This is a genomic window from Micromonospora sp. NPDC002717 (assembly GCF_040295705.1).
Taxonomy (GTDB): Bacteria; Actinomycetota; Actinomycetes; order Mycobacteriales; family Micromonosporaceae; genus Micromonospora.
In genome coordinates this window covers 168,717-226,387 of the sequence record NZ_JBEOVW010000005.1, presented here as the reverse complement: position 1 = coordinate 226,387, position 57,671 = coordinate 168,717, and the positions used below count along the sequence as shown (strand labels likewise).

Below are 57,671 nucleotides of genomic sequence, written 5' to 3'. Positions count from 1 at the left end.
CCAGACCCACCAGCCGGGCTGGGCGCTGAACCTGCTCGCCGACCCGGTCGCCGAGGTGGACGTGAAGGGCCGCCGGGTCCCGGTGCGCGCCGAGGCCGCCGCGGGCGCCGAACGGGAGCGGTTGTGGCGGCTGCTGGTCGACCAGTGGCCCGCCTACCAGACGTACGTGCGGCGGGCCGGCGGCCGGGAGATCCTCCTCTTCCGGCTGGTCCCCACCGGGCGCGGCGGGCCGGGCGGGTCGGGCGGGCGCGACTAGGCTGGTGCGGTGACCTGCGCCGCCGCGGGCCGGCTCGTGCCGGGCGGCCCGGTCGGCGAGGGCGTGAGGTGGTCGGCGTGGACGTGGACGGCATGGCCTCCGGTGGCGACCCGCACCTGGGCGATCCACGGTGGGCGGTGGCCGAGCGGGTCGCCGACGCCGCCCGCCGGCGCTTCCCGGCCGACGTGCTCGCCGTCGCCGTGCACGGCCCGCTCGCGCACGGCGACGACGACGGCGGCGGGGACGGCGAGGTCGGGCTGCTGGTGGTGACCTACCGGCCCGGCGGCGGCCCGCCCCCGGCGACCCGGCGGGTCGACGGCGTGCTGGTCGACCTGACCGTGGCCGGCGCGGACGACTACCTCCGCCAGGCCCGGCTGATCTCCCCGCTCTGGCCGCTGACCGCCGACCGGTACGTCAGCACCCGGGCGCTGCACGACCCGACCGGCTGGCTGCGCACGCTCCGTGACGAGCACCTGGGCCGGCTGGCCCGCGCCCGGCCGGCCGAGTTCAGCACGGCGGCCCGGCAGGCGTGGTACAGGGGCAGCGCGGCGCACGCCCGGGCGGCCCGGCTGGCCGAGTGGTACGAGACCGACCAGGCCCTGCTGATGCTCGGCGAGGCTCGGCTGGCGGCGGCCACCGTGAACGGCCTGCTCAGCCGCACCTACTTCCGTGACCCGGGGGACGCCGTGCGGCGCACGGGCCTGGCCGGCGCGGACATGACCGAGGTGGGCGCCGTGCTGGCCCGCCAGGCGGCGGAGTTGGCCGCGCGGGGCCGCCCCGTCGACGGCACGGTCGACGACCTCCTCGACGGCTGACCCGCCGCGCGGCGGCGGGACTTGCCGCCCTTGCCGACGAGCCGGAGCGCGGACGACCGGCTCTGCGCCGACCCGGGGGCGCGGCGGCGTCAGCCGAGGGCGCGGCGGGCGTCAGCCGAGGGCGCCCTGGACGCCGATGAGGGCGCCGACGAGATAGGTGGCGCCGGCCGCCGCGGCGCCCAGCAGGAGCTGGCGCAGGCCGCCGGACCACCAGGGCCGGGCGGTGAACCGGGCGACCACCGCCCCGGCCGCGAAGAGCCCGAGCCCGCCGACGGCCAGCGCCAGCCAGAGGCTGGTCGAGCCGAACAGGTAGGTCAGCAGCGGCACCAGGGCCCCGACCGAGAAGAACAGGAACGACGAGATCGCGGCCGCCCACGGGCTGGGCTGGTCGTCGGGGTCGACGCCCAACTCCTCCCGGACGTGCACCCGCAGCGCCTCCTCCGGGTTGCGCCGCACGGCCTCGGCGACCTGCATGGCGAGGTCGTGCGGCAGGCCCCGGGCGACCCACGCCTCGGCCAGCTCGCGCGCCTCCGCCTCGGGGTGCCGCTCCAGCTCGCGGCGTTCCTTGGCCACCTCGGCCGCGACCTGCTCGTTGGCCGAGCGGACGCTCGTGTACTCCCCCAGCCCCATCGAGATGGCGCCGGCCACCAGGCCGGCGGTGCCGGTGAGCACGATGCTGCGGGGCGACACCCCGCCGCCGCCGACGCCCGCGATCAGGGCGATGTTGGTGACGAGGCCGTCCATCGCGCCGAAGACGGCGGGCCGCAGCCAGCCGCCGGACACGTCCGCGTGGTGCGCCTCGCGGAGCGCCGCAGGGGTGTCGGTCACGGCAGTGTGAGGATCTCGTGGCCGTCCTCGGTCACCACGATGGTGTGCTCGAACTGCGCGGTCCACCTGCGGTCCTTGGTGACCACCGTCCAGCCGTCGTCCCACATGTCGTACTGGTGGGTGCCGAGGGTGATCATCGGCTCGATCGTGAACGTCATCCCCGGCTCCATCACGTCGGTCGGGCGGGGGCTGTCGTAGTGCGGCACGTAGAGCCCGCTGTGGAAGGACTCGCCGATGCCGTGGCCGGTGAAGTCGCGGACCACGCCGTAGCCGAAGCGCTTCGCGTACGACTCGATGACCCGGCCGACCACGTTGATCTGGCGGCCCGGGGCGACCGCGCGGATGCCGCGCATCATCGCCTCGTGGGTCCGCTCGACCAGCAGCCGGGCCTCCTCGCTGACCTCGCCGACGCAGAAGGTGGCGTCGGTGTCGCCGTGCACCCCGTTGATGTACGCCGTGACGTCGACGTTGATGATGTCGCCGTCGGCGAGCACGGTGGAGTCGGGGATGCCGTGGCAGATCACCTCGTTGAGGCTGGTGCAGCAGGACTTGGGGAAGCCCTTGTAGCCCAGCGTCGATGGGTAGGCGCCGTGGTCGCAGAGGAACTCGTGCACGACCCGGTCGATCTCGTCGGTGGTCACGCCGGGCTTGCAGTGCTCACCCGCGAGCTGGGTGGCCTGGGCGGCGAGCCGACCCGCGATCCGCATCTTCTCGACGGTCTCCGGGGTCTGCACGTGCGAGCCGCGCCACTCCTGGGGACGCTTCTTGCCCACGTACTCCGGGCGGACGATGTGGGCGGGCACGGGCCGCAACGGGGAGAGCGTGCCTGGGGTCAGCGGCGCACGGACGGTCATGACGCAAGCCTATCGCCGCGGGGCTGGGCGGCCCCCGCCACCGCCCGCCCGGCCCGGTTGTTGCCGCGCCCGGGAGGCTGTGCCATTGTGGCTGCGTGGATCAAGGGGACGGCGCGCCTCCCGTATTCTCCGCCAGCGCGGAGGCCGACGGTGGTCACGTCCGCGTCGTGGTGACCGGCGAGGTCGACATGGCCACCGCCGACACGATGGTCCAGACCGTGCTGCGGGAGCCGGCCGAGCGGGTGACGCTCGACCTGCGGGCGGTCACCTTCTTCGACTCGGCGGCGATCCACGCCGTGGTCCGGCTCGCCCGCCAGTTCCCCGACGCCCTCGCCGTCCTGCCGTCCCGGCAGGTCCGCCGCGTGCTGGACATCGCCGGCCTGGGCGAGCAGACCTGGCTCCGTCCGGCCTGACCTCGGGCCGCGCCGCTCCGGCCGCCGCCGGCGGGTGCTCAGTCCGCCAGCCGCCGGCGCAGCGTCACCTCCGTCCCCTCGGGGGTACGCGTGACCGACAGCTCCCCCAGCGCCTTGATGAGGGACAACCCCCGCCCGCGGAAGCCCGACCCGGTCGACTCCCGCCACCGCCCGCTGTCGCGCACGGTGGCCACCACGGTGCGATCCTCGATGACCACCTCGACGGCGATCGTCGGCTCCGCGGGGTCGACGGGGTGCTCGATGGCGTTGGCGGCCGCCTCGGAGACGGCGACGGTCAGGTCGAACAGGTCCGTCTCGTTGACGGAGTGGGCGACGAGGAAGTCCTCCAGCCGCTTGCGCAGCACGCTGAGCCGGGCGGGGTCGGCCGGCAGCCGCAGCGCGAACCGGTCGAGTTCCGCCGCCTCCAGGGCCAGCACCGCGACGTCGTCGCGCAGGGGCCGCCCGGCGATCCGCCGGACCACGGCGTCGATCACGTCCGTCACGTGCTCGCCGGGCGTCGCCGCGTCCTGCCTGAGCCGGGCCAGCGCGTCGTCGATGTCGAGCTGCCGGTCCTCGATCAGCCCGTCGGTGTAGAGCAGCAGCCGGCTGCCCGGGGTCAGCTCCCCCTCGTGCGTCCGGTAGGACGTGTCCGGGATCGCCCCGACGGGCGGGCCGAGCGCCCGGTCGTGCAGGAACGTCACGTCGTCTCCCCGGATCAGCAGCGGCGAGGGGTGTCCGGCGCTGGCGTACCGCAGCCGGCCGGTGCGCGGGCTGAACCAGAGGCAGACCACGGTGGCGAAGGAACGCCCCTCCGTCGTCCCGACCAGCCGGTTGAGCCGGGTCAGCGACTCCCCCGGGTCGAACCCCTCCAGCACGTACGCCCGCAGCGCGTTGCGGACCTGGCCCATCGCCGCGGCCGCGCGGACGCCCTTGCCCACCACGTCGCCGATGGCCAGCACCAGCTCGTCGTCGCACAGGGCGACGACGTCGTACCAGTCTCCGCCGACCTCCACCTCGGCGCTGCCGGGCAGGTAGCGGCTGGCGACGACGGCGCCCGGCAGCTGCGGCAGCGACCGGGGCAGCAGGCTGTGCTGGAGCGTGGTGGCGATGCGGTGCTCGGCCTCGTAGAGCTGGGCGTTCTCCAGCCGCACGCCGACCAGCCGGGCGAGCTGGGTGAGCGCGGCCTCGTCGGTGCGGGCGCCGTCGCCGTCCGGCCGCCAGACCCGCAGCTCGCCGAGCTGCTCGCCGACGGTGCCGGTCAGCGGCAGCACGAAGGACGGCTCGACGGGGGCCGACCCGCCGCCGTCGGCCTCGAAGCGCATCCCGGTCGCCGAGACCACCACCCGGGCGGCCTCGGCGAGGCTGAGCGCGTGCCGCGCGGCGACCTGGAGCACGTCGGCCGTGGATCGGGCGGTGTTGACCGCCACCGCGGCGTCGGCCAGCGCCCGTAGCCCGCGGATGATCTGGCCGCGGAGCTGGCCCAGCTCGACGTTGGCCCGGACCCGCGCGATCAGCTCCTGGCCGGAGAAGGGCTTGGTGAGGTAGTCGTCGGCGCCGGCCGAGAGCCCGGCGACCGCCTCGGCGGAGCCGGCGCGGGCCGAGAGCAGCACGATCGGCACGTGCCGGGTACGCGCGTCCGCACGCAGCGCGGCGACCAGCCCGAAGCCGTCCAGCCGGGGCATCATCACGTCGGTCAGCACCAGGTCGAACGCGCCGTCGACGGCCAGCCGCAGCGCCTCCACGCCGTCGGTCACCGCGACCACCTCCCACGACGGGGAGAGCAGCCGGGTGACGTGTTCGCGCAGGTCGGCGTTGTCGTCGGCGACCAGGATCCGCCCGGCGGCGCCCGATCCGGCCACCCGGGTCGCCCCGGCTCCCGCGGCGTCGGCCCAGCGGGCGGTCTCCGCCACGTACAGGTCGGCCCGCACCAGCTCGACCGGCGCCGGGGGATCGGCGTCGGCGACCCGTTCGGGCGGCAGGTGCCCGGTGCCGAAGGGGACGGTCACGGTGAACGTGCTGCCCTCGTCGACGCGGCTGCTGACGGCCGCCTCGCCGCCGTGCATCTCGACCAGCTCGCGGACCAGCGCCAGACCGATCCCGGTGCCCTCGTGGGTGCGCGAGCGCGCCCCCGGCACCCGGTGGAAGCGCTCGAAGACCTGCGGAAGTTCCTCGGGGACGATGCCGACGCCGGTGTCGGCGACCTCCAGCCGGGCGGCGCCGTCGACGGCGTGGACCCGCACCCGGATCTCCCCGTCGAAGGTGAACTTCACCGCGTTCGACACCAGGTTGAGGACGATCTTCTCCCACATGTCCCGGTCCACGAAGACCGGTGCCGGCAGCGGCGGGCAGTCCACCACCAGGCGCAGCCCGGCCCGCTCGGTCGCCGAGCGGAACGTGCTGGCCAGCCGGGAGGTGTAGTCCGCCAGGTCGGTCGGCTGGTAGTGGGCGGCCAGCCGACCGGACTCCAGCCGGGAGAAGTCGAGCACCGTGTTGACGAGCTTGAGCAGCCGCAGCGCGTTGCGGTGCATGGTGGTGAGCCGGTCCGTGTACGCCTCGGGCAGCGCCGGGTCGGCGAGCAGGTCCTCCAACGGGCCGAGCACCAGGGTCAACGGGGTGCGGAACTCGTGGCTGATGTTGGCGAAGAAGTTGGTCTTGGCCCGGTCGAGGGCGGCCAGCTCGGCGGCGCGGGCGCGCTGGTGCTCGTACGCCTGCTGCTTGCCGACGGCCCGGGAGACCTGCGCGGCGACCAGGTCGAAGAAGTCGCGGTACTCGTCGGTCAGCGGCAGCCGGCGGGCGAGGCCGACGACCAGCGTCCCGACGGTCTCGCTCGCCGCGGTGACCGGCAGCACCAACGCCCGCTCGGTCGCGTCGGCCGGGACCGGGGCGAGCAGGTCCCTCACGGCGACGGTGGTGGCGGCGCCGCCGGCGGCGACCTCGGCGAGCGACGCCGGGGACGGCGTGGTGACCGCCGCGGCCTCGACGCCGCTGCGCCCCGACAGCGCGAGGCGGCCGGTGTCGTCGGGCAGGTGCACCAGGGCGAACGGCACGTCCGGCCGGTGCCGGTCGAACACCGCGGCGGCGGCCCGGCCCAGCTCCGCCGTGCTGCCCACCTCGGCCAGCTCGCTGCCCAGCTCCGCCAGCAGCCGCAGCCGGCGCTCGCCGAGCACCCGGCCGGTGGTCTCGTTGACGATGCAGAAGATGCCGTCGACGGTGCCGTCGGCGCCCAGGATCGGGTCGTACGAGACGTCGAAGTACGTCTCCTCGAGGAAGCCGTGCCGGTCGAGCGGGAAGGGATGGTCCTCGGCCCGGTACGACCGGCAGCCGCGCCGGACGCCCTCCAGCAGCGGCCCGAGCACGTCCCAGGTCTCCGCCCAGTGCTCGCGGGCCGGCCGGCCCAGCACGTCCGGGTGCTTGCCGCCGATCGTCGGCCGGTAGGCGTCGTTGTAGAAGGCGAGCTGCTCCTCGCCCCAGAACATGACGATCTGGGCGCTGGAGGCGAGCATCATGCCGACCGCCGCGCAGAGCGCCGCCGGCCAGCGGTCCGGGGTGCCCAGCGGGGTGGTGGACCAGTCGAACGCGCGCATCCGCTCGCCCATCTCGCCGCCGGCCGCGAACGCCGCGGCGAGCAGCGGGGGAAACTCCGCTTCCCGGACGCGGTCGGGCGGGCACCCCTCGTCCACGCCCCCCTGGGCCGAGCTCATGCAGCCTCCCGCTCCGGCCTTCCCGCCTCGGCCCGATGATCCATCCGGCCGTGCCCCGCTCAATACCCTGACGGGCCAGCAACGTAACGCATGCCACGCCTTGGTCGCTGGTTACGTCCGCCTCGGCCGGCCGTCAGCGCCTCCCCCGCCATGCGGAGGGCGCGGGCTCACAGCGGGGTGACGTACGCGCCGGTGATGCCGCCGTCGACCACGAACTGCGCGGCGGTCATGAAGGAGGCGTCGTCGCTGGCGAGGAAGGCCACCGCGGCGGCGATCTCCTCCGGCCTGCCGAACCGCCCCATCGGCACGTGCACCAGCCGGCGGGCCGCGCGCTCCGGATCGGCGGCGAAGAGTTCCAGCAGCAGCGGGGTGGCGACCGGGCCGGGGCAGAGCGCGTTGACCCGGATGCCCTCCCGGGCGAACTGCACGCCCAGTTCCCGGGTCATCGCCAGCACCCCGCCCTTGCTCGCCGTGTACGCGATCTGCGAGGTGGCCGCCCCCATCAGCGCCACGAACGAGGCGGTGTTGACGATCGAGCCCTTGCCCTGCCGGCGCATGTGCGGGATGACGTGCTTGCAGCAGAGGTAGACGCTCGTGGTGTTGACCCGCAGCACCCGCTCCCAGGCGTCCAGCCCGGTCTCCAGGATGGAGTCGTCCTCCGGCGGGGAGATGCCGGCGTTGTTGAACGCGATGTCGACCCGCCCGTGCCGCTCGGCCACCCCGTCGAAGAGGTCCCGTACGGCCGCCTCGTCGGCGACGTCCGCCGCGACGAACTCGCCGTCCACGGAGTCGGCGGCCCGCTTGCCGGCCTCCGGGTCGATGTCCACGCAGACCACCCGCGCCCCCTCGGCGGCGAACCGCCGCACGGTGGCCAGCCCGATCCCGCTGCCCGCACCGGTGACCACGGCCACCCGGTCCTGAAGACGACCCTGCACGCGCCTCACTCCTCCGTTGCGATGAACACGTTCTTGACGTCGGTGAAGGCGTGCAGCGCGTCCGGGCCCAGCTCGCGACCCAGCCCGGAGCGCTTCATACCGCCGAAGGGGGTCCAGTACCGCACCGAGGAGTGCGAGTTGACGCTGAGGTTGCCCGCCTCGACCGCCCGCGCCACCCGGACGGCGCGACCCACGTCCCGGGTCCAGACCGAGCCGGACAGGCCGTACTCGGTGTCGTTGGCGAGCCGCACCGCGTCGGCCTCGTCGTCGAACGGGAGCACCGAGACGACCGGGCCGAAAATCTCCTCCCGCCAGTGCCGGTCCGTCGTGGAGTCGGCGAGCAGCACCGTCGGGGCGTACCAGAAGCCGGGCCCGTCGGGGCGGGAGCCGGTGAAGGCGACGGTCGCCCCGTCGACGTACCCCGCGACCCGGTCCCGCTGGCCGGCGGAGATGAGCGGGCCCATCTCGGCGCTCTCCCGGGCCGGATCCTCCACCCGCAACGCCCGCACCGCCGGCTCGAGCAGCTCCAGGAAGCGGTCGTACGCCGGCCGCTGGACCAGGATCCGGGACCGGGCGCAGCAGTCCTGGCCGGCGTTGTCGAAGACGGCGTACGGGGCGGTCGCCGCCGCCTTCTCCAGGTCGGCGTCGGCGAAGACCAGGTTGGCGCTCTTGCCGCCCAGCTCCAGCGTCACCCGCTTCACCTGCGCGGCGCAGCCGGCCATGATCCGGGTGCCGACCTCGGTGGACCCGGTGAAGCAGACCTTGCGGACGGCGGGGTGGGTGACGAAGCGCTCCCCCACCACGGATCCGGCTCCCGGCAGCACCGTGAAGACGTCCTCGGGCAGCCCCGCCTCGCTGGCCAGCTCGGCCAGGCGCAGCGCGGTCAGCGGGGTCAACTCGGCGGGTTTGAGCACCACCGTGTTGCCGGCCGCCAGCGCCGGCGCGAAGCCCCAGGCCGCGATCGGCATCGGGAAGTTCCACGGCACGATCACCCCGACCACGCCGAGCGGTTCGTGGAACGTCACGTCCAGCCCGCCCGGCACCGGGATCTGCCGCCCGGTCAGCCGCTCCGGCGCGCCCGCGTAGTAGTCGAGCACGTCCCGGACGTTGCCCGCCTCCCACCGCGCGTTGCCGACGGTGTGCCCCGAGTTGCGCACCTCCAACTGCGCCAGCTCCTCCAGGTGCGCGTCCACCAGCGCGGCGAACCGGCGCAGCAGGCGCGCCCGGTCCCCCGGCGCCACCGCCCGCCACCGCGGGTACGCCGCGTCCGCCCGCCCGATCGCCGCGTCGACCTCGTCGGCCGACGCCGACGGCACGACCGCGATTACCTCACCCGTCGCCGGGTTCACCACCTCGGTCACGGGCCCCACCCCGTCCCGTCGATCACGCGGTCGAGGTCAGAGGCGTTCGAAGCCACGGAAGAGCTCCCAGTCGGTCACGGCGGCGTCGAAGGCGGCCAGCTCGACCCGCGCCTGGTTGGCGTAGTGCGCCACCACCTCGTCGCCGAACGCCTCCCCCGCCACCGTCGAGGACTCCCACCGGGCGAGGGCGTCGCGCAGCGTGCCGGGGACCCGCTCGGCGGCCGGGTCGTCGTACGCGTTGCCGGTGCACTCCTCGCCCAGCTCCAGCCCGCGCTCGATGCCGTGCACGGCGCCGGCGACCAGCGCGGCGATGGCCAGGTACGGGTTCACGTCCGCCCCCGGGACCCGGTTCTCCACCCGCATGCCCTGCCCGTGCCCGACCAGCCGCAGGGCGCAGGTGCGGTTGTCCGTGCCCCACCGCAGCGCGGTCGGGGCGAACGATCCGGGCTGGTAGCGCTTGTAGGAGTTGACGTTCGGGGCGAACAGGAGGCTGAACTCCTGCATGGTGGCGAGCAGCCCGGCCAGCACCCGCCGCCCGGTCGCCGACAGGTGCGCCGGCCCGTCGCCGAGCAGCGCCGACCGGCCGTCCGCGTCACGCAGCGAGAAGTGGATGTGGCAGGAGCTGCCCTCCCGCTCGTTCGGCTTGGCCATGAAGGTGATCGACATGCCCTCCTGGGCGGCAATCTCCTTCGCCCCGTTCTTGTAGATGACGTGGTGGTCGGCACAGGCCACCGCCTCGTCGTAGCGGAAGGCGATCTCGTGCTGGCCGAGGTTGCACTCCCCTTTCGCGCTCTCGGGGGTCAGCCCCGCCCCTGCCATCTCCCGGCGGATGCGGCGCAGCAGCGGCTCCACCCGGGCGGTGCCGAGCAGGGAGTAGTCCACGTTGTACTGATTGGCGGGGGTCAGCTCCCGGTAGCCGCGCCGCCAGGCGTCCTCGTAGGAGTCGCGGAACAGCACGAACTCCAGCTCCGTGCCGGCGTAGGCGGTCAGCCCGTGACCCGCCATCCGGTCCAGCTGACGGCGCAGGATCTGCCGGGGCGAGGCGGCCACCGGCCCTGACCCGTCCAGCCAGGCCAGGTCCGCCAGGAGCAGCGCGCTGCCCGGCTGCCAGGGCACCCGACGCAGCGTGTCGAAGTCCGGCACCATGGCGAAGTCGCCGTAGCCGCGTTCCCAGCTCGACATCGCGTACCCGTCGACGGTGTTCATGTCGACGTCCACGGCGAGCAGGTAGTTGCAGCCCTCGCTGCCGTGCGCGACGACGTGGTCGAGGAAGTAGGGGGCGTGGAACCGCTTGCCCTGCAACCGGCCCTGCATGTCCACCAGGGCCAGCACCACGGTGTCGATCTCGCCCTCGGCTGTGGCGACCCGCAGCTGTTCCAACGTGAGCGGAGCTTTCCTCATCGGCGGGCCTCCATCACCAAGGTCTACTGGCTAACCTGACCACCGTCAATGCCCAGCCCGCGAGGCGCTCCCGCCGACCGGCCCGGCGAGCGGGCAAATTGCGTTGCCGTCCGGGCGCGTACGCCGCATGCTTGAGCCCGTGACCAGGCCCGATCGCGACGGGCCACCGCCGGGCGCTCGGACCGCCCCGGCACCGCGGCGGCGCGGGGCACGTCACCTCTCTCTCACCCGTGCGGCGCTGCGCCGTACCCGACGCCCGCCCCGCGCCGCCGCCCACCAACACGCCGACGACGGTGAGGGTCGGTGCGGACCCGTCAGGTCAGCAGCAGGCCGGCGACCCAGAGCGCCGCCACGAGCAGGCCGGCGAGGAACTCGACCAGCATGGACAGGCCGGCCGCCGCCACGGCCTGCTTCGTCGCCGGCCAGGCCAGCCGCGAGTCGCCCAGCCGCAGTCGCTCCGCCGCCCACACCCCGCCGACGAAGCCGAGCACCAGCCCGACCACCGGCACGACGAAGAAGCCGACCAGTCCCAGCACGCCGCCGGCGAGCAGCGACGAGGTGGGCACCCCGGTGCGTTTCAGGTTCCGCCCCGGCCAGGCGTACTTCACGACGGTGCCACCGGCGACGACCACCGTGGCGGCGGCGAGCACCGCCCAGCGCCCCGGCCCGGCGCCGCCGAAGAGCGCCCAGACCAGCACCCCGCCCCAGCACAGCGGCAGCGCCGGCAGGCCGGGCACCACCACGCCGGCCAGCCCGGCGAGGATGGCCAGCGCGGCGAGGGCGGCGACGGCCGCCTCGGTGTCGGTGAGGCTCATGCCGCGGCTCCGTGCCCGCCGCCGCGCAGCCGGGCCGTGATCTCCGCCGCCGGCGCCGGCGGGCCGAAGTACCGCCCCTGCCCGGTGTCGCAGCGCAGCGCCCGCAGCCGCTCGGCCTGCACCCCGGTCTCGACCGCCTCCGCGGTGACCCACAGCTCCAACGCGTGCGCCAGCCGCACCAGCGCGTCCACGATCCGCTCGTCCCGGTGGCCGGTGGCCGCCTCCGGGCCGTCGCCCCGGATCCCCTCGACGAACGGGCCGGCCAGCTTGAGGCAGTGGATCGGCAGCCGCCGCAGGTACGCCAGGTTCGAGTAGCCGGTGCCGAAGTCGTCGATCGCCAGCCGTACGCCCAGCGCGGCCAGCCGGTGCAGCGACCGCAGCGGTTCCCCCGCGGTGCCCATCACGGCGCTCTCGGTCAGCTCCAGTTGCAGCAGCCCGGCCGGGAGCCCGGTGGAGGCCAGCGCGTCGGCGACGGTCTCCACGATCCGCGGGTCGTCGGCCTGCCGGGCGGCCAGGTTGACGCTGACCACCAGCCGGGCCGCGGGGAACTCGCGCCGCCACTCCTCCGCGTCCCGGCAGGCCTGCCGCAGCACCCACTCGCCGAGCCGGACGATCAGGCCGGTCTCCTCCGCCAGCCCGATGAACCGGTCCGGCCCGATGAGCCCCAGCTCCGGGTGCTGCCAGCGGACCAGCGCCTCCACGGCCAGCATCGAGCCCTCCAGCAGGGACACGATCGGCTGGTAGTGGAGCACGAACTCCTCCCGGTCCAGCGCCGCCGGCAGCCCGGCGGCCAGCGCGGAGCGGGCGATGTCCCGGGCGCCACGCTCCGGGTCGTAGACCGCCCACCGGCCACGGCCCTCCGCCTTCGCCCAGTAGAGCGTGGTGTCGGCGGCCTTCATCAGCTCCGAGGCGCTCGTCCCGCCGACGGGACACTCGACGATGCCGACGCTCGCCGAGACGGCGAGCTGGTGCTCGCCGATCCGGACCGGGGCGGACACGGCGGCCAGAGCCGCCTCGGCGACGGCCACCGCGTCGTCGAGGCCGGTGCCGTCGTCGACCAGGATGACGAACTCGTCCCCGCCCATCCGGGCGACCAGGTGGCCGCGCCCGGCGACGCAGTCGGCGAGCCGCCGGGCGATCACCACGAGCAGCCGGTCACCGAGGTCGTGGCCGAGGCTGTCGTTGACCGCCTTGAAGCCGTCCAGGTCGAGGAAGCAGACCCCGACGCGGTGGTCCGCGTCGGCCATTTCGAAGACCCGGCCCAGCGTCTCGAAGAACAGGGTCCGGTTGGGCAGGCCGGTGAGCGGGTCGTGCAGCGCCTGGAAGCGCAGCCGCTGCTGGAGCTCGTACCGCTCGGTGATGTCCTCGATCATCGCGACGGTGAACCGGGGCCGGCCGTCGTCGTGCCGGATCAGCGAGACGGACAGGTCGGTCCAGACCACGCTGCCGTCCTTGCGGTGGTAGCGCTTCTCCACCCGGGCGCTGTCGTGCTTGCCCCCGACCAGCTCCTGGTAGAGCTCCCACATCCCGGCCGCGTCGTCGGCGTGGAACAGCGACGCCACGTTGATCTGCCGCAGCTCCGCGACGGAGTAGCCGAGCATGTCCGCGAACGCCTGGTTGACGTCGATGATCCGACCGTCGACGCCGGCGATGCCGATGCCCGTGGGCGCCCCGACGAAGACCGCCCGGAACCGGGCCTCGCTGTCCCGCAGGGCCTGCTCCACCTCGTCGCGCGCCTGCCACGCCGAGCGGGCGATCCGCTCCTGCTGGGCGAAGGTGCGGTCGCGCAGGGCGCGGGCGAACCCGGCGGCCAGCCCGCCCTGCAGGGCCGCGACCCGCTCCACCGTCTCGTCGTGGTGCGCCCGGGCGGGCAGCACCTCGGGGAGGAAGCGCGCGCCGAGGGCCCGCACCGACCAGTCGAGCACCCGCGGCTCCGTCAGGTGCTCCTCGACCAGCGCGCGCCCGACCTCCTCGGCCGGCAGGGCCGAGAAGGGTTCGGCGAGCACGGCCTGCGCCAGCCGGACGGTGTGCAGGTGCAGCAGCCGCTCGGTCTCGGCCGCGCTGAGCGGCACGAAGCCGAGCCGGCGCACCGCCCGGGACCACTCGGTCGCGTACCGCAGGGCGCCCGACCGGCTGAGGTCGTCGCCGCCGGGCTCCGGGACGGCGCCCATGCGCTCAGGCGGTGGGCTGGTCGTACCGGGCGACGCCGCCGAAGGCACCGAACCGCTCCGGCTGGTCGTCCACGTCGGACGGCGAGTCCGGACGCCAGAGCGGCATGTGCACCACGCCCGGCTCCAGGATCGTCCAGTCGCCGAAGAAGCTGGTGACCTCGGCCCGCGAACGCAGCGTGATCTCGGTGTCGGTACGCGCCGAGAGGCGCTGCGCGTCGAGCATCTCCTGCGGCTGGTCCTCGAAGGTGGAGTGCGAGATGACCAGGAAGCTGCCCGGGGCGGCGGCGGCCCGCAGGGTGGCCAGGACGTCGCCGGGTCGGTCGGCGTCCGGGATGAAGTGGACCACCCCGGCGAGCAGGATGCCCAGCGGCCGGCTGAAGTCGAGCAGCGCCAGCTCACGGGCCTCGGTCAGGATCCGCTCCGGCTCGCGCAGGTCGGCGTGGATCACGCCGGTCAGCTCGTTGCCGGCGAGCAGCTCCCGGCTGTGCGCCACCGCGACCGGGTCGATGTCGACGTAGACCACCCGGGCCTTCGGGTTGGCCGTCTGGGCGACCTCGTGCACGTTGCCGACGGTCGGGATGCCGGAGCCGATGTCGAGGAACTGGTCGATCCCGGCGTCCAGCAGCGTACGCACGGCCCGGCGCAGGAATTCGCGGCCGGCGCGCATGGTGGCCGCCAGGTTGGGGGTCATGCCGGCGATCTGCTCGGCGAGCTGCCGGTCGATCTCGAAGTTGTGCGCCCCGCCGAGGAAGTAGTCGTAGACCCGGGCCGCGCTCGGCCGGGAGAGGTCGATCTCGGCGGGAAGTCCGTCCGGCATCTGCACTGCTGCACCCCATGTCGTCGCCGCGGTGCGGGAGGGAACCGGCGTCGGGGCGCGTGGGGGGACACGCGGAGCCACACCGGCCGACCCGCGGATCGAGTGGTGCCCACCACTCTAGGCCGCCCACTCCCTGCACGGGGAGGTCCCATGACCCACTTCGTCGGCCCGTCCGGTGTCCGTCACCGACCGGACACCGGGCACCGGCCGGGCACGCCCGCGCCCCCTCCGTCCGGCGGGGGCGGCGGACCCGGGACGGGCCGGCCGCCCCGCCGACCGGCGACGGGTCAGCCAGCGGACTCCAGCAGCAGCGAGATGCCCTGCCCCACGCCGACGCACATGGTGGCGAGCGCCCGCCGCCCGCCCCGGCGGCGCAGCTCCAGCGCGGCGGTCAGGGCCAGCCGGGCGCCGCTCGCGCCGAGCGGGTGCCCGAGTGCGATCGCCCCGCCGTTCGGATTGACGTGCTCGGCGTCGGTGGGCAGGCCCAGCTCGCGCAGCACCGCGACGGACTGCGCGGCGAACGCCTCGTTCAGCTCGATCACGTCGACCGCGTCGAGGCCGACGCCGAGCCGGTCGAGCAGCTTCCGGGTGGCCGGCACCGGCCCGACGCCCATGGTCCGGGGCGGTACGCCGGCCGCGGCGGCTCCGGCGACCCGGGCCAGGGGGGTCAGGCCGTACCGGGTCACGGCCGCCTCGGAGGCGACCAGCAGCGCCACCGCGCCGTCGTTGACGCCGGAGGAGTTGCCGGCGGTCACCGTGCCGCCCTCGCGGAACGGGGTGGGCAGCGCGGCCAGCTTCTCCAGGGAGGTCTCCCGGGGGTGCTCGTCGACTTCGACGAGCTTCGTCTCGCGCCGCCCCGCCGGCACGGTCACCGGCACGATCTCCTCGGCGAACCGGCCGTCGGCCTGCGCCTTCGCGGCCCGCTGCTGCGACCGGCACGCGAACTCGTCCTGCTCGGCCCGGCCGACGCCGTACTCGGCGGCGACGTTCTCCGCGGTCTCCGGCATGGAGTCGATGCCCCAGTGCTTCTCCATCAGCGGGTTGACCAGCCGCCAGCCGATGGTGGTGTCGTAGACCTCGGCGTTGCGGGAGTACGGGGTCGTCGCCTTCGGCATCACGAACGGGGCGCGGCTCATGCTCTCCACCCCGCCGGCCACGACGAGGTCGGCCTCGCCGGCCACGATCGACCGGGCGGCGGTGGCCAGGGCGTCGAGGCCGGAACCGCAGAGCCGGTTGACCGTGCTGCCGGGCACCTCCTCGGGCAGCCCGCCGAGCAGCGCCGCCATCCGGGCCACGTTGCGGTTGTCCTCCCCGGCCTGGTTGGCGCAGCCCAGGATCACGTCGTCCACCCGCGCCCAGTCCACGGAGGGGTGCCGGGCGACCAGCTCGCGGATCACGTGCGCGGCCAGGTCGTCGGGGCGGACGCCGGCGAGGGCGCCGCCGTACCGGCCGATCGGGGTGCGGACACCGGCCACCAGGTATGCCACGGTCATCAGCGCGATCCTTCGGGGGGTGGGAAGGGGCGGGGGCGGGCGCTTCCGGGTCACGGGGTCGCCCGGCCGCCAGGATATCCGCGCGCCCAGCGGATAGGTTGACGGCATGGCCCGGGCCCAGTTCAGCGCAGAGACCAGCGGCAGTGGCGCGTTCGTCCGCCAGCCCAACCGGTTCACCGGTCGGGTCACCCCCCACTCGACCTCCCCCGCCGGGGGCGGCCCCGACGACCAGGACCGCTGGCCGCTGGAGCCGGGCCGCTACCGGCTGATCTGGTGCCGGGCCTGCCCCTGGGCGCACCGGGCCCGGATCGTCCGTAACCTGCTCGGCCTCCAGGACGCGATCTCGCTCGGCACGGTCGACCCGATCCGCGACGAGCGCGGCTGGCGGTTCAGCCTCGACCCGGACGGGTTCGACCCGGTGCTCGGCATCGGCTTCCTCTCCGAGGCGTACCTGGCCACGGATCCCGACTACACCGGGCGGGTCACCGTGCCGGCCCTGGTCGACACGCGCACCGGGCGGGTGGTCACCAACGACTATCCGCAGCTCACCCTCGACTTCTCCACCGAGTGGCGCAGCCTGCACAGGCCGGACGCGCCGGACCTCTACCCGGTGGCGCTCCGCCCGGAGATGGACGCGCTGATGGCGGAGATCCACCGGGACGTCAACAACGGCGTCTACCGCTGCGGCTTCGCCACCTCGCAGGCCGCGTACGAGGAGGCGTTCACGGCGCTGTTCGCCCGGCTCGACGCGCTGTCGGAGCGGCTGGCGGGCCGGCGTTACCTGATGGGCGACGCGATCACCGAGGCCGACGTGCGGCTGTTCACCACCCTGGTCCGCTTCGACGTGGCGTACCACGGGCACTTCAAGTGCAACCGGCAGAAGCTCACCGAGATGCCGGTGCTCTGGGCGTACGCGCGGGACCTGTTCCAGACGCCGGGCTTCGGTGAGACGGTCGACTTCGACCACATCAAGCGGCACTACTACGGCACCCACGCGGCGATCAACCCGACGGGCATCGTCCCGCTCGGCCCCGACACCTCCGGCTGGACGACGCCGCACGGGCGTGGCTGAGCCGCGCCGGGCGGACCCGACCGCCGCCCCCGGCATGGCCGAGCCGCGCCGGGCGGGCCCGACCGTCTCCCCGTCCCGGGCCGCCGCCGCGTCGGCCGCCACCGGCTGCATCGTCGCGGGCGCGACCGCCGTGACCGTCGCCGTGGTCGCCGGTCCCGGCCCGGGCCTGACCGGGTACGTCAGCGAGGCGGGCGTCACCGACAGCGCGTACGCCCCGGCGTACCGGATCGGGGTCTTCGCCCTCGCCGCGGCGCTGCTGCTGCTCGCGGCGGCGCTGCCGGCGGGGCTGCGGGTCGCGGCCGCGCTGCTCGCCGCGGGGAGCGTCTGCACCCTGGTCTCGGGCGCGGTGACGTGCAGCGCGGGCTGCCCGCTGCCGCCGTTCGAGCGGGCCACGGCGGCCGACCTGGTGCACGGCGGGGCGAGCATCGTCGCGACCGCGGCGGTGGTCTTCGCGATGCTGGCGATCGCCTTCCCGCCCGGGGCCGACCGGTCGCTGCGCCGGCTGGCCGCCGGGGCGGCGGCGGTGGCGCTGCCGCTGGCCGGGTTGGTGGGGCTGGCGATGCTCGCGGTGGGCCGGGGCGCCCTGGTCGGGGTGCTGGAGCGACTGCTGCTGCTGGTGGCGCTTCTCTGGGCCGCCGCCACCGCCACCACCATCGCCCTGCGCCGGCAGGGAAGGGCGCCCTGTTGACGCCTCCGATGGAGAAAAGGGTCATTTCCCCGCCCTACTGTAAGGAGCGTCACCGGAGTCGATCCTTCCGATCGGTCGCGCCGGGGGGATAGCCTCGGCGGGCGATGACCAACGTCTGGCACCTCACCGTGCGCCTGTATGTCGACCTCCGACTGCAGGCCAGCGGCATCTGTCCGGCGCAGCCGCTCTCCTGACGCTGCCCCGTTCGACCCTCCAGACCCTGGGACACATCCTCATGGCTTCCGCCCTGCGCAAGATCCCCTTCTCCGTGCAGATCCTGCTCGGCCTCGTCCTCGGCGTGGCGCTCGGCTTCCTCGCCCGCGCCAACGACCTGAGCTGGCTCACCAGCACCCTCGACACCGTCGGCGGCCTCTTCGTCCAGCTACTCAAGCTGGCCGTGCCGCCGCTGGTCTTCACCGCCATCGTGGTCAGCGTCGTCAGTCTGCGGGGGGTGGCCAACGCCGCCCGGCTCGCGCTGAAGACCCTGCTCTGGTTCGGCGCCACCGCGTTGGTCGCGGTGGCCGTCGGCATCGGGCTCGGCCTGCTCACCAACCCCGGCCGCGGCGTCACCCTGGACACCGCCAGCGCCGCCGCCCCGAAGCGGACCGGCTCCTGGACCGACTTCCTCACCGGCATCGTGCCGACCAACCCGGTCGGCGCGTTCGTCGAGGGCAACGTGCTCCAGATCGTCTTCCTGGCCCTCGTCGTCGGCGCCGCGGCGCTGCTGGTCGGCGAGAAGGCCGAGCCGTTCGTGGCACTCAACCGGGCGCTGCTGGAGATCGTCCAGAAGGCGCTCTGGTGGGTCATCCGGCTCGCCCCGATCGGCACGCTCGGCCTGATCGGCAACGCCGTCGCCTCGTACGGCTGGGACCTCGTGGCCCCGCTCGCGAAGTTCACCACCGCCGTCTACGTCGGCTGCGCGATCGTGCTGTTCGTGGTCTACCCGCTGGTGCTGCTGGCCGCCGGCCGGCTCAACCCGCTGCGCTTCTTCGCCGGCGCCTGGCCCGCGATCGAGCTGGCCTTCGTCTCCCGGTCCTCGGTGGGCACGATGCCGGTGACCCAGCGCTCGGTCGAGCGGCTCGGCGTCCCCCGCGAGTACGCCTCGTTCGCGGTGCCGTTCGGCGCGACCACGAAGATGGACGGCTGCGCGGCGATCTACCCGGCCCTCGCGGCGATCTTCGTCGCCCAGGTCTTCGGGGTGGACCTCGGCGTCACCGACTACCTGCTGATCGCCTTCGTGTCGGTGGTCGGCTCGGCCGCCACCGCCGGCCTGACCGGCGCGATCGTGATGCTCACGCTGACCCTGAGCACGCTGGGCCTGCCGCTGGCCGGCGCCGGCCTGCTGCTGGCGATCGACCCGATCCTCGACATGATCCGCACCGCCACCAACGTGGCCGGTCAGGCGCTGGTGCCGACCGTCGTCGCGGCCCGCGAGGGCACGCTGGACCGGACCGCGTACGACTCGGCCGGCCGGCGCTCGCCGCTCGACCCGGCGGACGCCGACGCCGACGCCCGGTCCCGCCGGCCGGAGGACCTCAGCCCCGTCCCGGCCTGAGGACTCCTCCCGCCCGCCGACGCGGGACGCCGCTGCGGCACGGCCCCGGCGGACCACGCCCGCCACGGCCCCGGCGGGACGTCCGGGCGACGTCCACCACCGACGGGCGCGTCGACGCCGAGGAGGACCTCCGTGGGAGGTCCTCCTCGGCCGGTAGAGAGGATCGCGACATGAGTGTCCTGTTCACGCCGCTGGCCCTGCGCGCGGTGACCCTGCCCAACCGGATCGCCCTGGCGCCGATGTGCCAGTACACCGCCGGCCCGGACGGCCTGCCCACCGACTGGCACCTGGTGCACCTGGGCGGCCGGGCGGTCGGCGGCGCCGGCCTGGTGCTGACCGAGGCCACCGCGGTGGTGCCGGAGGGACGGATCAGCCCCCAGGACACCGGGCTCTGGTCCGGGGCGCACGTCGACGCCTGGCGGCCGGTGACCGCGTTCGTCGCGGCGCACGGCGCCGTGCCGGCGGTACAGCTCGCGCACGCCGGGTTCAAGGCGTCGACCTACCGGCCGTGGGCGCCGCGCCGGGGCGGGGTGCCCGACGCCGAGGGCGGGTGGACGCCGGTCGGCCCCGGGTCGACGCCGTTCGTGCCCGACTACCGGGTGCCGACCGCCCTGGACGAGGCCGGGATCGCCGGCGTGGTCGAGGCGTTCGCGGCGGCGGCCGGGCGGGCGGTCGACGCCGGATTCGCCGCCGTGGAGATCCACGCCGCGCACGGCTACCTGCTGCACGAGTTCCTCTCGCCCCTGACCAACCAGCGGCGGGACGGCTGGGGCGGGGACCGGGCCGGCCGGATGCGGCTGACCCTGGAGGTGGCCCGCGCGGTCCGCGCGACGGTCGGCGAGGACGTGCCCGTGCTGACCCGGATCTCCGCCACGGACTGGGAGCCCGACGGCTGGACGGTCGAGGACAGCGTGGTGCTCGCCGGCGAGCTGGCCGGCGCCGGGGTCGACCTCGTCGACTGCTCCTCGGGCGGCGCGTCCAGCACCGCCACGATCCCCGTCGGCCCGGGCTACCAGGTGCCGCTCTCCGCCCGGGTACGCCGCGAGGCGGGCGTCGCCACCGGCGCGGTCGGCCTGATCGTCGAGCCGGAGCAGGCCGAGGAGATCGTCGCCGCCGGCGACGCCGACCTGGTCCTGCTCGGGCGCGAACTCCTGCGCGACCCGTACTGGCCGCACCGCGCCGCCGCCAAGCTCGGCGCCACCCCCACCTGGCCCGCCCAGTACACCCGCGCCCTCTGACCCCACCCCTCCCCGGCTCGGAGCCGGGGCGGGCGGGTCAGCCGGCCAGGTGGGACCAGTGCGGTTCCAGGTCGCGCCAGGGGCCCTGGGCGGCGACCGTGCCGGACCGCAGGACCACGACGTGGTCGGCCCGCACCAGGGCCGCCCGCTTCGAGGTCGAGCCCACCACGGTCACCCCGTGCTCGCGCAGGGCCTGCCAGAGCGCCAGCTCCGTGGTGACGTCCAGCGCCGAGGACACGTCGTCGGCGACCAGCAGCTCGGTACGCGGCGCGAGCGCCCGGGCCAGCGCGAGGCGCTGCAACTGCCCGCCGGAGAGCCGGGTGCCCTTGTGCCCGATCAGCAGCCCGAGCCCGCCCCCGGCCGCCGCCAGGTCGTGGTCGAGCTGGGCGGTCGACACCGCCGCGGCGGCGTCCACCTGGTGGCCCAGCGTGATGTTGTCGGCCACCGTGCCGGAGAGCACCCGGGGCAACTGGCCGACGTAGCCCACCTGGTTGGGGCGCAGGAACAGCTCCGGCTCGGTGACCGGCTCGCCGTTCCAGGTCAGCAGGCCGGTGTGCGGCGCGATGCCGGCGAGCGCCCGCAGCAGCGACGACTTGCCCGAGCCGACCGGCCCGACGACCAGCACCAACTGGCCGCGTTCCACCGTCAGGTCGACGTCGCGGACGGCCACCGTCCCGTCGGTGTGCCGGACCCCGAAGCCCGTCAGCTCCAGCCGGCTCAGCGGGCGCCGGGGCGGCACGTCCGGCGCCGGCGCGGTGCCCGCGCCGAGGTCCACGTCCGGCACCGCCGCCGAGTACGCCGCCACCCCGGTCATCGCCACCGTCCGCCGCGTCCACACCCGCGCGGAGGGGATCTGCGAGATCAGCGACGCCGTCGTCCAGGCGAACCAGCGGGCCGCCGCCAGGGTGGCGACCGCGACCAGGGTGGCGCCGGCCGACAGCTCGCCGGCCAGGAACAGCGCCCACGCGCCGATCGGCAGCAGGCCGCTGACCAGCGACGGGGTCGACCGCGACCACACCTGCACCGCGATCTCGCGGCGTTGCCGCTCGCTGCGGACCACGTCGAGGTCGGCCAGGTGGGCCAGCACCGGCCGGGTGGCCCCGGCCAGTTTCACCGTACGGGCGGCCGACAGCGAGGAGACCAGGGCGGTGGCGAACGCGGCCCGCGCGGCGACGGTGGCCCGGGCGGAGCGTTCCAGCCGCGGCCCGAACAGCGTCGCGGCCAGCCCGGAGACCACCATCGTCCCGGCGAAGAACAGCCCCGGAACGACGCTGCCGGTCACGGCCGTCATCGCGGCCAGCAGCACGAGCGAGATCCCCTGGTCGCTCACGTTGTCGGCGAGCTGCACCACCCGCTCGGTGTCGCCGCCCTGGGCCACCACCTCCGCCGGGGTGTGCCCGCTGACCCGGCGCGGCCCGGTCTGCCCGTGCACCAGCCGCAGGCTGATCCGCAGCATCTGCCGGACCCACCACTGCGGGAACCGGTAGCCGGTGAACCAGTGCACCGGCAGGGTGACCAGCAGGGCGGCGACGATCCCCACCGCCGGCAGCCAGGGGTCCCCGACGCCGTCGACCAGGTCGGCCCAGAGCCAGGGCAGCACCGGCCCGTCCATCCCGAGGACCACCAGCAGCACGAACATCGCGAGCGAGGCCAGCCCGTACCGGGCGTCGTTGACGCACAGCCGCAGGACCTCCCGCAGCCCGCGCAGGCCCCGCAGCCCCCGGGGCGGCGCCGGGACCGTCGCCTCGGGCTCCACCGGTGCCGCCGGCGTCGGGTCACCGTCGGGCGCGGCCGGCCGCCCGACCGCCGGCTCCACCGCGTCGGGGCCGGCGGGCGGCCACGGGTCCGGCGGGCCGGGCAGCAGGTCCACCCCGCCGGACCGGGCCCCCGATCCCGCGTGCGCGTACGCGGTGGCGTGGCTGCTGGCGAGCAGGTCGGCGAAGCGGGCCGACTCCCGCAGCGGGCCCGCCTCGACCACCGCCCCGTCGGCCATCACCACCACCTCGTCGCAGCGGCGTACGGACGAGAGGCGGTGCGCGATGACGATGCCGATCCGGTCGCGCAGCAGCCGCTCGGTGGCCTGTTGCACCCGCGCCTCGGTGACCGGGTCGAGACGGGCGGTGGCCTCGTCGAGGATCACCACGTGCGGGTCGCGCACCAGGATCCGGGCGAAGGCGACAAGTTGCTCCTGCCCCGCCGAGAGCACGTGCCCACCCTCGCCGAGCCGGGTCTCCAGGCCGTCGGGCAGCTCGGCGATCCAGCCCGCCAGGCCCAGCTCGTGCAGCGCCCGGGCGGCGGCGTCGCGCAGTTCCGGCTCGAACAGCGCGACGTTCTCGGCGAGGGTGCCGGCGAGGATCTCCGTGCGCTGGGGCACCACGGCGATCCACCGGCGCAGCTGCTCGACGTCGAGGTCGCGCACGTCGCGGCCGGCCAGGAAGACCGTCCCCGGCGGCACGTCGACGGCCCGGGTGAGGATCTTCGCCAGGGTGGACTTGCCGGAGCCGGTCCGGCCGACGAGGGCGTACGAGCGGCCACGGGCGAAGGTCAGGTGGACGTCGCGCAGCGCGGGGCCGCGCCCGCCGTCCGGCTCGGCGCTCGGGTAGCGGAAGGTGAGGCCGCGGACCAGCAGGTCGCCCTCGGTCGGGGCGGCCCCGCCCACGGGCTCCTGCGGGGAGTTCGCCAGCAGTTGCACCCGGCCCCACGCGCCGAGGGCGTACTGGAGCTCGGGGACCATCCGGCTGACGTGCTCGACGGTCATGCCGAACCCGATCGCGAGCAGCCAGACGGCGGTGAGCCGGGCGCCGTCGACCCGGCCGGCGACCAGCGCCCAAGCGCCGCCGAGCACCACCGCGGCGATCCCGGCCAGGGTGGCGCCGGCGGCCACCGTGGTGACCCGGGCCGACATCCGCCACACGCGGACGCCCCGGTCGAGCACCTCGGCCGCCCGCCGGGCGTAGAGGCGCAGCACGTACGGCCGGGCCAGGCTGGTCCGCACGTCGTCCTGGCCGTGGACGGCCTCCTCCATCACGGCGGCGAGGTCGGACCACGCCTCCTCCTCCGCCATCCGGGCCGGGGCGATCCGCGCGGTGGGCCGGCGCAGGCCGACCGCGAGCAGCACCGTGAGCAGCAGCATCCCGACACCGGCCGGCCACCAGACCGCGAGGGCGACGACCGTCGAGAGCAGGCCCGTCGTCAGCGCCTGCGCGATCCGTACGCCCTGGTTGCGCACCGCGGCGGCGACCTGGTAGACGTCGCCGTCGATGCGGTCGAGCAGCTCGCCGACCGGAGTGGTCTCCAGGGTCGGCAGGTCCTGCCCGAACGCCACCCGACACAGCCGGCGGCGCACGTCGGCGGACCAGTCGGCGGTCAGCCCGGCCATCAGCAGGCTGACCACGAGGTCGGTGAGCACGGCGGCGACCAGCGCCACCGCCAGCAGCGCGAAGAACCCGGCGGAGCGGTGCACCAGGACGGGACCGGCCAGCGCGGCGGCGGCGGCCTGACCGCCGGCGCCGAACACGATCAGGCAGGTCACGACCGCCATGCGGCGGGGCGAGGTGACCCACAGGTCCCGGAGCAGACGCATCGGAGTCCCTTCGGGAAGGCGGTGGGGAGACGTCCAGCCTGCTCGGTGGGGGTGTCCGGTTCAACGCATTTACGGCCCGCCCGGGGCGCGGGGCGGGGGCGGCCGGGTCAGGTCCGGGCGACCCGGCGGACGATGCCGAGCAGCGCCTCCTCGACGTCCTCGATCGGCCGGTCCGGCTGGAACACCAGCCAGTCCACCGCCACCACCAGCCCGACGCCGAACAGCGCGGACGAGGCGGTCCGCACGTCCAGGTCCGCGGGCAGGTCGCCGACGGCCACCCCGGCCCGGACCGTCTCGGCGATCACCTCGATCGCCTCGCCGCGCAGCAGCCGCAGCGTCTGCTGCCACTCCCGGTTCGTCCGCCACATCTCCGAGAGCAGGAGCTGCGCGAAGGCCCGGTACCGCCGGATGTACTCCAGTTCGGCGCGCACCAGCGCGGCCAGCGCCTCGCGCGGCGGCAGCCCGGCCACGGCGGCCCGGAACTCGGCGGTGAGCAGGCCGATCCCGTGCCGGAGCAGCTCCTCGAAGAGCACCGTCTTGGACTCGAAGTTGTAGTAGACGGTGCCCTTGGCCACCCCGGCGCGGGCCGCGATGTCGTCCACGGTGGTCGCCGAGAAGCCCTGTTCGGCGATGAGCTCCACGGCCGCCTCGAAGAGGCGCTGGCGGGTGTCCTCCCGCCGCCGCGACCGTCCGTCCGTCACTGGCCCTCCCCGTCCGCACCTCCGGCCCGTCAGCATCCTCACATGGACAGCTCGGGGTGCAGCGTGGCCGGGGTCAGGCGGCGCGCCCGGCGGGCGGTGACCACGGTGAGCGCGAGCGCCGCCGCGCCGAAGCCGGCCAGCACCAGCGCCCCCGTGCCGACCGGCCCAACCGATCCGCCGTTGACGGTGTGCCGCAGGGCCGTGACCACGTAGGTCATCGGCAGCCAGGGGTGGATCGCCTGGAAGAAGCCCGGTGAGGTCTGCACCGGATAGGTGCCGCCGGACGAGGTGAGCTGGAGCATCAGCAGGGCCAGCGCGGCGAGCCGGCCGGCGGGCCCGAGCAGCGCGCCGAGCCACTGCACGATCGCGGTGAAGGAGAGCGCGGCCAGCGCGAGCAGGCCGAGGGTGGCCGCCGGGCGCGCCGGGTCGAGGTCGAGCGCGAGGGTCACCACCGCGAAGAGCACCCCGGCCTGGGCCAGCCCGATCGCCGCGGCGGGCAGCCAGCCCGCCAGCGCCACCCGCCAGGCGGGCGCGCCGGACATCACGTGCCGCCGGTTGACCGGCCGCAACAGCATGTACGTGATCATCGCGCCGACCCAGAGGGCCAGCCCGAGGAAGTACGGGGCGAAGCCCACGCCGTACGCGCCGGCGGCGTTGCGGGCGGTGCGGTCCAGCGAGACCGGGTCGCCGAGGACGGTGGCGCGGGCCTCCGCGTCGGCGTACCCGGGAATCTTCTCCTCCCCCTCGGCGAGGCCGTCGGCCAGGTCGCCGGCGCCGCCGCCCAGCCGGGTCAGGCCGGCCGCGAGGTCGCCCGCGCCGCTCTCCAGCCGGGTGAGGCCGTCGGCGAGCCGCTCGCCACCGGTGCTGAGCCGGTGCAGGCCGCCGTCGAGTTCCCGGGCGCCGGTGGCCAGCCGGAACAGCCCGCCGCGCAGCTCGCCGGCACCGGTGGCCGCCGTGCCGAGGCCGTCGCGCAGCTTGGCGCTGCCCTCGGCGAGGGTGCCCAGCCCGGTGGCCAGCTCGTTGACCTTGGCCTGGGCGGCGGCGACGTCGTCGGCCAGGTGGGGCGCCCCGGCGGCGATCTCCCGGGCGGTGGCGGCGACCCTGGTCATCCGGTTCTCCAGAGCGGTCAGGTCGGCGTCGTCCAGCGTGCCGGCCACGGCGCGGGCCGCCTCGACGGTGGCCTTCGCGGCCGTACGGGCGGCCACCACGCTGGGATCGTCGGCGAGTTCGGGGTGCGCGGCGACCAGCGCGTCGAGCCGGTCGCGGACCTGCTCGGCCTGGCTGACCGCCTCCTGTGCCCGCCGGGGCAGGGCGTCCAGCCCGTCGGCGAGCGCCTGCGCCCCCTCGGCGATCGCCGTGGCCGACTCCTCGATCCGCTTCGCGTTCTCCCTCAGCACCGGCTCGACCCGGCCGGCAGCGCCGTTGACCCTGTCCGCCACCGCGCGGGTCTGCGTCGCGGCGCGGGCGGTGCCGTCGGCGAGCTGCACCGCCCCGGTACGCAGTTCGCCGAGCCCGGCGGCGAGTTCGTCGGCGCCCTTCGCGGTCTTGTCGAGTCCCGCCGAGAGGCTGCCCGCCCCGGTCGCGGACGCGTCCAGCCCGTCCGCGATCTGGCCCGCGCCGTCCCGCGACGTGCCCAGCCCGTCGGCTACCCTGTCCGCCCCGGTGGTGGAGGAGTCGAGCCCGTCGGCGAGCTTCGCGGCTCCGTCGGCCGCCCGGCCGGTCTCGGCCTTGGCGTCGGTGAAGCCCACGAGCATCTTCTCGAAGTAGTTCCCGGCGGCGCTTTGCGCGGCGGCGGCCCGGATCTCGCTGAACGCCGTGCGGGCCAGCAGCCCGGAGAGGTAGTTGGTGGCGTCGTCGTTGACCACCCGCAGCTCCCCCCGCCGGGCGGGCCGGTCGGGCTCCGGGCTGTCCGCCAGGCTGGCGGAGAAGTCCTCCGGGATCGCGAAGACCAGGTGGTAGCGACCGCTGCGCAGGCCGGCGGCGGCGTCCCCGGCGTCGGTGACGTGCCAGCCGAAGACCCGCCGGTCGAGCAGCTCGTCGGCGAGGTCCTGCCCCGCGTGCACGACCGTGCCGTCACTCGCGGTGGCGGGGCGGTCGGCGTTGACCAGCGCCACCGGGATGCGGTCCAGCTTGGCGTACGGGTCCCAGAAGGCGTAGAGGTAGAGCGCCCCGTAGAGCAGCGGGACGACGGTGAGCACGGCGAGCGCGGCGCGGGGCAGCCGGCCCCGGGTCAGCCGGCGCAGCTCGAACCGGGCGAGTCGGAAGACGCTCATCGGGCCACCTCGACGGTCTCGGTCGGATCGGTCTCGTCTCCCGGACCAGCGGCGGTGGACGATCCGGCCGCCACCTCGGACGATCCAGCCGCCTCGGACGGCCCAGCCGCCTCGGACGGCCCAGCCGCCTCGGACGGCCCAGCCGCCTCGGGCGACCCGGCCGCCGCCTCGTCGGGGGGTGACGGCGCGGCCGGCGGGTCACCGAGGCGGTGCACGATCGCGGGACTGTCCGCCTCGACCGCGCGGGCGCTGGCAACCACCGCGTAGCCCTGGTCGGCCAGGCGGGCGAGCGTCGCCCAGAGCCGGGCGCGTTCCGGGGCGTCGCAACCGGCGTCCACGTCGTCGGCGACGATCAGCCGGGGCCCGCCCAGGGTGGCCAGGACCAGGCCGAGCACCTGCCGTTCCAGCGGGGTGAGGTCGCGCCCCCGGGTGTCCGGGTCGAAGGGCGCCTCCCCGGTGAACCCGGCCCCGGCGATCGCGGCGGCGAAGGCGTCCCGCCGGTACGCCCGGCGCGCCCGCAGCGCGGCGACCGGCACCAGCTGCCGCCGGCGGCGGGGCACCGGCCCGAGCAGCAGCAGCCGCTCCCGGACATGCTCGGCGACGGTCAGCGCGGGGTCGGGCTCGTGCACGCCGGCGACCTGCCCCAGCGCGGCGGGGCCGTGCCGGGTCAGCCGTCCCTCGCTGGTCGGGAAGCGGCCCGCCAGGGCGAGCAGCAGCGAGGTGCGTCCGCTGCCGGGCGGGCCGGTCACCGCGTGTAGTTCGCCCGCGGCGGCGGTCAGGTCGACGTCCCGGAACACCCACCCCCGCCGGGTACGCAACCCCAGCCCGCGCGCTTCGACGACCACCATCCGACCCGGCCCACCTTCTTGAACTGACTGGTCAGTGCAAAAACATGCCCAGCCTAGCCCCGACCGTCCGGTTCGGCACTCCTCGCCGGGGTGATCCGGGCCATGCCCGGGAGCGTTCAGAAGAGCACGGTGGCGAGCGTGCCGACCGGGCGGAAGCCGCAGCGCTCGTAGACCCGCCGGGCCGGCAGGTTGAAGTCGTTGACATAGAGGCTCACGGTCGGGGCGACCCGCAGCAGCGCGTCGCGCACCACGGCCGCCATCGCCGCCGTCGCGATGCCCCTGCCCCGCCACTCGGGGGCCACCCAGACCCCCTGCACCTGGGCGGTCCGGCGGGTCACCACCGCCAGCTCGGCCTTGAACACCACCTGACCGTCGACGAACCGCGCGTACGCCCGCCCGGCCCGGACCAGTTCGGTGACCCGCCGCCGGTAGCCGCGCCCGCCGTCGTCGGCGAGCGGCGAGACGCCCACCTCCTCGGTGTACATGGCCACCGCCGCCGGGAAGAGCCGGTCGATCTCCCCACCGCGCACCAGCCGCACCTCCGGGTCCGCCCGCAGCGCCGGCAGCGCGTCGGTGGCCAGCAACGGCTGGTTGGGGCGTACGTCCCGGGCCGGCCCCCAGACGCCGGAGAGCCGGTCCCAGAGGCCGAGCACGGCGTCGGCCCGGCCCACGATCGACGAGCAGAGCCGCTCCTCGCCGGCGAGCAGGTCGGCGTAGGCGGCGACGGCCGGCTCGGTGGCGAGGACGGGGGTGAGGTTGCCGCCCAGCCAGCAGACGGACTCCAGGTGGCGGCGGGTGCCGTAGCCCAGCACCCGGCCCTCGGCGCGCCACCAGGCCAGGCCGCGCGCGGCGATCCGCTCCGCGACCTGCGCGCCCGCGAACGGGTCGAGATCGAGCAGCCGCTCGACAGCGCGGCGCTCCGACTCCCCGAGTTGCCGTACCGGCACCGTCAGCACGGATACCAGCCTGCCAGATCCGCCCCCCGCCGCGCCGGTCGAGTGGCGAGAGGGACTACGGCACCGGGACCGGTCGCGGCGCGGGCGTGGCGCCCCGGTTGCGGGCGGCCCAGCCGACCACTCCGGGCACCAGGGCACCGAGCAGCAGGAACAGCCCACCGAGCAACAACCAGCCGGGCACGCCCCACCCGACGGCCAACGTGGTCACCACCACCGGCGCGATCATCCGGCCCAGCTCGAAACCCATGCTGTACGCCCCCTGATACTGCCCGTGGGCGTGCTCGGGCGCGAGCCCGAAGGAGATCCCCCAGCCGGCGGCGGAGTGCCACAGCTCCCCCACGACGTGCGCGAGCGCGCCGGCGACCAGCAGCGCGACGGCGGCGACCGTCGGCAGACCGCCGCTGGCGGCGAAGAGGACGCAGGCGGCGGCGATGGCGAGCCCCGCGCGCCGCGACGCCCGGGCCGCCCCGGCGAGGCTCTCGGTGCCCCGTGCGGCGCGGACCTGGAAGAGCACCACCACCATGGTGTTGACCAGCATCAGCCCGGAGATCACCCAGGCCGGCGCCCGGGTGTGCCCGACGATCCACAGCGGCAGGGCGATGTTGAGCAGCCCGAAGTGCATCGACATCAGGCCGTCGAGCACGGTGAACGCCAGGAACGGGCGGTCCCGCAGCGCGACCAGCCGGGGGCCCTGCGTGGGAGCGGGCGCGGGAGCGATGGCCGGCAGCCGGGTGAAGACGGCGGCGGCGAGCAGGTACGTCGTCGCGGCGGTGAGGATCAGCGCCACGTACGCCGCCCGGGTGTCGGCGGCGAGCGCGAAGCCGGCGAGCACGGCGCCCACCGAGATCCCGACGTTGGTGGTGGCGCGCAGGTAGGCGCGGGTGCGGACCCGCTGGTCGGCGGGGACGCAACCGGCGATGAGCGCGCCTCGGGCGCCCCGGTCGGCGGCGTCGGCCAGGGCGGTGGCCGCACCGACGGCGAGGAACGCGGCGAACGACTGGACGGTCACCAGGGCGGCGGTCAGCGCGCCCCCGGCGACCAGCGCGGCGACCTGGGTGCCCCGGGGCCCGAGCCGGTCGGCCAGGTAGCCGGTCGGCGCGCTGGCCAGCAGGCCGACCAGGGCCGAGACGGTCAGCCCCACGCCGACCTCGGTGACGGTGAGGCCGACCGAGCGGGTGAGGAAGAGCGCGCTGGCCACCAGCCAGAGGCCGCGCCCGACGGTCCGCACGAGGGTGCCGAGGGTGAGGGTCCGGGCCGGGCCCGGTTCAGGAAGCAGCCGCACGCCCACACCCTAGCAAGACGTACGTACGGTTTGGTAAACGGGTGCCGGCGTACCACGTGAAAAAGCGCACCGGCCCCGACCGCCGGGTGGCGGTGGGACCGGTGCGCGACGGCGCGGTGGGTCAGTGCACGGAGACGGTGGCGCCCGGCAGCAGGCCGCGCAGCTCCTCCGGCAGTTCGGCGCCCATCTCGTCGGCGATGCGCAGCGCCTCCTCGATCAGCGTCTCCACGATCTGCGCCTCGGGCACGGTCTTGACGACCTTGCCCTTGACGAAGATCTGGCCCTTGCCGTTGCCGGAGGCCACGCCCAGGTCGGCCTCGCGGGCCTCGCCCGGGCCGTTCACGACGCAGCCCATCACGGCGACCCGCAGCGGCACCGGCAGCCCCTCCAGGCCGGCGGTGACCTCCTCGGCGAGCTTGTAGACGTCGACCTGCGCCCGCCCGCAGGACGGGCAGGAGACGATCTCCAGGCCGCGCTCGCGCAGCCCGAGCGACTCCAGGATGGCGGCGCCGACCTTGATCTCCTCCACCGGCGGGGCCGACAGCGAGACCCGGATGGTGTCGCCGATCCCCTCGGCCAGCAGCGCGCCGAAGGCGACCGCCGACTTGATCGTGCCCTGGAACGCCGGGCCGGCCTCGGTGACGCCCAGGTGCAGCGGGTAGTCGCACTGCTCGGCGAGCTGGCGGTAGGCCCGGACCATCACCACCGGGTCGTTGTGCTTCACCGAGATCTTGATGTCGCGGAAGCCGTGCTCCTCGAACAGCGAGCACTCCCACAGCGCCGACTCGACCAGCGCCTCGGCGGTGGCCTTGCCGTACTTGGCCAGCAGCCGCTTGTCCAGCGAGCCGGCGTTCACGCCGATCCGGATCGGCACGCCCGCGTCACCGGCCGCCTTGGCGATCTCCTTGACCTTGTCGTCGAACTGCCGGATGTTGCCCGGGTTCACCCGGACCGCCGCGCAGCCCGCGTCGATCGCGGCGAAGACGTACTTCGGCTGGAAGTGGATGTCGGCGATGACCGGGATCTGCGACTTCTTCGCGATCGCCGGCAGCGCCTCCACGTCGTCCTGGCTGGGCACCGCGACCCGGACGATCTGGCAGCCGGACGCCGTCAGCTCGGCGATCTGCTGGAGGGTGGCGTTGACGTCGGACGTGAGGGTGGTGGTCATCGACTGCACGGATACCGGCGCGCCCCCACCGACCGGCACGGAGCCGACCATGATCTGGCGGCTGGCCCGGCGCGGGGCGAGCGGCGGAGGCGGCACGGCCGGGATGCCGAGACTGACAGCGGTCACTTCAGGCACTCACCTTGAGAAGAGCGTGATCGGGTTGACGACGTCCGCGGTGATGGTCAGCAGCGTGAACGCGCCACCGATCAGGATCATCGCGTACGTGAGGGGCATGAGCTTGAGGTAGTCGACGCGGCCGGGGTCGGCGCGCCCGATCCGGGCGTAGACCCAGGAACGGGCCCGCTCGAACCAGGCGATGGCGATGTGCCCGCCGTCCAACGGCAGCAGGGGCAGCAGGTTGAACACGCCGATGAAGAAGTTCAGCGAGACGAACAGCATGAAGAACAGCAGCCAGGCGTTGTTCTCCACCGCCTCGCCGCCGAGCCGGCTCGCGCCGACCACGCTGATCGGGGTGTCCATGTCCCGCTCGCCGCCGGTGATCGCCGTCCACAGGGCCGGGACCTTCTGCGGGATGCGCTTCATCGCCTCGAAGGTGTTGACGGCCATGTCGCCGGTGAAGTCGGCGGTCGCGCCGAACGCGCCGACCGGCCCGTACGTGACCCGGGTCGGGGTGCTGGGCACGAGGCCGACGCCGAGCGCGGCGACCGTGGCGACCTGACCCTTCGGGTCGTCCAGCGGCGGGCGCTGGGTCTGCGCGAGCACCGCGCTGGCCGTGCCCGGCTGGCCGTCCCGGACGTACGCGATCTGCGTCGTGTCGCCCGGCTTGAGGGCGCGCAGGGTGGTCAGCAGCTGGCCGTAGTCGTTGATCGGGGTGCCGTTGATCGCGGTGATCCGGTCGCCGTCGCGCAGCTGCGCCTGGGCGGCGGGGCTGGCGGGGTCGGCGGTCGTGCACGCCCGCAGGGTGTTCTCCGGCACCACGCAGTCGGACAGCTGGATGACCGCCGGCTCCTTGCGGATCTCGGCCTCGGTGCTCGGGAAGTCCGGGTTGGGCAGGCCGGCGGTGACCGCGATCACCCAGAGGGTGACCAGGGCGAGGGCGAAGTGGGTGATGGAGCCCGCGGACATCACGATCGTCCGCTTCCACACCGGGTAGCGCCACATCGCACGCGGCTCGTCCGCCGGGTCGACGTCGTCGTCCTGCGGGGTCATGCCGACGATCTTGCAGAAGCCGCCGAGCGGGATGCCCTTGATGCCGTACTCCGTCTCGCCCCGTTTGAACGACCAGAGCGTGGGGCCGAAGCCGACGAAGTAGCGGGTGACCTTCATGCCGAAGGCCTTGGCGGTGAGCATGTGTCCCGCCTCGTGCAGGCTCACCGAGATGAGGATCGCGAGGGCGAAGAGCACCACCCCGAGCAGGTACGCCATCAAGCTCCTTCCACCGAACCCGCGATGATGATCTCCTGCGCGTGCGCGCGGGCCCACGACTCCGCCGCGAGCACGTCCTCGACGGTACCTGGTTCGTCGAAGTCGGGAGCGTCCTCCAACACCCGCTGGAGGGTGTCGACGATGCCGAGGAAGGGCAGCCGGCCGGCCACGAACGCGGCGACGCACTCCTCGTTGGCCGCGTTGTAGATCGCCGGCCGGCAGCGCCCGGCCTCGCCGGCGGCCTTGGCCAGCGCGACCGCCGGGAACGCCTCGTCGTCCAGCGGCGCGAACTCCCAGGTGTGCGCCGTCGTCCAGTCGACCGCGGCGGCGGCGGCGGCCACCCGGTCCGGCCAGCCGATGCCGAGCGCGATCGGCAGCCGCATGTCGGGCGGGCTGGCCTGGGCGAGGGTGGACCCGTCCACGAACTCGACCATCGAGTGGATCACCGACTGCGGGTGCACCATCACGGTGATGTCGGCGTACGGCACGTCGAACAGCTCGTGCGCCTCGATCACCTCCAGCGCCTTGTTGACCATCGTGGCGGAGTTGATCGTGACGACCGGCCCCATGTTCCAGGTCGGGTGCGCCAGCGCCTGCTCGGGCGTGACCGCGGTCAGCTCGTCGCGCCGCCGGCCCCGGAACGGGCCGCCGCTGGCGGTGACGACCAGCCGGCGTACCTCGCCCCGGGCGCCGCCGCGCAGGCACTGGGCCAGCGCCGAGTGCTCCGAGTCGACGGGGACGATCTGCTCCGGCCGGGTCACCGCCGCCTTGACGAGGGAGCCGCCGGCGACGAGGGACTCCTTGTTGGCCAGCGCGAGCGTACGCCCGGCGCGCAGCGCGGCCAGGGTCGGCGCGAGCCCGAGGGAGCCGACCACCCCGTTGAGCACGATGTCGCAGGGCCACTGCGCCAGCTCGGTCATCGCGTCCGGGCCGGCCACGATCTTGGGAAGCCTGAAGTCGCCGGTGGCCCAGCCGCGCCGGCTCGCCTCGGCGTAGAAGGCGAGTTGGAGGTCCTGCGCGGCGGACGCCTTCGCCACGCCCACCGCCTCGACGCCGAGTTCGAGGGCCTGGGCGGCGAGCAGCTCGACGTTGCCGCCGCCGGCGCCGAGCGCGACCACCCGGAACCGGTCCGGGTTGCGCCGCACGATGTCGACGGCCTGTGTGCCGATCGAGCCGGTGGAGCCGAGCAGAACAAGATCGCGTGGGGAGGTCACCGGGTCATTCTTCCCCACCATCCCTGCGCCTCCGCTGGGAGCCTCAGCCCTCCGCGTCGGCCTGTTCCTCCGGCGGCGCCTCCTCGCCGAGTAGCTCGGCCGGGTCGATGGAGAACTCGAACGGTTCCCTCATCACGAAGCGGGTGCCGGCGGCGGCTGCTGCCACCGGCCGGTAGTTCCCTTCCACCAGCTCGAACAGCGCGATGGTGGGCACGCGATTTCGCAGGTCGACGCGGAGGAAGAACGGCACGCCGACGATCACGCTTCCGCTCAGGACCTCAACCTTGGGGCCGTTGGTCTCCGGCAACAGGTCGAGGGCGAACTGGGCGGTCCACGGGTCATCGTGCCACCGCGACACGTCGAACGACGGCTCGGTGGGCTGCGGCGCGGGTTCGGCTTGCTGCGGTGCCAGCTCGGGCGCGAAAGCTGCCTAGGAGATCCCGGCTCACCCCCCTCAGCGGGACATTCTGCTCAGAACAGCCTAGCCGCCGCACCGAATCGCACACCCTGTCCGACTTTCGGCCAGGGGCGAGACGGTCGATCGGGTTAAGGTGCCGTCGAGGAACGGAACGGCACCGAGATGCGAACTACCCCAACATTTCGCGTTCGTCAAACCCAAGTTCCCCTTCGATCCCCAACTCGACGGCTGCATGCCACCGGACAGCGTCGGGCCATGACTGGGCCGCCATCTGGCGAATGTGATCAAGCGCCTCCGGCGTGCCAATCTCCCCCAAAGAGGAGATGACCTTCTGACACAGCCAGTACGCCGGAGCATCCTTACTAACCGAACGTTCCGCCACCCGAAATAGGCAGGTAACCGCATCCGCTTCCCGAATCTCGCCCAAAATGTCCACGAGATCCTCTTTATTCAGCCCCGCAGCATCTTGAACAAGAATCTCCTGAAGAACTTCACCCAAGCCTGCCACCCGGAGAGGAGCAGCCAAGTTGGCAAACTTCCCAACCCTGCTCCAGTTTCCCGCGTGTGCCGCTTCGCGAATCCAGGGAACGATCTTGCCACAGAGCCCAGGATGCAACTCTGCGATGGACCTGGCATCCCGTTCCGTGACAAACCCATTCACAAGCGATTCCACTAGATCAGCTTGAGATCTTCCGCTTTGTGGCAGGGTCACCAGTCACGCATCCTCTGGAATCCGACAATCCTTGAGTTGAACACTCCGACCGACCCGGGCCTTAGGCCGAATGTATCAGCCTCGCGCTCCAATTTCAGATGCACATAATTCGGATCCTTACCAATCTCCGCCCCGGGTTTACCTGCCGAGATCAATGCATCACGAGTGCCCGAGGACATTTCATAGCGAACCAGGACAGTATACTTTTCGGCATTCCTGCCTCCCTTGCGTGCCGTCCTATACCTCAGGCCTTCAAGGTACTCCCGGGACTGCGTGACGAAATTCTCCGTACCCTTGACAGTGATCTCACCATTGGGGCCCAGCTGATTGAATTCCTTCTCACTCATCGCTCGATAGAAGGTTTCAGTGCAGTTGTGAACCAGGACCGGCGTGGCCCCCGCCAGCACATAGTACGTGTGGATGTTGGCGATGGTGAGGTTGTGGACGATGGCCTGCGGGACGCTCCAGCGAAGGATCGCCGTAATCTGGACGTAAGTGCCGGCGCTGGTCTGCAACCACTGGCCAGATCGCAGGTCGGTGGCGTCGATCCACTCGCCCAGTTCCGGCACCCAGAACGGGTGACCGTCGGTGGCGGTGACTTCGGCCGTGTTCGAGCCGCGCTCGCCATCGGTGTCGATGGTGACCTTCACCAGGTGTTTGACACCATCACCCTTGATGGTCGCGGTGACCGTCTCCACCTCGGTCCGGCCCGTCTCGGGGTCGGTGGCCTGGACCTTGTCGCCCGGTTTGACGTCCTCGATCGGCTTGGTGGAGCCGTCCGCCATGAGCACCTTGGTGCCCGGGACAAAACTGTTGGTCAGGCAGGAGCCGTCGTCCGCCCTGCCGGCGCCGCCACCACCGCTGGAACCGCCGTTACTGCGTGCGGAACTCCCCGAGGAGCCGCCGGGCTTGGAGCTTCCCTTGCCGCTACCACCAGAGCTGACGGAGGAGCCCCTCGGGTTGGACTTGGACTGGGCCTGTTTCTGGACCGGGTTGCCGGTCTTCTTCGTCGCGTTGGTCGCCTTGTTACTGGTCGTGTTGACCTTCTCGGCGGCCTTCTTCTTCGCCGCCTGCGCGGCCTTCTTCGCCCGCTCGATGGCGAGCTTCTTGGCGTTGAGCGCCGCGGCCTCCGCCGCGCGGGCGGCAGCCAGCACGGACTCGGCGGCCTTCTTCGCCGCCTGCCACGCCTTGATGGCGGAGATCGTCCGGTCGACGGCCCTGAGCACGGCCGGGATCTTGGCGACCTTGGTCCACGGGATCGCTCCGATGATGAGGCTGCCGCACGCCCACATGTCGCCGCCGAAGCAGTTCATGGCGTCGTTGATGCCGATGAACTCCTTCAGCACGTACCAGGCAGAGTCGAGGATCACCGACAGGAGTGAGCGCCCCATGTTGGCCTGCGCCTGGGCCACCATGGCCGGCGACAGGCCCGCGCCAGCCAGGGCCGCTGCCGTCTCCGATGCGGTCAGCGAGATCGACAGGCCGCTGGGGTCCGAGTGCGTCACCGGGTTGTTGTGCGCGTACGTGTACCCGTTGGACTGCGCCGGGTCCGCCAGGTCCAGGACCGGGTCGGCGGAGAGGAATCGCCCGACCTCCGGGTCGTAGAGGCGCGCCCCGAGCGGGGTGTAACCGGAGGCGTCGTCCCGGACCGCGCCGAGGAACCCGGCGTTGGTCTGCATGCCGGCGGCCTGGGACGCGGCACCGCGCTGGTTGCCGAACGGATCCTGCTTGCGGACCCGGGTCGGCATCGTGCCGTGGAGGGCGATCTCGAGGTACGGGCTGCCCTGGTGGTCGCCGGCGAGGGCGACGAGGTTGGGAGAAGAGGTGCTGTGCGCGTAGCGCATCACCGCGCCGCCCGGGGCGGCGTACGAACGCTGGGTGTTGACCAGCGCCCCGCCCTTCTGGACGGTGACCTGGGACTCGCCCAGGTTGAGGGTGGCCTGCCGTCCCTGGATCGTCAGGAGCCGGCTGCCGCCGGGGCCGTAGATGTGGCGGGTCTCGTCCTGCGCGTCCCACTGCTGCGCCGGGGCCGCGCCGTCGCAGGTGGCCAGCACGATCGGGGTGCCGTCGGCCGTGGCCGCGTCCTTGACGGCGAGGCACAAGCCGGAGGCGGTGTGCTTGAGCTGGTTCGTGGAGGTGCGCTCCAGGCGCTGCCCGGTCGCCGAATCGTCACAGGCCTGCAGTTGCAGCGGCGACCCGGCCGTGTTGGCCGTCGGCTGGACGCACCACTTGTCGTACGGGGAGAGGCTGCCCAGGTTCGGGTCGTCGTTGGTGATCTCGGTCGGGGTGAAGTTGAATCTCTGGGCGTTCGTGCCGTTGCACGTGTAGAGGTGGATCGGCTGGTTGGCCTTCGCCAGGTCGCCGTGGACGTCCAGGCACTTGTTCGCGTGGCCGACGTACGCGGTCCGGCCCTTGCCGCCCTGGCCGGTGATCCGGTCGATCTGGCCGTCGTGGGTCCAGGACAGTTCCTGCTGGCTGCCGGTGTTGGACGTGACGGACTTCGTCTCGCCGGTCAGCTCGTACAGCCGCGTCGCCACGGCGGTGACCTCGGCGTTCGCCGGGGTGGTGTAGGTCTTGGTCACCTTGGTGAGGGTGCGGGGCTGGCTGCCGTCGTCCTTGCCATAGGCGTAGGTGGTGGTCGCGTCCTTGGTGGTGACGCCATCCAGGTTCTTCTTCTCCACCAGCTGCGTGCGGTTGCCGAGCAGGTCGTACTCGTACTCCTGCCAGTAACTCGACTCGTCGGTGCCGGACGCCACGTTGAGGGTGCCGTCCGTGTTGACCGGGCCCGGGGCGCACGACGCCTGGTTCTTGGCCGTCCAAGCCGTCTTCAGCCGACCGAGCGAGTGCTGGAAGCACTGCCGTTCGGCGATGGCGGTGGCACGTTCCTGGATCGCAAGGATGTTGCCCGCGTCGTCGTACCAATAGGAGCGGTGCGAGACGAGGTTGGCGCCGCCGACGGACGGATCGTTCTTCTGCTCGCGGTAGACCTGCTGGTCGGTGAGGGCGCCGCTGGCGTCGTCGTACGAGGCCATGGTCCACACCCGGTACGGCTGCGCGCCGAGCGTGGAGCGCAACACCTGCCCGTACGGCGAGTAGACGGTCTCGGATCCGTACCAGCCGTTGCCGGAGACGGACAGCGGCAGACCGTCCTTCGTGTAGCGGACCAGGATCTTCTCGGCCGGGAAGCTGCCGACTGCGGGCAGCGTGGCCGACTCCTGCAGACCAGTGTCGGTGTAGGTGTAGTCGTACTGGTAGGAGGTCCGGAGGCCCCAGGTGTCGGCGACGGACTGCGGCAGCGTGAGGGTGGTGGACGTGGGCTGGTAGTCGTCGGTGTAGCCGCCGATGGTCTGTGTGTACGGCAGGCCGTCGGTGTATCGGGTCGCGCTCGCGGGCAGGCCCTTGCCGCCGGCGACCGAGTCGTAGGTGTACTCGGCCAGCAGCGTCCCGCCGCTGTCGCCGAGCCGCTGCTGCGTCGGGCGGGACAGCTCGTCGTAGCCGTTCCAGACCGTGACGTCACGGGCGTTGGTGACGGTCAGTTGCCGGTCCCGGTGGTCGTACGTGGTGCGGGTGGTGCCGGTGTCCGGATCGGTGGCCGTGGCCATCCGGCCGCGCTGGTCGTAGGTCCAGGTCCACGGACGGGTCGGGTCGGCGGAGTGGGTGGCCTTCACCATCTGGCCGCGCTGGTCGTACTCGTACCGCATCGAGGTGAAAGCGGTGTGGGCGGCGTTGGTGAAGGTGTCCACACGGGTGGTGCGACCCAGGGCATCCGTGTACATCCGGTAGGAGACCGCACCCGCCGGGTTGATCACCGTGGAGTGGTCGGCGCCGTACGTGTAGCTGGTGGCGCGCGACGGCATGGCGACGTCACGCAGGACGGGCGTCTCCTGGACCACGCGGCCGAGGCCGTCGTAGGTGTAGCGGGTGGCGTTGGGCACGGCCGTGCCCGCGAGCGGCGTGAACAGCTGGCCGATGGGTGACCCCTCGGCGAAGTAGGCGTTGTTGGTCTGCCGCACCTCGCCGGAGCTGTTGTACAGCGTGTCGGTGATCAGCCGGCCTCCGCCGGTGGCTTCCTCCTGGGTCTGCCGCTCACGGCCCAGACCGTCGTAGAGGGTGACGGAGGTCTGGATCCGGTTCTCGTGCCCCCGACTGAAGGTGGTGATGTACGGCGGCTTGCCGACGGGGGTCGCGTACTCGGCCCGGAAGTCCGGGACGGCCGTGGTGGACGGGGTGCGGCCGGGGCCCCAGGCCTCGACGAGGCGGCCCAGCGCGTCGTACTTTGCCTCGCTGACGCGGCCGTTGAGGTCGGTGGTCTTGAGGGTGACGGCGCGGCCCGGGTCCAGCTCCCGGACCTGCCTGTGCCCCAGCGAGTTCTCCTCGGTGACCGAGTACGCCTGGCCGACCGCAGGAGCGTAGGTGATTATCGACGTCTTGCCGTCGGGATCGGTGCGCGTGAGGACGCGGCCGATGCCGTCGAAGGTGGTGGTGCCGTCGTTCTGGAAGCCGGATCCGTCGGCCTTCAGCGACCAGGTCTGGGTGGCGAGCCCTCGGGTGGTGCTGCCGAGGGCCACGCCGTAGGCCTGGCCGTCGTAGCCGACGCGGCCTGCGGCGCTCAGCGTTTTCAGGTCGTCGAAGGTGGCGGCGGCGCAGGTCGTGGGGCTGCTACGGGTCTGCTTGGTCAGGCCGATGAGGTTCTTGTCGAGGTGGTGGAGGTACTCGACGAAGGTGCAGGACTCGTCGCCGTCCCTGCCGGTGTCGCCGAGGGACTCGATGTGCGTCGGCAGCCCATGGGTCGTCTCGTAGGTGGTCCGGGTCTCGACGGTACGGAGGGTCCGGTCGTCGTCGCCGGTGCCCGAGGACTTGGTGTACGAGACCTGCCGGGGCTCGGTGACCCGGTAGGAGCGCAGCGGGCTGAGCCCGTCGTCGCGCGTGCGGGTGGCGAGTTCCTGTGCCTCGGGGAAGGTGACGCTTCGGGTGAGCCACGCAGTGTCGGCGTCGTCGGCGCTGGCGTAGGTGAGCTCCTCGGCGACACGGCCCGCGAAGGGCTCCTTGTCCTTGGCGATCTCCGAGCCGGCGATGTCTGTCATGGACACGGAGTCGCCCATGCCGCGGAAGTAGCGGGTGACGGACTTGGTCCGCTTGCTGCCGATCTCCGGGTCGTCCGCCCCGGTGAAGACGGTGGTCTGCGCGAAACCGGCGAACTGGGAGTAGGTACGAGTCGACTTCTTGGTGAACTCCTGCTCGGCGAGCCGCCACCCCGGGTTCTCGTACGCGTACCGGGTGGTGGTGCCGTACGCGCCGTCCACGGCGGGAAGTTCCTCGACGCTGTCGACGACGTACTTGTGGAACCAGTCGATCTCCTCGGCCGCCGGGTCCGGGTGCCAGAAGGCGGGGTAGCACAGCCGGTCGTTGGCCTTCAACGCGGCGGTGTCGTCCTTGCCGGGCAGGCCGGTACCGGTGGCGCAGGCGCCGACGGGCTGCTTGTAGGTGACGACCGTCTCGCCGCCGTACTCGTTGATCACGCGGGCGACGCGGAGCCGGGAGAAGCCGGGGCGGTTATCGCGCTTGACGCGGTTCGGCATGTCCTCGGCGTTGGGCTCGAAGCGCACCGCGTTGAGCGTGGCCTTGTCGTCGGTCGCGCCGCTACGGCCATGACCGGTACGGGCGATCGACTCCAGCCAGAGGGCGGTGTTGGGGCCGGTCCTCAGGACCGGAAACGACTGCTTGAGCTGGTACTCGTCCACGACCTGAAGGGCGGTCGTCTCGGGACGCCGCTGCGTCGAGGTGGTGATCTTGTCCAGGCGCTTACGGGTGAAGAACGACGGCGAGGCGTTCCAGCACTTCTGGTCGTCGGCGCACCGCAGGTCGGCGGGAGTGTCGTACCAGATTCGGTACTTGTTCGGGTCCGTGCTGGCGAAGTTGGCCTCGGAGCAGGTGAGGGAGCCCTCGGCGAAACAGCGCTCCTCGACGGTGAAGGAGACCTGCGCCAGGGGTGCGGCCGAGAAGAGGGTGTCCCGGCGCTGCCCGTAGTCGATGCGGGTAAGGTAGCCGCCCCGGTCGTACACGACCGGGTCCTTGAAGTTGAAGTTCCGGGCGTAGTGGTTCGTCTCGCGGGCCCACCACAGGGACATGGCGTTGCCGTGGATGTCCTCGACGTAGTCGAGGGACCACCGCCAGGCCTGGGTGCAGACGGAGCCCGCCCAGTTGCCCTCCTTGTAGCAGTCCTCGTCCGGGTGATTGCCGTACACCGGCACGGTGAGGACGGAGTTGGTGACCGGGTCGTCGGCCGCGGTGCCGTTGTCGGACCAGCCAGGCAGTCGATGGCGGCCAAAGTGGTAGCGAGTGCCGTCCCGGGTCGTGACGATCCAGTATTCGCCGTCGGCGTCGCCGTTGGCCAGGCCGGCGTCCTTCACCAGTTGGACCTTGGAGCCGTCACCGTTGGCGGTGAACCAGGCATTCTTGGACTTGTCCCAGACCAGCTCCGTAGTCATGCCGGCGAGGGACAGCGTGGCGTTGTCGGAACCCCAGCACAGGTCGGCGGTCCGGTGGGTGGCGTTGTTGGCACCCGGCTTCTTCGAGTCCTGCCGACAGTTCGCGTAGCTGCGGGTGATCGCCCCCGCGTTGTAGTCCCAGCCGTCGCCGATCCAGGAGGCCTGGTTGTTGGTGGCGGAGGTGCGACCGTCCACCGACTGCGACGAGTACGACAGGGCCACCTTCGGCATCAGGCCGCCAGCCGTCTCCGGTACCTGCACCTGGTACGAGTAGGTGAACGCGCCGGAGGAGGCGCCCGCAGCCCAGGAACCCGAGGACAGCAGGGGGGTGGCGGTGTAGTCGCCGGCCGCCGAGGCGCCGGTGTCCAGCACGCCGACCACACTCGAGTCCGTCGAGGTCTGGGCCGCGCGGCTGGAGGACCTGGTCGCCGAGGAGGCTGCGCCCTCTGCGCCGAGCAGCGGGCCGACTGGCACACTGCCGGTGACGACCCGACGGGTCGGCGCGTCGCCGGCGGCCCTGGCGCGGGTGGGCGCCTTCTTGGCGGGCACCAGCTCCACCTCGCTGGACACCGCCCGCGCGGGGTCCGCGCCGGGAGCGGCGAACATGGTCCCCGTGCCGCCATCGGCAGCGCAGTCGCCGGTGTCGGGGGCGTCGTAGACGCAGTCGGGCAGCAGCATGACGCCGAAGCGGTCGGCCGCCTGCGGGCCGTACAGGTCGGCGAAGGGCGTGTAGTCCACGCTGAGGGCGACCTCAGCGGTCGGGTCGGCGGTGGCCGGCGGCGTGATCTTCATGATCAGGCCCGACACGCCAGCGACCTGGGACGCCTCGGGGGCGGCGAGGTCGACGGTCCAGGTGCCGGCGAGGGCAGCCGGGTCACCGCCGTCCGGCACGCCGAGGGCCACCGGCAGGTCGTCGACCGGTTTGGTGGCGCCGGGTGCGAGGCCGGTGAGGTCCACGGCACCGCTGTCCTGCTGCCACGGCGTGACAGCCTGCGGCTCATACGGGACCACCGGAACCGGGTCGGCGGTGGTCAGGTTCGTCTCGGCGCTCTCGTCCTGCCCGACCCGCTCGCTCTGCGGAACGTCCGGCAGGTCGAGCCGGTTCGCCTCGCGGCTCATGCCGGGGCCGGGCACCGCCCACGCCTCGGCGGGCAACATGGTGCCCACCAGGATCGTGGACAGGGACAGCACCATCGCCGTACGGGCACGACGCCACCGGGGGTGACTTGGTCCCGTCGGGGTCCGTCGGCCATGCCACCGCCGGGACAGCAAACCGGTACCACGCATGCGCGTCGACCCCCACCAGGCGCGAAGACGAAAGAGAAGGCGCGGAAACACCGCGAGAAGGGGCACGCCCCAGGTGCGGTACGTGCGTGAGCACTCTGCGCCACGAGGAGCCCCTGCTCAAGATCGCGGAAAGTGACGGAAGCGAACATAGAGTGATCTCCGCCACGGCGTTATGGGGATGAGGGCCACCGATGTCAACGATTCGGGCAGATGCGGGTGGGACGGCTCGATCCCGTCACTCCACACGGCCAAAACCGCCCACAAGATTGATTTCAGACGTAGCGCATAGTTAACCCGGGCCGGACATCACGAATTCATAACGTTCGCGGGATGGACGAAAGGCCCCTGCGCCGTGCGATCGTGTGCCCGCGTTCTGCCCCACGGCCCGCCGGACGGGGCTGCCTTTTCGTGCCTTCCCCCTGTCCGCCTGGCCTCACGGGAGTAGACCCGCTGTGACTGTGTCTCGCCTGCTCAGCCCGTTCGTGCGCACCCGCACGAGGCTTGCCCTCACCCTGGGCCTCCTGCTGGCCGCACTCGTCGCCGGTCTACTGCCATGGTGGCCGGGGACCGACAAGCCCCGGACGGCCATCGCCGCTGTGCCGGCACCCGTCCCTCGGGACGAGGCGACCGCCATGGCCGACGCCCGCCGCACGGGCAACGACGTACTCGTGGAGACGGCCACGAGCGCCACCTCGCTCACCTGGGCGCTCCCCAGTGGACAGCTGCGCACCACGATCCACGCGACGCCCCAGCGGGCGAAGGATGACACGGGCCGGTGGGTCGGTTTCGACAACACGCTGACGCGCGCTCGGGACACCACTGGTGACCTCGAGGTACGCCCGGCGAACACCCCCTACCCTGTGCGCTTCTCCGGCGGCGCCACCGCAGCCGGGAGTGCCGACGACACCGGAACCGTCCTGGCCGAGGTGGACGTCGACGGCCACAGAATCGCGTACACGTGGCCGGGCCCGCTGCCCGAGCCGGTGCTCGACGGCCCGCGCGCCCTCTACCCCGACGTTCTTCCCGGAGCGGACCTGCTCGTCGTCGCCCGTCAGGAGGGTGGCTTCGGCCAACTGCTGATCGTCAAGAACCGGGCGGCCGACACGATCAGGGCCGTCAGCGCCGTAACCTACGGCCTGCGTTCTGAGACCCTCGTCTTCCGCCATGACGCGACCACCGGCGGTGTCCGGGCCCTCGACCGGGTCAGCGGAGAGGAGATCAGCTCGATCCCCACCCCGTTCGCCTGGGACTCCGCCGGCCGGGACCCTGGAGCGCCGGACGCCACTCCCCGCACCGCGGTGGCCACCGCCGCCGACGTATTGTCGCTCTCCGGCCTCAGCGGCGCCGAGCCAGGCGCCCGCCAGGCCCGGATTCCCACCCGCCTCGACGCCGACGGCACCGGCGACGCCCGCCTGCGCCTGGACGCCGCCGCCACCGGCCTGCTCACCGGAAAGGACGTGCGCTTCCCCGTCTTCCTCGACCCAACCCTCATCACCGGCAAGCAGGCCTGGGCGACCGTCTACTCGCAGCATCCCAACACCAACACCTGGAACGGCACCAACTTCAACTCCGGCACCACCGACGCCCGGGTGGGCTACGAGGAGCTGACGCCGCTGCGGGCACGCTCCTTCTGGCGGATGGGCTACAGCAGCAGCCTCGAGGGCGCGACGGTCACCTCGGCCAGCTTCAAGGTGCTCAACAACCACTCGTGGAACTGCACGGCCCGTGAGATGCAGCTCTGGCTCACCGACGCCATCTCCTCGGGCACCACGTGGAACAAGCAGCCGGCGTGGAGGACGTTGCAGCAGAAGCGGTCCTTCGCCTTCGGCTACGGCAGCAGTTGCAGCGACGACTACGTGAGCTTCGACGTGAAGAACGCGGCCCAGCAGGCTGCCACCGGCGGCTGGTCGAGCATCACGCTCGGCATGCAAGCCACCAGCGAGTCGGACACGCTGACCTGGCGCAAGTTCAAGGTCTCCTCCGCGGAGCTGAACGTGGTCTACAACCGGACGCCGAACGAGCCGACGAACGGCACCACATCGCCGGGTGGCGCCTGCGTGCCCGGCCCCGGTGGCGGCGCCACGGTGGCCAAGGCCAACATCGTCCTCTCGGCCACCGCGACCGATCCCGACGGCAACCTGTCGGGTCTGCGGTTCCGCTTCTGGAAGAACGGCACGACCGCTCCCGCCGGCACCCTGGTCACCAGTCTGAGCAGCGGCAAGGGCAGCCTGACGATCCCCTCCACCAGCCTGGAGGACAAGGCCATCTACTCGTGGGACGTGCGCGCCGAGGACTCGGCGGGCGCCTCGTCCTCCTACTACCCGCCCGGCACCGAGCCCTGCCGCATCACCATCGACGCCTCGGCACCACCGGCGCCGGACGTCACCAGCGAGGTGTTCAAGCAGGCCACCCCCGACGGTGCGACCTGGTCGACGGTGAAGTTCGGCGAGACCGGCCCCATCACGTTCACCGCCGCCGGAGCGGTCAGCTTCACCTACTCCTTCGAGAGCGTCGGCACCGTGCCGGTGCAGGCCACCGCAGGCACCGCCACCGTGCCCGACCTGAAGCCGCGGCACGCCGGCCCCACCACCCTGCACGTGTACGCCTACGACGCGGTCGGCAACCGGAGCGTCCGCACCGACTACTCCTTCTACGTGCCGCCCAGCGAGGTGGGCGACGCGCCCGGCGACACGGGCGGCGACGGGATCGCCGACCTGCTCCTCGTGGACTCCTCGGGCGACCTGCGCAACTACGCCGGCGACGTGGGCGGTGAGCTGTACGGCTGGCTATCCGCCTCGTACAGCGGTGACCAGAGGCTGAACCCGACGGGTCACTGGTTCGACCCGGCCACCGGCAAGGCCGCCTTGATCACCAAGCACTCCGACGCCTACCCGGGTGACGGCGTGACCGATCTGTTCGCCCGGACTCCGGACGGCGGCTTCTGGCTCTACCCAGGTGACGGATACGGCAGCTTCAACGTGGAGAACCGGCTGCGGGTCCTGCTGCCGTCCAACGCGCCGAACCCGGCGACCTGGACGCAGATCAAGGCGGTCGGCGACATCACCGGCGACAAGCTCCCGGACCTGGTCCTGCGGGCCGGGCCCGCCTTCTGGACCCTGAGCGGCTACACGGGGGCGAGCTTCCAGCAGGCGACGTTGATGGAGGGCACCGCATGGGCCCGCCGGGAAGTCGTCAACGTGGCGGACGCGGACCTGGACGGCACGCCGGACCTGCTCTGGCGCAACCTGGACAACGGCAACATGTACGTCCGTCACGGGAAGCCGGGCTCGACGCCGGGCAGCGTGAACCTGGATTCGCTCAAGCAGGCCGCCAACTCCCGTGACGGAGACGTTTCCTACGGAACGAACTGGACGGAAGCGAACATGAGCGCGGTCATCAGCATTCCGGACGTGAGCGGGGACGGGGTGCCCGATCTCTGGGCCCGGTCCGGGACGGACGGGATGATGCGGATCTACCACCCCTCCAAGACCAGCGTCGGGAATCCGGTGAAGGTCGTCCTGGGCGAGGACTGGAGAGGCGTCAAGGCCTTCGGCTAACAACGCGAAGCCGCTGACATCACGACGGGCCTGAACACATACTGTTCAGGCCCGTCGTCTCCTTCGCGATTGCCGTGGCCAGCTCACGGCACTCGCCGGCACATGAGCAGGCCCCCGAAGACCAGCCCCGCCGGCGCCGACAGCAGGGCCACGCACGGGCAGATGCGGAACGGCAGCGGCGTCCGACGGTAGGCCCGGCGCAGACCAGCGGTGAGGCGGCGGTCCGGCTGCGTCTCGAAAGTGATCATCACCCCGAAAGGGGATACGGCGGGCCGTCAGGCATCGGCCTGGCGCACGAAGGTCTCCACCTCCTCGCCGCCGTACCAGTCGGTGCGGCGGCCGACGTGGGTCATGCCGAGCCGGCGGGCCACCGCCATCGACGCCTCGTTGCCGGGCGCCACGACCGCGTAGACCTGCCGGGTGCCGGCGGCGAGTTCCCGCGCCACCACCGCCCGGGCCGCCTCGGTCGCGTAGCCGTGACCCCACGAGTCGGGGTGCAGGTGCCAGCCCACCTCGATGTCCTCGGTCGGCACGTTCTCGTCCCGCCCCGGCAGCGGCTTGAGCAGCACGGTGCCGGCCACCACGCCGGTGTCGCGGACCGCGATCGCCCAGGTGCCGTATCGGCCGCCGTGCCCCGCGTGCCGCTTCCGCCACAGCGCGAGCCGGTCGGCCGCCTGCGCCGGGGCGGTCAGGGGCAGGCCGGTCGCGTTCAGCCAGCGGGTCACCTCCGCCCGGGAGTAGAGGTCGAAGATCCGGGCCAGGTCGGCCGGGTCGGCGGTCCACTCCCGCACGACCAGGCGCTCGGTGGTGAGCACGGTCATGGCGGGTGATCCTATGAGTGACGCGGGGCGCGGCGGGGAACGAGAGCGCGATGGGTGGGGGCTGGCGGCGGGCGAGGCGGGTCACCCGTGCCGCGTTCCGCCCGCTGCGCGGCCGGGACCTGTCGCTGCACGCCGCCGCCATCACCTTCTACGGGGCGATCGCCGTGGTGCCGGTGGCGCTGCTGGCGATCTGGCTGACCTCGCTGGTGGCGGGGGCCGACCGGGTCCGCCGGCTCACGTCGCACGCCGTGGCGACGCTGCCGGACGCGATCGGCGCGCCCCACGCGGTGGCCGCGCTGGTCGAGGCCGGGGTGGGGTTGACCACGCTGCCGGCGTTGGCGTCGCTGCTGCCGGCGTCCCTGTACGGCGAGGGGCTGCGCCGGGCCTTCGTCTCCGTGGCCGACGGGCACGCCGACGAGTCCCTGGTGGGCTGGCGCGGCCGGCTGCTGCTGCTCCCCCTGCTCGCGCCGGCCCCGGCCCTGCTGCTGTCGATCCTGGTCGCGCTGCCGACGACGACCCGGCTGGTCCGCCAGGGCGGGTTGGCCGGCGCGCTGGGCGTGGTGCTGTCGTTCCTGGCGGTCTGGCTGGTGCTCACCCCGGTGCTGCTCTGGGTGTTCCAGGTGGTCGGCCCGGCGGCGCCGGACTGGCTCTCCGCGCTGGGCGTCGGCTCGTTCACCGCGGCGAACCTGTCCGGGTTCCTGCACGGCTTCGTGCTCTTCGCCTCGCTCCCGATCGACCTGGGCGTGCCGTTCGGGGGCTTCGACGAGATCGGGGCGGGGGTGGCCGTCCTGCTCTGGCTCTACGTCTTCCATGTGATCGTGCTCGCCGGCTACTCCGCCACGCTCGCCCTCTCCCGCTGGCGGGCGGCCCGCGCCCGACCCGCCGGATGAGCGACCAGGAGGTTCCGCCCAGCCGCCGGATGAGCGACCAGGAGGTTTCGCCCAACCGCCGGATAAGCGACCACGGGGCGTTCGTCCGACCCGCCGGATGAGCGACCACGGGGTCCGCGTCGGACGCGGACCCCGTGGTGGATGGCGGCGACGGGCCGGTCAGCGGGTGTGGGCGGGGTCCTGGGGCGCCGGCTCCGGGTCGGCCGCCTCGCGGATGCCGTAGCGGCGGTAGACCCGGCCGAGCGGGCCGGGGGCCCACCAGTTCCAGCGGCCCAGCAGCCGCATGGTGGCCGGCACCAGCAGGGCCCGGACCAGCGTCGCGTCCACCACGATCGCCACGATCATGCCGATCCCGATGAGCTTGACGTACGCCATCCCACCGGTGGCGAAGCCGGCCACCACGACGATCAGCAGCAGCGCGGCGGCGGTGATGATCCGGCCGGTGTGCTGGAGCCCGGCGGCCACCGAGGCGGCGTTGTCCCCGCTGCGGTCCCACTCCTCGCGCACCCGGGAGAGCAGGAACACCTCGTAGTCGGTCGCCAGCCCGAAGAGCACGGCGAGCATGAGGATCGGGTTGCTGGGCTCGATGAACCCGGTCGGGGTGAAGCCGAGCAGGTCGGCGAGGTGCCCGTCCTGGAAGATCCAGACCACCACGCCGAACGAGGCGCCGATCGACACCAGGTTCATCAGCACCGCCTTGACCGGCAGCACCACCGAGCCGAAGGCGAGGAAGAGCAGGACCAGGGTCGCGGCGGCCATGAGCAGGGCCATCCAGGGCAGCCGGTCGCCGAGGCTGTCCAGCAGGTCCCGGTCGGCGCCGGGCCGGCCGCCGACGAGCACCTCCGCGCCGGCCGGGGCGGGCAGGTCGCGCAGCGCCCGGACCACGTCCTGGGCGACGTCGCCGGTCGGCTCGCCGGGGTAGGTCACCGTCAGCAGCGTCGAGGTGCCCCGGCTGGCCGCCACCTGCACGCCGGTCACGCCGGGCACGGCGGCCACCCGGTCGGCGAAGGGCTGCGCCTGCGCCGGGGACGCCCCGGACACCAGCACGTCGATCGGCGCGACCGTGCCGCCGGGGAACTCCGCGGCGATCCGCTCGGAGACGACCCGGGGCGTGGCGTCCGCCGGCAGCACCCGCTCGTCGAAGCCGCCGAAGGTGATCCGCAGGAACGGCGTGGCGAGCAGGAGGAGCAGCAGGGTCACGCCGACCAGGTAGCGCACCGGGCGGCGCATCACGCTACGCGCGATCCGGGCCCAGGCGCCGCCCGTCTCCCCCGCCGCCGGCCGCCCGGCCCGCGCCCGGCGCCGCCACGGCAGCGGTACGCGCAGCGCGTCGATCCGGTGGCCGAGCACCGCGAGCAGGGCCGGCAGCACGGTCAGCGCCGCCAGCATGGCGACCAGCACGGCGGCCATCCCGCCGAGCCCCATCGAGCGCAGGAACGCCTGCGGGAAGATCAGCAGGCTGGCCATGGCGAGCGCGATGGTGAGGCCGGAGACCAGCACCGTCCGGCCGGCAGTGGTCATGGTGCGGCGGATCGCGGCGGGCGTGTCGTGACCGGCGGCCAACTCCTCGCGGAACCGGCTGACCACGAAGAGGGCGTAGTCGACCGCCATGCCCAGGCCGATCAGGGTGATGACGTTGATGGCGAAGATCGACACGTCGGTGACCAGGTTGACCAGCCGGACGGCGACGAACGCGCCGAGGATGGCCAGCCCGCCGATCAGCAGCGGAGTGGACGCGGCCACCAGCCCGCCGAAGATCAGCACGAGCAGCACCAGCAGCACCGGCATGGAGAGGATCTCCGCCCGGGTGATGTCCTCGGTGGTCTGGCGGTTCGCCTCGTGCAGGAACGCCACCGTGCCGCCGACCTCGGTCCGTACGCCGGGCGTCGTCAGGGCCGGTCGCAGGTCCTCGTACGCGGCGGTCTTGCCGTCCTCGTCGGCGGCCCGTAGCTGGACCAGCGCGTAGGTGGCGCGCCGGTCGGTCGACAGCAGCGCGGGCGCCTGGGTGTCGTACCAGGTGACGACGCTGGTGACCTCGGGGCGCCCGCGCAGACCGGTGACGGTGGCCGTGACCGGGTCACGGAAGGCCGGCTGGTCGACGGTCGCCCCGTCGCTGGTCCAGAGCACGACCAGGTCCGCGCCCTGCGGCCCCAACTCGGCGGTGATCCGCTCGGCGGCGCGGCTGGACTCGCTCGCCGGGTCGTCGTATCCGCCCCCGGTCAACTGCCCGAAGACCCCGATCCCCCAGGTCGAGCCGAGCACGACCACCACCAGGGCGGCGGCCAGCACCGCCCAACGCAGCCGCACCACCGCGCTTCCCCACCAGGCGAACATTCGCCTCCCCCTCTGTCGACGGCTAAGCTGTAACCATCGCTCATTCAAGTGAACGCCGTTTACTATGGCAACGGGGTTCGCTTTGGTCAAGGGGGTTAGCCGTATGCCCACACCGTCCCGACGCGAACGCCTGCGCACCGCGACCGTCGCCGAGATCAAGGACGGGGCACGGCGGCTGTTGGTGACCGGCGGGGTGGAGGCGGTCTCGTTGCGGGCCATCGCCCGGGACATGGGCATGACGGCGCCGGCCATCTACCGCTACTTCCCCAGCCTGGAGGCGCTGGTCGCGGCGCTCGCCGGCGACCTCTACGACGAGCTGCGGCTGCGGCTGGAGGCGGCCCGGGACGACGCCGGGGCCGAGCCGGTCGACCAGTTGCTGGCCATGGGCCGCGCGTTCCGCTCCTGGTCGGTGGCCCACCCCGCCGAGTTCGGGCTGATGTTCGGCGTCCGGGCCCCCGGGCTGGACGCCTTCGTCGACGACTGCGTCCACCCCGACCACCCGGGCGCCCGGTTCGGCGCGGTCTTCGTGCAGCCGATCTTCGACCTCTGGCACCGCGCCCCCTTCCCCACCCCGCCCGCCGAGCTGCTCCAGGAGCGCCTGGGCGGGCGGCTGGAGCCGCTGCGGCTCAGCCACGGCGAGGTGCCGATCGAGGTCGCGTACGCCCTGCTCTCCGGCTGGACCCGGCTCTACGGGCTGGTCGCCATGGAGGTCTTCGGCCAGCTCGCCTGGGCGGTCACCGAGGCCGAGGCACTGTTCGAGCTGGAGCTGGCCGCGTTCACCGCCCAACTGCGCGCCGATCCGCCGGCGGCGAGCTGACCCGGCGACCGGCGGCGAAGGGCTGACCGGCGGGGCCGGCGGGCACTAGGCTCCCCCGGCATGAGCGACGAGCTGCCGACCCGGGCCGACGTGGTGATCGTCGGGTCCGGGCACAACGGTCTGGTGTCCGCGATCCTGCTCGCCCGCGCCGGGCTCGACGTGCTGGTGCTGGAGGCCGCCGACGTGATCGGCGGGGCCACCCGGACGGAGAACCCGTTCCCGAAGGTGCCCGGGCTGCGCCACTCCACCGGCTCCTACCTGCTCGGGTTGATGCCGCCGGAGCTGCTCGCCACGCTGGACGTGCGCATCCCGGTGCTGCGCCGCGACCCGCACTACTTCCTGCCCACCCCGGGCCCGAAGGGATCCCCGTACCTGCTGTTCGGCAGCGACACCGCGGCCACCCGGGCGCAGCTCGCGGAGTTCTTCTCCCCCGCCGACATGGCCGCCGACGACGCCCTCCAGGCCGAACTGGCCGCGCTGCGCGCCGACCTCGCGCCGGTCTGGCTGGCCGACCCGCTGCCGGTCGAGGAGACCGCCGAGCGGTACGTCCGCCCGGCGCTGCGGCAGGTCTTCGTCGACCTGGTCCGCGGCTCGGTCGCCGACCACCTCGCCCGCTTCGACTTCCGCTCCGAGCTGCTGCTCAGCATGTACGCGGTGACCGACGGCCTGTCCGGGCTGAACGCCGGCCCCGACGACCCCGGCACCGGCCACAACTTCCTCGTGCACAACATGTGCCGCCTGCCCGGCTCTGACGGCACGTGGATGATCGCCGAGGGCGGCATGGGCACGGTGTCCCGCACCTTCGCCGAGGCCGCCCGGGCCGCCGGCGCGACGATCCTGACCGGCACGCCGGTCAGCGCGATCACCCTGGCCGGCGGCGCGGCCAGCGGCGTGGTCCTGGCCGACGGGCGGGAGGTGGGCGCCCGGGTGGTGCTCGGGGCGTGTGACCCGTACCGGCTGATGGACCTGCTGCCCGACGGCGCGCTCCCGGCGCCGCTGGCCGACAGGATGGCGGCGGTCCGCCGCCCCGGCACCACCCTCAAGCTCAACCTGGCGCTGACCGGCCTGCCCCGCTTCTCCTGCCTGCCGGCGGACGCGCCGAGCCCGTTCGGGTCGACCATCCACCTGCTGCCCGGCTCGACGTCGCTGATCGGCGGGGGCGGCGAGTCGCCGATGGCGGCGCTGCGCGCGATGTGGGCGGACGTCCAGGCGGGCCGGCTGCCCGAGGAGCCGACGATCGAGTGGTACCTGCACACCACCGTCGACCCGTCGCTGTCGGACGGGCGGGGGCACCACTCCTCGGCGCTCTTCGTCCAGTCGGTGCCCTACGAACTGGCCGGCACGACCTGGGACGAGGCGCTGCCCGGGTACGTGGAGCGGCTGGTCGGGATCTGCGAGCGGTACGCCCCCGGCACGGCCGACCTGATCGCGGACGCGGTGCCGCTGCCCCCGCCCGGCATCGAGGCGCACTTCGGCATCACCGGCGGACACATCCACCACGTCGACAACACCGTCTCGTTCACCGACCGGATGCCGTACGCCACCGGCGTCGACGGCGTCTACGCCGGCAGCGCCGGCTGCCACCCCGCCGGCAGTGTCATCGGCGCCGCCGGCCACAACGCCGCCCGCCGCATCCTCACCGACCTCGGCCGCTGACCTCGCCGCCGTCCTCGGCGGGGGGCAGGTCGCCGGGGCGGCGGACGAGGGAGAGACCGAGAAGCAGCAGGTAGAGAACGAGGCTGAGGATCGGGTCGACGAAGACGAAGGCGAAGGCGATCAGATAGAGCAGTGGGCGCAGCAGCAGCCGCCGCGCGACCGCCCGGGCCAGCCGGGGATCCAGGTCGGGGTGGAGCAGCCTCCGCCGCCGCGCCCACCACCAGCTCAGGTTGAAGAAGACCGACTCGCCGAGCACGCTGCCGAAGTAGAGGGCGGCGGTCAGCCGCTGCTCGGTCGGACTGCCACGCAGGTTGTCCGACAGCAGGTCGGCGGTGAACGGGATCGCGGCCACGAAGAGCAGCACGAGCAGGTTGAACACCAGCAGCACCTGGTCGACCCGGACCACGTACCGCCACATGTTGTGGTGGCCGAGCCAGATCTGGCCGGCGATCCCGAAGGTGATCACGTACGCCAGGTAGGACGGCCAGGCGTGGGCGAGGGCGTCGGGAAGCTCCCTCCCGCCGGCCCTCGCCGGGCCGTTCTGGAGCAGTTCGACGGCCATCACCGTCAGCACGACCGCGAAGACGCCGTCGCTGAACGTCTCCACCCGGGAGGCGTCCCGGGCCATCTCCCGGTCGCGCCGGTACCGGTACCCGCTCTTCTCCGCGCCCTCGGCCACGCCGCCCCCTCTCCGACCTGATGGTCACTCGGCGGGGGCGGTGGGCGCGGGAAAACGGCCGCTAGTGGACTAGCTGATCGCTTCACCCGCCGGGGCGGGGGTCTGCTCGTCGACGCGGTGGGCGCGGATCTTGTGCCCGACGCTGGTCAGGCACCGACCGCTGGCCAGGTCGAACTTCCAGCCGTGCAGCTGGCAGGTGAGCTGGTCCCCGTCGACGATGCCGAACCGGGTCAGGTCCGCCTTCAGGTGGGGGCAGCGCCGCTGCACCACCCAGTCGCCGAGGGTGATGTCCTCGGCGTCGCTGGTCCGCTCGTGCTCGTCGTACCAGCCCTCGGCGTACTGGAGCCGCTCCTCGGAGAGGCACTTGAAGAACGCGTAGACGAACTCGTTGTACTGGCCGATCCGGGCGGCGGAGAAGCGGCAGGAGAGGAAGAGGGAGTTGACCCAGTCCACCTCGCCGATGTGCAGCAGGTGCTCGACCAGCGCCCGCTCGGTGCGGAACCGGTAGCGGACCTTCTCGTCCGCGTACGGCCGGACCTCCTTGCCCGGGAAGTCCACCACGATCGACTCGATCGTCTCCCCGCCTGAGCTGTCGGTGCCGACCAGGTCGAAGCGGACCGGCCCGCCGACCCCCTTGGCCAGGTAGATCGACTCGTCCAGCAGCGGCTCGATCCGGCGCTTCATCTCGCCGAGCACGTCCACCTCGGGGTGCCGCCAGGACGCCTTCTCCGCCTCGATGACCGGCCGCTTGCGTTCCCGCATCTCCTCCAGGTGCGCGACCTTGTTCGCGAAGAACTCCTCCACCGGCATGGGGTGGATGGTCTCGCAGCTCTCGGTGGTGATCTCGGCGACGCTGCCCGGAAGCAGCACGACGCCGTTGGTGCCGCCGACCTTCGCGTACTCGCTGAGGAAGACCGACTGGTCGGGGAAGATGTTGCCCTCGTCGCCGTGGATGTCGTTGAACTGCCACAGCTCGTCGTCGAGGAAGCAGGGTGGGCCGGCGATCGGGAAGACGTGGTCGGCCTTCAGGTCGTCGATGTAGCGCCAGGTGCGGTCGAACTGCCGGTCCCGCTTCTGCTTGCCGAACGCGGTCTTCGCCGCCTGCGGCAGCTCGTAGACCATCGGGTACCAGATCGCGCCGGAGAACTGGAGCATGTGCGCGTGCACGTGGCCCAGCTCGGCGAAGACGCTCAGGTCGGTCGGGCGGGCGTCGTTCTGGTTGAGCAGCCGGACCCCGTCGTACTCCACCCACAGCGACGAGTCGCCGATCGGGCCGTCGGTCGGGCTGGTCAGCGCCTGGATCATGATCCTCAGGCCGCCGTCCAGCTCGACGACCTGCTCGTTCGGCGCCTTCAGGAACTTCGTGAAGCCCAGCTCCCGCAGTTCGTCCTCCATCTCGGAGGTGGGGAACGCGGGCAGCAGCACGGTGGCCGCCTTCGACACGAAATTCTTCAGGTGCGCCGCGTCGAAGTGGTCCCGGTGCAGGTGGGAGACGTAGAGGTAGTCGACGTCGCCGAGGGTCTCCCAGTCGAGCAGGGAATTGTCCGGAAAAGGGAACCACGACGCGAAATAGGCCGGGTTGACCCACGGGTCGCACAGGATGCTGCCCGCGGCCGTGTCGATCCGCATGCTGGCGTGTCCCGTACCGGTCACTCGCACCGCAGTTCCCCCTCGAAGACAAACAAAAGGTGTACGTCCGAAACGCTACCGGAGGCAGTCTGGCGAGCGACCCGCGACGCCGGTAGTGCCGTTACGCCCGGCCCCGCCGGGACCTTGGACCCACGCTGTCGCACGCGAGGGCGTTCGGGCCGGCGCCCGTGCCGTCGGCGCGGATCGTGCGGTCCGCCCCATCCGGCCGGACCCAGCGCCGAGCCTGGCACGGGGCGTGCCAGACTAGCCGGAGATCCGATCGCGAGGGAAGGACCGACAGTGGCAGGAAGCGAGCCGGTAACGTCGCCAGACCAGCACAAGCCGGGGCACCGCAAGTCCGGGCGGATCGGCGCGGTGCTCACCGCGCTGGTGCTGCTGGCGATGCTCTGCGGCAACCACGAGGGCAGGGTCGAGGACATCTGGCTGATCGGCCTGGCCGTGCTGCTGCTAGTCATCGTCATCGGCGACACCGTGCTGCGGCGCAACGGCCTGCGGTCCTGACCGCACCCCCGTCAGCCGGCGTCGAGCCGGTCCGCGCGCCGGAGACGACACGCACGAGGGCCCGCCCCCGACCGGGGAGCGGGCCCTCGTCGTACGCGGGTCAGCGGCGGAACAGGATGTCCTGCACGTCCTTGAGCGCCGCGTCGACCTCGGCCTCGAAGTAGCCGCCGGGCACCAGCCCGAAGCGCAGCGTGTCCAGTTCCTTCGGGTTCACCGGCATCGGGTTGCGCCCCTGCATGCCGCCGAGCAGGGTCTCGAAGAACCGGTCGACCTGGTCCGGGTCGTACCCGCTGCCGAACCGGCGCACCTGGAAGCTGCGGCGGATCTGGTCGACGTGGTAGAGATCGCTGCCGGGCGGGCCGGCCATCGGCGGGCCGGCTATCGGCGGCGGGCCACCGACCGGCGGGCCACCGACCGGCGGGTTACCGACGGGCGGTCCGGCAACCGGCGGCGGCCCGCCGAAGCCCTGCTGCGGGGGCGGCCCGGCCGGGCCCCGACCCCGCAGCTCGCGCAGCTCCCGCTCGGGCATCCGGATCTCGGCGGTCATGTCGGTGCGCCCACGCCGGCCGGCCTCGAAGCCGTCGAAACGCGGCTCGTCGCCGTAACCGCCCGGACCGTCGCCGTAACCGCCCGGACCGTCGCCGTAGCCACCGGGGCCGTAGCCACCCGGACCGTCACCGTAGCCGCCGGGGCCGTCACCGTAGCCACCCGGGCCGTCACCGTAGCCACCCGGAGCGTCGCCGTAGCCGTCGGGACCGGCCGACAGGCCGCGCGGGGGCGGGCCGCCGTGATGCATCGGCGCGCCCGGACCCATCGGGCCGGGGCCGCCCGGGCCGCGCTGCGGCTCGTAGCCACCCCGGGGGCCGTCGTAGCCCCCGGCGAAGGCGCCGGTCGGCTCGTCGTAGCGGCCGTAGCGGTCGGCGGAGGGGCCGGCCTGGGTGGGCATCGGCCGGGGCGGCATCGACTGCGGACCGGGAGGCATGCCGCGATCGTCGTGCATCGGCGGGCCCATTCGATCCGGCGGGCCCATCTGGTCCGGCGGGCCGAGCCGGTCCGGGGGTCCCATTCGGTCCGGGGGGCCCATCCGATCCGGGGGGCCGAGCCGGTCCGGGGGGCCCATCCGATCCGGCGGGCCCATCCGATCCGGGGGGCCCATCCGATCCGGCGGGCCCATCCGATCCGGGGGGCCCATCCGATCCGGCGGGCCCATCCGGTCGGCGGCCCGGGGGTCGCCGCCGCGGCCACCGACGCCGCCGCGCTCCTCCAACTCGGCCAGCTGCCGCTCGACCCGGTCCAGGTGCAGGTCGACCTGCCACTCGTCGTAGCCGTTGAAGCGAACCCGGAAGACGACGTCGTGGACCTCCTGGGAGGCCACGGGGGCACCTACCGGCTGACCGTCGAGCGTCGCCTCGACCCGGTCCAGGAAGGCGTCGACCTCGTCGACCTTGTATCCCCGGCGGAGCGCCTTACGCCGGAAACGCTGACCCTGACTCGCCACTATGTCTCCTGGTCTCGTTCGCTACGCCCGGTCACGCAGTCTCCCCGGTCCGGTCGGTGTCCCTGTCGTCGACGGCGGCGGCGAGCTGCCCACACGCTCCGTCGATCTCGCGACCCCGGGTGTCCCGCACCGTCGTCGACACCCCGGCCTCACGCAACCGCCGGACGAACTCCCGCTCGACCGGCTTCGGGCTGGCATCCCACCGGCTGCCCGGAGTCGGATTGAGCGGGATGAGGTTCACGTGGGCCAGCTTCCCGGCCAGCAGCCGCCCGAGCAGATCGGCTCTCCACGGCTGGTCGTTCACGTCCTTGATCATCGCGTACTCGATCGACACGCGACGCCCCGTTGTCGCCGCGTAGTCCCACGCTGCGTCCAGCACCTCGGACACCTTCCAGCGCTGGTTGACCGGCACGAGTTCGTCGCGCAGCTCATCATCGGGGGCGTGCAGCGACAACGCAAGGGTCACCGAGAGGTCTTCGCTGGCCAGCCGGCGGATGGCCGGCACGAGGCCGACCGTGGAGACGGTGATGTGACGCTGC

General features: G+C 73.2%; 41 protein-coding genes (2 of these 41 cut by a window edge). 12 read left to right on the top strand and 29 right to left on the bottom strand.

Annotated elements, in window-relative coordinates; genetic code table 11:
• On the top strand, positions 1 to 256 hold the 3' portion of the coding sequence (locus ABT006_RS10500) for a nitroreductase/quinone reductase family protein (protein ID WP_350704976.1). 245 nt of this gene lie to the left of the window's left edge; only the last 256 of its 501 coding nucleotides appear in the window; its start codon lies off the left edge, out of view; it ends in the stop codon at positions 254 to 256.
• Between the two features lie 92 nt (positions 257 to 348).
• Complete coding sequence (locus ABT006_RS10495) at positions 349 to 1,071, top strand: nucleotidyltransferase domain-containing protein (RefSeq protein ID WP_350705133.1); 723 nt, start codon at positions 349 to 351, stop codon at positions 1,069 to 1,071.
• 111 nt (positions 1,072 to 1,182) lie between these two features.
• Here ABT006_RS10495 and ABT006_RS10490 read toward each other — a convergent pair whose 3' ends face one another.
• The gene (locus tag ABT006_RS10490) at positions 1,183 to 1,899 is read right to left on the bottom strand and encodes a VIT1/CCC1 transporter family protein (protein WP_350704974.1); all 717 of its coding nucleotides are present in this window, start codon (positions 1,897 to 1,899) and stop codon (positions 1,183 to 1,185) included.
• Positions 1,896 to 2,753 carry a type I methionyl aminopeptidase gene (gene map / locus ABT006_RS10485; RefSeq protein ID WP_350704972.1) on the bottom strand — a complete coding sequence of 286 codons (858 nt, stop codon included), beginning with the start codon at positions 2,751 to 2,753 and terminating at the stop codon, positions 1,896 to 1,898. The genes ABT006_RS10490 and map overlap by 4 nt, the downstream gene beginning before the upstream one ends.
• A gap of 95 nt (positions 2,754 to 2,848) precedes the next feature.
• Between map and ABT006_RS10480 the strand changes: the two genes are divergently transcribed.
• Positions 2,849 to 3,166, top strand: coding sequence for an STAS domain-containing protein (locus ABT006_RS10480; RefSeq protein WP_350704970.1), 318 nt, complete (start codon positions 2,849 to 2,851; stop codon positions 3,164 to 3,166).
• Positions 3,167 to 3,204: 38 nt separating this feature from the next.
• Here the strand turns inward: ABT006_RS10480 and ABT006_RS10475 are convergent, their stop codons facing one another.
• From ABT006_RS10475 to pcaF, 8 genes are all read right to left on the bottom strand, one after another.
• Positions 3,205 to 6,867 carry a SpoIIE family protein phosphatase gene (locus ABT006_RS10475; RefSeq protein ID WP_350704968.1) on the bottom strand — a complete coding sequence of 1,221 codons (3,663 nt, stop codon included), beginning with the start codon at positions 6,865 to 6,867 and terminating at the stop codon, positions 3,205 to 3,207.
• 167 nt (positions 6,868 to 7,034) lie between these two features.
• Positions 7,035 to 7,802 (bottom strand): 3-oxoacyl-ACP reductase, encoded by a 768-nt coding sequence (locus tag ABT006_RS10470; RefSeq protein ID WP_350704966.1) that lies wholly within the window; start codon positions 7,800 to 7,802, stop codon positions 7,035 to 7,037.
• A 5-nt stretch (positions 7,803 to 7,807) separates the two neighbouring features.
• Complete coding sequence (locus ABT006_RS10465; protein ID WP_350704964.1) at positions 7,808 to 9,163, bottom strand: aldehyde dehydrogenase family protein; 1,356 nt, start codon at positions 9,161 to 9,163, stop codon at positions 7,808 to 7,810.
• A gap of 36 nt (positions 9,164 to 9,199) precedes the next feature.
• Positions 9,200 to 10,564: a glutamine synthetase family protein gene (locus tag ABT006_RS10460; protein ID WP_350704962.1), complete on the bottom strand. Its 1,365-nt coding sequence runs from the start codon at positions 10,562 to 10,564 to the stop codon at positions 9,200 to 9,202.
• A gap of 314 nt (positions 10,565 to 10,878) precedes the next feature.
• Positions 10,879 to 11,379 carry a DUF456 domain-containing protein gene (locus ABT006_RS10455; protein ID WP_350704960.1) on the bottom strand — a complete coding sequence of 167 codons (501 nt, stop codon included), beginning with the start codon at positions 11,377 to 11,379 and terminating at the stop codon, positions 10,879 to 10,881.
• On the bottom strand, positions 11,376 to 13,550 hold the full coding sequence (locus tag ABT006_RS10450) for a putative bifunctional diguanylate cyclase/phosphodiesterase (protein WP_350704958.1): 2,175 nt from the start codon (positions 13,548 to 13,550) through the stop codon (positions 11,376 to 11,378). The genes ABT006_RS10455 and ABT006_RS10450 overlap by 4 nt, the downstream gene beginning before the upstream one ends.
• A gap of 4 nt (positions 13,551 to 13,554) precedes the next feature.
• Positions 13,555 to 14,373, bottom strand: a complete 819-nt coding sequence (locus ABT006_RS10445) for an SAM-dependent methyltransferase (protein WP_350704956.1) — start codon at positions 14,371 to 14,373, stop codon at positions 13,555 to 13,557.
• 281 nt (positions 14,374 to 14,654) lie between these two features.
• Positions 14,655 to 15,860 carry a 3-oxoadipyl-CoA thiolase gene (gene pcaF / locus ABT006_RS10440; RefSeq protein ID WP_350704954.1) on the bottom strand — a complete coding sequence of 402 codons (1,206 nt, stop codon included), beginning with the start codon at positions 15,858 to 15,860 and terminating at the stop codon, positions 14,655 to 14,657.
• 106 nt (positions 15,861 to 15,966) lie between these two features.
• Between pcaF and ABT006_RS10435 the strand changes: the two genes are divergently transcribed.
• The 4 genes from ABT006_RS10435 to ABT006_RS10420 all read left to right on the top strand — a co-directional run bounded on the left by ABT006_RS10435 (position 15,967) and on the right by ABT006_RS10420 (position 20,413).
• Positions 15,967 to 16,932 carry a glutathione S-transferase family protein gene (locus ABT006_RS10435; protein WP_350704952.1) on the top strand — a complete coding sequence of 322 codons (966 nt, stop codon included), beginning with the start codon at positions 15,967 to 15,969 and terminating at the stop codon, positions 16,930 to 16,932.
• Entirely contained in the window at positions 16,925 to 17,620 is a 696-nt protein-coding gene (locus ABT006_RS10430; RefSeq protein WP_350704950.1) for a DUF998 domain-containing protein, read from the top strand. Before ABT006_RS10435 ends, ABT006_RS10430 begins: the two co-directional genes overlap by 8 nt.
• A 247-nt stretch (positions 17,621 to 17,867) precedes the next feature.
• The gene (locus tag ABT006_RS10425; protein ID WP_350705131.1) at positions 17,868 to 19,175 is read left to right on the top strand and encodes a dicarboxylate/amino acid:cation symporter; all 1,308 of its coding nucleotides are present in this window, start codon (positions 17,868 to 17,870) and stop codon (positions 19,173 to 19,175) included.
• A 170-nt stretch (positions 19,176 to 19,345) separates the two neighbouring features.
• The gene (locus ABT006_RS10420) at positions 19,346 to 20,413 is read left to right on the top strand and encodes an NADH:flavin oxidoreductase/NADH oxidase (RefSeq protein ID WP_350704948.1); all 1,068 of its coding nucleotides are present in this window, start codon (positions 19,346 to 19,348) and stop codon (positions 20,411 to 20,413) included.
• A 37-nt stretch (positions 20,414 to 20,450) separates the two neighbouring features.
• On the opposite strand, the gene ABT006_RS10415 is transcribed toward ABT006_RS10420, so the two are convergent.
• The 12 genes from ABT006_RS10415 to ABT006_RS10360 all read right to left on the bottom strand — a co-directional run bounded on the left by ABT006_RS10415 (position 20,451) and on the right by ABT006_RS10360 (position 42,729).
• Complete coding sequence (locus tag ABT006_RS10415) at positions 20,451 to 23,996, bottom strand: ATP-binding cassette domain-containing protein (protein ID WP_350704946.1); 3,546 nt, start codon at positions 23,994 to 23,996, stop codon at positions 20,451 to 20,453.
• Positions 23,997 to 24,103: 107 nt separating this feature from the next.
• Positions 24,104 to 24,697: a TetR/AcrR family transcriptional regulator gene (locus tag ABT006_RS10410; RefSeq protein ID WP_350704944.1), complete on the bottom strand. Its 594-nt coding sequence runs from the start codon at positions 24,695 to 24,697 to the stop codon at positions 24,104 to 24,106.
• Between the two features lie 38 nt (positions 24,698 to 24,735).
• Positions 24,736 to 26,970, bottom strand: a complete 2,235-nt coding sequence (locus tag ABT006_RS10405) for a YhgE/Pip family protein (protein WP_350704942.1) — start codon at positions 26,968 to 26,970, stop codon at positions 24,736 to 24,738.
• A complete protein-coding gene (locus ABT006_RS10400; protein WP_350704940.1) occupies positions 26,967 to 27,818 on the bottom strand; it encodes an ATP-binding cassette domain-containing protein in 852 nt (283 codons plus the stop codon). The genes ABT006_RS10405 and ABT006_RS10400 overlap by 4 nt, the downstream gene beginning before the upstream one ends.
• Before the next feature lie 116 nt (positions 27,819 to 27,934).
• Entirely contained in the window at positions 27,935 to 28,774 is an 840-nt protein-coding gene (locus ABT006_RS10395; protein WP_350704938.1) for a GNAT family N-acetyltransferase, read from the bottom strand.
• Between the two features lie 55 nt (positions 28,775 to 28,829).
• Positions 28,830 to 30,056 (bottom strand): MFS transporter, encoded by a 1,227-nt coding sequence (locus tag ABT006_RS10390; protein ID WP_350704936.1) that lies wholly within the window; start codon positions 30,054 to 30,056, stop codon positions 28,830 to 28,832.
• Between the two features lie 121 nt (positions 30,057 to 30,177).
• The gene (gene ispG, locus ABT006_RS10385) at positions 30,178 to 31,350 is read right to left on the bottom strand and encodes a flavodoxin-dependent (E)-4-hydroxy-3-methylbut-2-enyl-diphosphate synthase (RefSeq protein ID WP_350704934.1); all 1,173 of its coding nucleotides are present in this window, start codon (positions 31,348 to 31,350) and stop codon (positions 30,178 to 30,180) included.
• 9 nt (positions 31,351 to 31,359) lie between these two features.
• The gene (locus tag ABT006_RS10380) at positions 31,360 to 32,610 is read right to left on the bottom strand and encodes a M50 family metallopeptidase (RefSeq protein WP_350704932.1); all 1,251 of its coding nucleotides are present in this window, start codon (positions 32,608 to 32,610) and stop codon (positions 31,360 to 31,362) included.
• A complete protein-coding gene (gene dxr, locus ABT006_RS10375) occupies positions 32,610 to 33,824 on the bottom strand; it encodes a 1-deoxy-D-xylulose-5-phosphate reductoisomerase (protein ID WP_350704930.1) in 1,215 nt (404 codons plus the stop codon). The genes ABT006_RS10380 and dxr overlap by 1 nt, the downstream gene beginning before the upstream one ends.
• A gap of 43 nt (positions 33,825 to 33,867) precedes the next feature.
• On the bottom strand, positions 33,868 to 34,182 hold the full coding sequence (locus ABT006_RS10370) for a hypothetical protein (RefSeq protein ID WP_350704928.1): 315 nt from the start codon (positions 34,180 to 34,182) through the stop codon (positions 33,868 to 33,870).
• 229 nt (positions 34,183 to 34,411) lie between these two features.
• Positions 34,412 to 34,915, bottom strand: a complete 504-nt coding sequence (locus ABT006_RS10365) for a HEAT repeat domain-containing protein (protein ID WP_350704926.1) — start codon at positions 34,913 to 34,915, stop codon at positions 34,412 to 34,414.
• A gap of 35 nt (positions 34,916 to 34,950) precedes the next feature.
• Positions 34,951 to 42,729 carry a ricin-type beta-trefoil lectin domain protein gene (locus tag ABT006_RS10360; protein WP_350704924.1) on the bottom strand — a complete coding sequence of 2,593 codons (7,779 nt, stop codon included), beginning with the start codon at positions 42,727 to 42,729 and terminating at the stop codon, positions 34,951 to 34,953.
• 452 nt (positions 42,730 to 43,181) lie between these two features.
• On the opposite strand from ABT006_RS10360, the gene ABT006_RS10355 reads away from it, so the two are divergent.
• Positions 43,182 to 46,286: a DNRLRE domain-containing protein gene (locus ABT006_RS10355; RefSeq protein ID WP_350704922.1), complete on the top strand. Its 3,105-nt coding sequence runs from the start codon at positions 43,182 to 43,184 to the stop codon at positions 46,284 to 46,286.
• Between the two features lie 83 nt (positions 46,287 to 46,369).
• Here the strand turns inward: ABT006_RS10355 and ABT006_RS10350 are convergent, their stop codons facing one another.
• Positions 46,370 to 46,534, bottom strand: a complete 165-nt coding sequence (locus tag ABT006_RS10350; protein ID WP_350704920.1) for a hypothetical protein — start codon at positions 46,532 to 46,534, stop codon at positions 46,370 to 46,372.
• A gap of 27 nt (positions 46,535 to 46,561) precedes the next feature.
• Positions 46,562 to 47,107 carry a GNAT family N-acetyltransferase gene (locus ABT006_RS10345; protein WP_350704918.1) on the bottom strand — a complete coding sequence of 182 codons (546 nt, stop codon included), beginning with the start codon at positions 47,105 to 47,107 and terminating at the stop codon, positions 46,562 to 46,564.
• A gap of 50 nt (positions 47,108 to 47,157) precedes the next feature.
• On the opposite strand from ABT006_RS10345, the gene ABT006_RS10340 reads away from it, so the two are divergent.
• Positions 47,158 to 47,997: a YhjD/YihY/BrkB family envelope integrity protein gene (locus ABT006_RS10340; RefSeq protein ID WP_350704916.1), complete on the top strand. Its 840-nt coding sequence runs from the start codon at positions 47,158 to 47,160 to the stop codon at positions 47,995 to 47,997.
• Between the two features lie 159 nt (positions 47,998 to 48,156).
• On the opposite strand, the gene ABT006_RS10335 is transcribed toward ABT006_RS10340, so the two are convergent.
• The gene (locus ABT006_RS10335; protein ID WP_350704914.1) at positions 48,157 to 50,331 is read right to left on the bottom strand and encodes an MMPL family transporter; all 2,175 of its coding nucleotides are present in this window, start codon (positions 50,329 to 50,331) and stop codon (positions 48,157 to 48,159) included.
• Between the two features lie 103 nt (positions 50,332 to 50,434).
• Between ABT006_RS10335 and ABT006_RS10330 the strand changes: the two genes are divergently transcribed.
• Entirely contained in the window at positions 50,435 to 51,148 is a 714-nt protein-coding gene (locus tag ABT006_RS10330; protein WP_350704912.1) for a TetR/AcrR family transcriptional regulator, read from the top strand.
• A 60-nt stretch (positions 51,149 to 51,208) separates the two neighbouring features.
• Positions 51,209 to 52,804 carry a phytoene desaturase family protein gene (locus tag ABT006_RS10325; RefSeq protein WP_350704910.1) on the top strand — a complete coding sequence of 532 codons (1,596 nt, stop codon included), beginning with the start codon at positions 51,209 to 51,211 and terminating at the stop codon, positions 52,802 to 52,804.
• On the opposite strand, the gene ABT006_RS10320 is transcribed toward ABT006_RS10325, so the two are convergent.
• Both ABT006_RS10320 and ABT006_RS10315 read right to left on the bottom strand, forming a co-directional pair.
• Complete coding sequence (locus ABT006_RS10320) at positions 52,785 to 53,432, bottom strand: TMEM175 family protein (RefSeq protein ID WP_350705129.1); 648 nt, start codon at positions 53,430 to 53,432, stop codon at positions 52,785 to 52,787. The genes ABT006_RS10325 and ABT006_RS10320 overlap by 20 nt on opposite strands.
• A gap of 120 nt (positions 53,433 to 53,552) precedes the next feature.
• Positions 53,553 to 55,142, bottom strand: a complete 1,590-nt coding sequence (locus tag ABT006_RS10315) for a Rieske 2Fe-2S domain-containing protein (RefSeq protein ID WP_350704908.1) — start codon at positions 55,140 to 55,142, stop codon at positions 53,553 to 53,555.
• Positions 55,143 to 55,412: 270 nt separating this feature from the next.
• On the opposite strand from ABT006_RS10315, the gene ABT006_RS10310 reads away from it, so the two are divergent.
• Positions 55,413 to 55,634, top strand: a complete 222-nt coding sequence (locus ABT006_RS10310; protein WP_350704906.1) for a DUF2631 domain-containing protein — start codon at positions 55,413 to 55,415, stop codon at positions 55,632 to 55,634.
• A gap of 100 nt (positions 55,635 to 55,734) precedes the next feature.
• Here ABT006_RS10310 and ABT006_RS10305 read toward each other — a convergent pair whose 3' ends face one another.
• Positions 55,735 to 57,132, bottom strand: a complete 1,398-nt coding sequence (locus ABT006_RS10305; RefSeq protein ID WP_350704904.1) for a DivIVA domain-containing protein — start codon at positions 57,130 to 57,132, stop codon at positions 55,735 to 55,737.
• A 31-nt stretch (positions 57,133 to 57,163) separates the two neighbouring features.
• A protein-coding gene (rlmN, locus tag ABT006_RS10300; RefSeq protein ID WP_350704902.1) for a dual-specificity RNA methyltransferase RlmN crosses the window boundary here: on the bottom strand, positions 57,164 to 57,671 show its 3' portion. It continues 641 nt past the right edge of the window; the window shows 508 of its 1,149 coding nt (coding positions 642–1,149); its start codon lies off the right edge, out of view; the stop codon is at positions 57,164 to 57,166.

Coding starts and splice junctions, on each gene's coding strand:
- ABT006_RS10495 (WP_350705133.1), top strand. CDS start 349: ATGGCCTCCGGTGGCGACCCGCACCTGGGCGATCCACGGTGGGCGGTG.
- map (WP_350704972.1), bottom strand. CDS start 2,753: ATGACCGTCCGTGCGCCGCTGACCCCAGGCACGCTCTCCCCGTTGCGG.
- ABT006_RS10475 (WP_350704968.1), bottom strand. CDS start 6,867: ATGAGCTCGGCCCAGGGGGGCGTGGACGAGGGGTGCCCGCCCGACCGC.
- ABT006_RS10460 (WP_350704962.1), bottom strand. CDS start 10,564: ATGAGGAAAGCTCCGCTCACGTTGGAACAGCTGCGGGTCGCCACAGCC.
- ABT006_RS10455 (WP_350704960.1), bottom strand. CDS start 11,379: ATGAGCCTCACCGACACCGAGGCGGCCGTCGCCGCCCTCGCCGCGCTG.
- ABT006_RS10450 (WP_350704958.1), bottom strand. CDS start 13,550: ATGGGCGCCGTCCCGGAGCCCGGCGGCGACGACCTCAGCCGGTCGGGC.
- pcaF (WP_350704954.1), bottom strand. CDS start 15,860: ATGACCGTGGCATACCTGGTGGCCGGTGTCCGCACCCCGATCGGCCGG.
- ABT006_RS10435 (WP_350704952.1), top strand. CDS start 15,967: ATGGCCCGGGCCCAGTTCAGCGCAGAGACCAGCGGCAGTGGCGCGTTC.
- ABT006_RS10420 (WP_350704948.1), top strand. CDS start 19,346: ATGAGTGTCCTGTTCACGCCGCTGGCCCTGCGCGCGGTGACCCTGCCC.
- ABT006_RS10415 (WP_350704946.1), bottom strand. CDS start 23,996: ATGCGTCTGCTCCGGGACCTGTGGGTCACCTCGCCCCGCCGCATGGCG.
- ABT006_RS10405 (WP_350704942.1), bottom strand. CDS start 26,970: ATGAGCGTCTTCCGACTCGCCCGGTTCGAGCTGCGCCGGCTGACCCGG.
- ABT006_RS10400 (WP_350704940.1), bottom strand. CDS start 27,818: ATGGTGGTCGTCGAAGCGCGCGGGCTGGGGTTGCGTACCCGGCGGGGG.
- ABT006_RS10380 (WP_350704932.1), bottom strand. CDS start 32,610: ATGGCGTACCTGCTCGGGGTGGTGCTCTTCGCCCTCGCGATCCTCATC.
- ABT006_RS10360 (WP_350704924.1), bottom strand. CDS start 42,729: ATGCGTGGTACCGGTTTGCTGTCCCGGCGGTGGCATGGCCGACGGACC.
- ABT006_RS10350 (WP_350704920.1), bottom strand. CDS start 46,534: ATGATCACTTTCGAGACGCAGCCGGACCGCCGCCTCACCGCTGGTCTG.
- ABT006_RS10345 (WP_350704918.1), bottom strand. CDS start 47,107: ATGACCGTGCTCACCACCGAGCGCCTGGTCGTGCGGGAGTGGACCGCC.
- ABT006_RS10340 (WP_350704916.1), top strand. CDS start 47,158: ATGGGTGGGGGCTGGCGGCGGGCGAGGCGGGTCACCCGTGCCGCGTTC.
- ABT006_RS10335 (WP_350704914.1), bottom strand. CDS start 50,331: ATGTTCGCCTGGTGGGGAAGCGCGGTGGTGCGGCTGCGTTGGGCGGTG.
- ABT006_RS10330 (WP_350704912.1), top strand. CDS start 50,435: ATGCCCACACCGTCCCGACGCGAACGCCTGCGCACCGCGACCGTCGCC.
- ABT006_RS10325 (WP_350704910.1), top strand. CDS start 51,209: ATGAGCGACGAGCTGCCGACCCGGGCCGACGTGGTGATCGTCGGGTCC.
- ABT006_RS10320 (WP_350705129.1), bottom strand. CDS start 53,432: ATGGCCCGGGACGCCTCCCGGGTGGAGACGTTCAGCGACGGCGTCTTC.